Below are 57,671 nucleotides of genomic sequence, written 5' to 3'. Positions count from 1 at the left end.
CACTCCCCCGAGCCGGCGGCGCGCAAGGACTACATCGGCAACGCGGCCCGCGACGGGCGGCTCGCGGCGGTCTTCGCCCAGCTCGTCGTCGACGGAGAGTCCCGCGGAGTGCACTGCGTGCTCGTCCCGATCCGGGGCGAGGACGGCGGCACCGCTGCCGGCGTCACCATCGAGGACTGCGGCCCCAAGCTCGGGCTCGGTGGCGTCGACAACGGGCGCCTGCTCTTCGACCACGTCCGGGTCCCCCGCACCAACCTCCTCGGCCGCTACGGCGACATCGGCGACGACGGCACCTACTCGAGCCCCATCGACAACCCCGGTCGCCGCTTCTTCACGATGCTCGGCACGCTCGTCCGCGGTCGCATCTCCGTGGCGGGCGGGGCCGGCGCCGCCGCGCGCTCGGCCCTCGCAGTCACGACGACGTATGCCGCCGGCCGCCGGCAGTTCTCCGCTCCCGACACGGACGTGGAGACCATCGTCCTGGACTACCGGACGTACCAGCGGCGGCTGCTGCCGAGGATCGCGACGGCATACGCCCTCCAGCTCGCCCAGCACGAGCTCGTCTCGGCGATGGACGACGTGCTCGCCGGGCGCTCGACCTCCGAGCACGACCAGCGACAGCTCGAGACCCGGGCCGCCGGCATCAAGGTGCTGACGACGCGGCACGCCACCGACACCATCCAGGAGTGCCGCGAGCTGTGCGGTGGCGCCGGCTACCTCTGGGCCAACCGGCTCGCCGCGCTCAAGGCCGACACCGACATCTTCACGACGTTCGAGGGTGACAACACCGTCCTGCTCCAGCTCGTCGCCAAGTCGCTCCTCGCGGACTACCAGGCGACCTTCGGCGACCTCGACACGGCCGGCATCGTGCGCTTCGGCGCCCGGCTCGTCGGGGGCACCGTCATCGAGCGATCCTCGGCGCGGGGCATCATCCAGCGGCTCGTGGACGCCGCGCCCAGGCGCGAGGAGGACGTCACGTTCGGCATCCGCGGCACGCAGCTGCGCCTGCTGCGCGAGCGCGAGGAGCACCTCCTCGACGGCCTGGCCCGGCGCCTGCGCCGTGCCACCGCGCCGGGGGCCGACGCGTTCGCCGTCTTCAACGCGACTCAGGACCACCTCGTCGACGCAGCGACGGCACACGTCGAGCGCACAGTCGCCGAGACGTTCGCCGCCTCCGTCGAGTCCTGCACCGACGAGGAGGCCCGGGCGGTGCTGGCCCGCGTCTGTGACCTCTTCGCCCTGTCCACGATCGAGCGCCACAAGGCGTGGTACCTCGAGCACGACCGGCTGAGCCCGGCGCGCGCCAAGGCCCTCACCGCCCTCGTCAACGACGTCTGCGCGCAGCTGCGTCCGCACGCCCTGACGCTCGTCGACGCGTTCGGCATCCCGGACGGCCTGCTCACGACCGAGATGTCGGGCACCGCCTGACCGGCCCGACCACACGTCCAGGGGGTCGTATGCCGTCCGGCGCGGTCAGCCGTCCGGCGCGGTCAGCCGCCCGTCACTCGGTGGCGCGCTGGTAGCGACCGCGCCGGTGCACGAGCGGGGCGTCCTCGACGCCCACGACGACGTGCTCGATCGTCGCCTCGACGAGGACCGACCAGCCCACGTCGTGTCGGCTCGCCGGGTCGAGGCGCACGCCCAGCCACGTCGTGGTGTGGGTTACGCGTGGCCCCCACTCGGTCTGCTCCCACTCGGCGAGCCGGAAGGCGCCGCCCGGGGCGGGCATGACGCCGGCGAAGACGTCGGCGAGGCGCTCGTCACGGGCACCGAGCAGCGCGACCACCGCCGTCCCGGTGGCCTCGAGCGCGTCGAGCACGTCGGCGTCGGGGTGCAGGAGCCCGACGACCCGGCCGGGGTCTCCGGTGGCGACGAGGTAGGACGAGACGGTCAGGCCGGCCCGCTCGATGCCCGCTCCGGACGTCCAGAGCGACACGGTGCCCCCGACGCGTCCCCGGAGGCGCCGGACCTGGTCGCGGTCCTCGTCAGGGGTGTCGAACGGGTGCTCGGTGTGGATCGTCATGCGTCGGCGACGAGCAGGGCATTGCCCAGCTCGACCTCTCCCGGGGCGACGACAGCCGCGTAGACGCCGGCGCACTGGTGCGGCGCGCGGGTCACCTCGAGGGTGGCCTCGCCGATGCGGATCACCCTGCCCACCAAGGACACCAGCCGGTCTGGCGCGATGTCGAGCACAATGTTGGCGCGCGGGTGGGACTCGACGTAGTCCGTCGCCGACACGAGGTGGACGGCGTGCTTCTTCGCCCGGTTGCCCTCGGGCCCCGTCGGCGTGATCTCGACCGACGCGAGCTCCTGGCCGGGGCCGCCGTGCTCGGGATAGATGATGAGGCTGGTGACCGTCGCGTCCATGCCGCCACGCTAGTGCGTGCAGGCCGGCGGCGCCGCCGTCACGGTGCGGTCACGAGGAGGCGGCGGCGATGGCCTGCTCGAGACGCGGGACGATCGACAGCACCTGGTCCAGTCCGGCCCGCCGGACGCATCCCTCGGCGTCCGACGAGAGCTCGGCGACGAACAGGCGGATGTCGCGGGCCGCGAAGTCCTCGGCCTGGCGGCGCAGGACCTCCGTCCCGCTGAAGTCGATGTCGTCCATGGCTGCGGCGTCCAGCACGACCGCCCGCACCGGGACGGTCGCCGAGGACACCAGCTCCCGGACCCGCACGTCGAAGTGGGCCGCGTTCTCGAAGAAGAGGCCGGTGCCGAACCGGTAGACGAGGAGGCCGTCCATGGGCGTCCCCGGGGCGACCCGGTCGAGCAGCCGTGGTGCGACCTCACCGTCCGCGACCAGGACCTGGTCGTGCGGCTGGTACTGGCGCCGGAGCCGGTCGACCAGGGAGACGAGCACCGCGAGCAGGATGCCCTGCTCCACCCCGACGAAGGCGACGACGACGAGCGCCAGCATCGCGGCGCCGAACTCGAACAGCCGGATGCGCTTGATGGCCCGGAGCTGCGCGACCTTGACGAGGCCCACGCCGATGGCGAACACGACACCGTCCAGCACGGGGGACGGCAGGTACTCGAAGAGTCCGGTGGCGAACAGCAGCACGACTCCGATGACCAGTGCCATGACGACGTTGACGAGCTGGCTGCGGCTCCCGGCGCCGTCACCTGCTGCCGTCCGCGGCGGGCTGCCGTTGATCGCGAAGCCACCGGTGAGGGCGCTGCCGGTGTTGGCGGCGGCGAGCGCGTAGAGGTCCCGGTTGGTGTCGTCGCGGTAGCCGTTCTTGGTGGCGAAGCTGCGGGCCACCGCAGCGCTCTGCGCCAGGATGACGACGGCGATGGCGGCCGCGCTGCCCACGAGCCGGGTGAGCTCATCGGAGGAGAAGCTCGGGAACGTCAGGCTCGGCAGGCCGGCCGGCACGTCGCCGACCATGGACACCCCGTGCCCCTGAGCGCCGATGAGGACCCCGAGCACGCTGAAGGCCACGACCGCCAGGAGCGCTGCGGGGAGCCTGGGCAGGACCCGCTCCATCACCAGCATCGTGACCACGACGCCCAGGGAGAGCACGGCGGATGCCGCGTTCACGTGACCGAGGTTGGTCACGGTGGCGACGAGCTTGTCCCACGTCGTGCCGGACGCCTCGATGCCGAGCATCCCGGGCAGCTTGCCGATGACGAGCGAGACACCGACCCCGCTCAGGAATCCCGCCAGCACGGGCTGCGAGATCAGGTCCGCGAGGAAGCCGAGGCGCGCGACGCCCATGAGGAGCAGCACGCAGGCGGTGAGCAGGCCCAGCACGGCCACGGTGCCGGCGTACCCGGCTGAGCCCGCTGCGACGACGGCACCGGTGCCGGCGGCCACGAGCGCCGCGGTGGCGGAGTCCGCACCGACGACGAGCTGCCTCGTCGAGGCCACGAGGGCGAAGAGGATCGCCGGGAGCAACGCACAGTAGAGACCTGTCTGCACCGGCAGCCCCGCGATGCTGGCGTAGCCCAGCGACTCGGGGATCGCGATCGCGGTGACCGTCACCCCTGCGACCAGGTCACCACGCAGCCACTCACGCCGGTACCCCGTCAGCAGGGACATGCCGCCAACCATTGCACACTCGACGCGTGGCGTCAGCGTCCAGATCCAGCTCGCTAGGGCGTGCAGGCCTGCACCGCCGCGGTCACCGTGCCGTGGAAGTGGTCGGCCCCGATGGCCTCGAGCAGCCCGACCGAGTCCAGACGTTCCCTCAGCTCCTGCGCCGCCCGTGCCACGTGGAGCTCGATGTTGCGCTCGCGGAGCCCGTCGAGCACCTCGCGCAGCGCGACCTCCGCGCTGGCGTCGAGGTCGCTGATGAACGAGCCGTCGAGCACCACGTGGCGCACGGGCTTGGGCGCGCCGTCCACGGCGGCCCACAGCCGGCGCTTGAAGTAGTGCGCGTTGGCAAAGAACAGCCGGTCCTGGATCCGGTAGACGACCACACCCGCACTGACGCCCGCGTCGGGCTGGTCCACGACGTCCACGTACCGGTCGTCGCGGGCGGACCATCCCAGCACGGCGTCAGCCGGTCGAGCCGCCCGACGGACGATGTCGGCGACGGACAGCAGGACCGCGACGATGATCGCCTGAAGGACCCCGATCGTCACGACGCACGCGACCGTGATGGCGGCGATGACGACCTCGACCCGGCTGCTGCGAGCCAGCTCGCGCCACTGCACCGGGTCGATGAGCTTCGCTGCGGCGTACACGATGACCGCGCCGAGGACCGCTGACGGGAGGTACTCGATCGGCGCGGTGAGGAACAGGAGGATGGCGGCGATCGTCCCTGCGGCCGCCAGCCCGCTGACCTGGCTCGTGGCCCCCATGTCGTCGTTGACCGCGGTGCGCGACCCGCTCGTCCCGACCGGGATGCTCTGCGTGACACCGGCCGAGATCTGGGCCACTCCGAAGGCGAGGAGCTCCTGGTTGGCGTCGACGATCTCGTGGTGACGGGCGGCGAAGGACCGTGCCGTCAGGATGGAGTCCGAGAAGGCGACGAGGAACACCGCCAGGGCCGCGACCACGAGCGTGCCGAGGTCTGCGCGTGAGACGTCCGGCAGCTCGAGCGACGGCAGTCCCTGCGGCACGGGGCCGGTGACCGACACCCCGTGGGCGACGAGGTCCAGTGCCCAGGACGCGGCGATGCCCAGGATCACGACCGCGAGGGCGCCCGGCAGACGCTTGCTGATCCGGCCGGCGACGACCAGCAGCGCCAACGAGACGAGACCGACGAGGACCGTGGCGCCGTTGGCGCTGCCGAGGTGGCCGACGATGTCGACCGTCTCGGGGATGGCCCCCTCCGCGTCGCTCGATATGCCCAGCAGCTTGCCGAGCTGGCCGAGGATCAGCACGACGGCGACGCCGGTGATGTAGCCGACGAGCACCGCCTGCGAGAAGTAGTCGGCGATCCAGCCGAGGCGGGCCAGCCGGGCCGCGAGGAAGACGACCCCCACCATGATCGCGAGCAGCGAGGCCAGCGCGGCGTACTGGGCGCTGCCGCCGACGGCCAACGGCGCGACCACGGTCGCGATCAACAGCGACACGGTGCCTTCCGGGCCGACCACGACCCGTGGCGCCGACCCGAGGACCGCGTAGGCCAGCACCGGGAGCAGCAGGGCGTAGAGGCCGGCGCTGACCGGGACGCCCGCCAGCTCCGCGTACGCCATCGCCGACGGGAGGGCCAACGCCGCGACCGTGACACCGGCGACGAGGTCCGTGCGCAGCCGCGGCCGCGTGTACGACGCGAGCGACCGCGCGAAGGGAACGTACCGCGTCGTGATCGGCGGTCGCGTCGCGGACGCGAACGCGCCCCGACCCTTGTAGGCCCTGTCGAACGGCTGCACGGATCCAGCCAAGCGATCCGCACGACGACGCGCATCGCCCGAAGAGGATCACTTGTCCGTCGGTGACCACGCCATCCGCGGGGACGGACACTCGGTGGCTCGCCGAGGTTTGGCCAAGGCTCGACCGCCGCGCCGGCATCGGAGGTAGCCTACGAGGGCGGCGAGGCGAGACCGTGGACCGGATGAAGCCCAGACGCGATGACGCAGCGCCGGAGGCCAGCGATGAGCAAGAAGAAGGCCAGGGAGCCGAATCCAGCCGACGTGTTGCCTGTCCGGGCCGCGAATGAGCGCGACGCGTCCTCGAGCGGGGCGAAGCTCGGTCGTAAGGCCTACGAGGCGGAGCTGGCGGTGCTGCAGGCGGAGCTCGTGGCCATGCAGGAGTGGGTGAAGGCGTCCGGCGCCAAGGTGTGTGTCGTGTTCGAGGGGCGGGACACCGCCGGCAAGGGCGGCACGATCAAGCGCATCGTCGAGCGCGTGAGCCCGCGGGTCTTCCGCGTGGTCGCGTTGCCGTCGCCGACGGACCGGGAGAAGTCACAGATGTACATCCAGAGGTACATCAAGCACTTCCCGGCGGCCGGCGAGGTCGTGATCTTCGACCGCAGCTGGTACAACCGAGCCGGGGTCGAGCGGGTGATGGGCTTCTGCACGCCCGCCCAGACCGACCGCTTTCTGGAGCAGGTCCCTGCCGTCGAGAAGGCCATCGTCGACTCGGGCATCATCTTGCTCAAGTACTGGCTCGAGGTCGGTTCCGACGAGCAGACCCGCCGGATCGAGAGCAGGATCCATGACCCGCGCAAGCTGTGGAAGCTCTCCGACATGGACTTGCAGTCCTACAGCCGCTGGTACGACTACTCCCGGGCTCGCGACGCGATGTTCGCAGCCTCCGACACCCCGTGGGCCCCGTGGAACGTCGCCTACACGGACAGCAAGAGGCGCGGCCGGCTGAACGTCATCAGCCACCTGCTGAGCCAAGTGCCCTACGAGCCGCTGGAGTCGAAGGACGTCGAGCTGCCGGAGCGTCAGGCGCCGGGCGACTACCGTGCCCCGGCCCTGCCGCCGCGCTTCATCCCGACTCCGTTCTGAGTGCGTCCCTTGTCCGACCCGAGACTGCAGTGGGGGGCCCGGGTCCGCGGCCGGCCGACCGAGCCGACGTGCATGAGGTCACCCCGATGACCGTCGGCGAGACAGACCGGGCGGCACCGGTCGAGAGACCGGGCCGAGGCACGTTCACGACGCGCACCCGGCGGTTGTTCCTGGCCTGGGGCTCGGCGAGCACCGCGGTCTGCTTGGCTCTGTGCGCCCTGGCCTTGCGTCATCCAGAGATCCTCGACCGCTGGGACCACGTCCTGCAGCTCGGTCCCGACGCGTGGCGTGCCGGTTCACCGTGGGTCGAGCGCCCGCTGGTGGGGATCTCCTACGCCTTCGGCACCGTGGCCAGCGCGGTCGCGACGGCCGTCGTGGCCGGTGTGCTGGTGGTCAGGAGGCTGGGTCGGGCGGCCGCGTACGTCGTGGTGGTCATGGCCGGCACCTCGCTGGTGACCAGCGTGCTCAAGCACTACGTCGACCTGGGAAGGCCAGTGGTGGCGCACCCGATCATCGAGTACGCGTCGAGCGCGATGCCGAGCGGCCATGCGTCGAACATCGCCGCGGCCGTCACGACCGCGTGCGTGCTGTCGGCTCTGTTCCTCCGCCAGCGCACGCGTCGCCGACTCGTCCTGGTGGTCGGAGTGCTGGTCTCGCTCGTCGTCGGCCTCGATCGGCTCATGCTCGGGGTGCACACGCTCACGGAGGTGGTTGCCGGCTACGCCCTCGGAGTCGGCGTGGGCCTGATCGCCGCCTACGTCGTCGACCCGTCGGCGCGGGTCAGTACGGAGCGGGTGACGGAGTCCCGCGGTCCGGGATCGCGATGAAGGGCGCTTCGCGCAGGAACTGCGGTCATCGGTGGCGCAACCGCGAGCCCAGGGTCGAGGCCAGGTGTCCGAGCCCGGCACCGACGGAGGCCCCGACCAGGACGTCACCGGGGTAGTGAACCCCCGTGTACACGCGCGAGAACGCCACGACTGCCGCAGACACTCGTAGTGGCCAGCGCAGCTCTGGCACCACCGCGCTGGTCGCGACGCAGAATGCCGCCGCTGACGCGGAGTGCCCCGAAGGGAAGGAGGCAGATGACGGCATGCCCACCCACCGGGACTCGGGAACGCCCAGCTCGGTGCGCCGCGGGCGACGACGGGCCGCCAGCTTCATCGGCTGGTTGACCAGCAGGGACGTCACCCCGATCGCGGCCACCCCGGTGAGAGCGGCACGGCGTCCCCTCTCCCCACCGAATGCGGCCAGGCCCCCCGCCACGAGGAGCCAGGGTTTGGAGAAGTTGGCGAAGTCCGACGCCCGGCGTAGCGGCTCGTCGAGCCAAGGGGTGTTCAGCTCTGCCACGGCCAGATAGGTGTTGCGGTCGGCCGTGTCCAGTCTCCGCAGCAGCCGCACGACCCTTGACAGTCGAGGGGAGCCGCGAGCCGCGAGGCGCTCGGCGAGCAGCGCTTCGACAGGCTCGGGCGGGGTCGGACCGCTCATCCGACCTCCGCCTCGCGCCCGGTCGCGACCTGCCAGAGCGCGGCGAGCGTCGACCTGGCGGTGATTCGCGCCGGGCGAGCAGCACGCGACCGTCGAAGGGCGGCGCGTGGACGTCGCACGGTGACCGCGCCGGGTCGGATGGCGAAGCGCAACGGGGGATCGAGCACCAGGGCCTCCCCGTCGACGCCGACCTCCACGGGCCCGGCCGAGTGCACCTCGAACTCCGAGGCCGTCCATTCGTCCCATCCGGAGAAACGCTGGACCTGACCCGTCATCTCCAGGGCGGCGAGCTTCTCTGCGTCCGCAGCCGAGCCGACTCGCAGCGAGACGACCCCGAGCACGCCGCCGTCGAGGCCCTCTCGCATGCCTCCGCCACGAAGGTGAGCGAGATCGTATGGGTTGTTGGACACCAGCAGCAGCTGGCCCGGCACCGCTTCCGCGCCGGAGGGCAGCATGTAGCGCAGGTCGAGGGCGTTGGCCCCGGGTCCCAGCATGTCGGGCAGCAGGGCCGAGGCGGTCTGCACCTTCGCGTCGCGGTAGTCCGCCGACTGCACGACCTTGGCGTACACACCCATCGACGCGTTGTTGACGAACACGCGCCCGTTGATCTCGGCCAGGTCCACGCGCGTGTCGACGCCGTCGTCGAAAGCCGCCAGCGCGCCCGGGACGTCCTCGCGGTCGATTCCCAGATCGAGCGCGAAGTGGTTCCGCGTCCCCGCGGGCACGACGACGAAGGGCAGTCCGTGCAGGCTGGCGATCGAGGCGACGATCGCCAGCGAGCCGTCCCCTCCGGCCATCCCCAGCAGATCCGCACCCCGGGCGACCGCGGCCTCGGCTACTTCTCGCAGGTCGTCGCCGGGTTTGAGGACATACGGCTCGACACCCCGCTGCCTGCAGAGGTCGACGAGGCCGAACCGCTCGACCTTCCCCCCGCCGGACCGCGGGTTCATGATGAGGACCGCCTGCCTCGCCGTGGGCGCGGCCTCGGCGTCGTCGGCCTGCGCGGTCGGGGCGGCCAGTGCGTAGCCGGCTGCTGCGGTGGAGACCGCCGCGAGTGCGAGCCCGACGGCCAGCACCCGACCGCTCTGGCTCGCGAGGATCACCACGACGAAGACGACGAGGGCGATGGCCCCGAGCGCAGCGGCAGCGGCTCGGACGGCGCCCCGGCGTGACACGACGTACCACGCGGCCACCACCGCCGCCCCGAGCGAGGCCACGCTGGCCAGCAGGACGTCCCAGCGGCGGATAGAGACGACCACGAGGAACAGCAAGGCGGCCGCGAACGCAGTCAGCGCGAGTGCTGCCGAGACCCTGCGAAGGGCGCTGCGTCTGGCGCCGGGGTCGGACGTCGTCATGTCGGCTCCTTCGGGGAGCGCCAGCTCGCACCGGTCTGGCGCCGGAACTCTGCGACCGCCTCGTCGACGGTCGGGAGGAAATGCTCAGGGGCGATGGTGCGGGTCAGCTCGTACCGCTCGATCTTCGCACGCACCGGATCCTTCATCTCCGCGAAGACGAGGGACACCCCGCGCTCGTTCAGCCACGTGTCCAGCTCCTCCAGCATGTCCGAGGCCGTGGTGTCGACGTCGGTGATCGGCTCAGCGGCGACCACGATCCAGCGCAGCGCCGGGTCGTCCTCGGCCATCGCGCGCACGGTCTCGCCAAAGCGCCGGGCATTGGCGAAGATGAGCGGCGCGTCGAACCGATAGACGACCAGCCCGGGCAACCGCTCGGCCTGCGGGTAGCTCTCCGTGTCGTGCAGTCCCGCAACCCCCTCGACGCGCCCGAGCTCGGCCTGGTGCGGCCACCAGGTGCGGCGGAAGACGTTGAGGATGGACAGACCGACCGCGATGAGGATGCCCGGCAGCACCCCCAGGAGAGCCACACCGAGCAGGGCGATGAGGGACAGGAGGAACTCCGTCCGGCGCTGCAGCCAGAGGCGACGAGTTCCGGCGACGTCGGTCAGCGACACGGCCGCCGCGATGACGATGGCCCCGAGCGTCGGTTGGGGGACGTACTGCATGAGGGCATTGGCGAAGAGCAGGACGGCGGCGATCACCGCGGCGCCGACGATCCCGGTGACCTGGGACCGTGAGCCGGCCTGTTCCGCCACCGCGGTCCGCGACCCGCTGGTGCTGACCGGAAAGCCCTGGAAGGCTCCAGCGGCGATGTTGGCGGCCCCGATGCCGATCATCTCCTGGTTTCCCTGGACGCGTTCGCCCTTGCGGGCCGCGAAGGCCGAGGCCGTGGACATCGTGTCGGCGAGAGCGACGACGGCGATGGCCAGCGCCCCGAGGAAGAGGGGCGGGACGTCGCCCCAGCCCACCTGGGGGATCGTGAAGGTCGGGAGGCCTTGTGGGAGAACACCGACCGTGTCGACACCGTGAGCCTGAAGGTCGAACACCTTGACCACGACAGCGGTCAGCACCACGATCACGAGCACGCTCGGGACCTTGGGGATGAACCTGTTCAGGAGCAGGATGCCGGCTAGGGCGCTGACGCCGATGAGGGCCGCCGTACGGTTGGCCGAGCCCGTGAACAGGCCGGACAGGAAGGCGTTCGCCTCGGCCACGAGGCCGCTCGCATCGGTGGAGAAGCCGAAGAGCTTTGGCAGCTGGCCGACGATGATCGTCAGTGCCAGTCCGTTCATGTAGCCGATCTGGGTCGGCTTCGACAGCAGGTCAGCGACGAAGCCGAACCGCGCCAGCCCCGCGACCACCATGACGACGCCGACGATGATCGCCAGCATCGACGCGAGCGCGACGGCGCGGGCAGGGTCTCCGCCGGCGAGAAGCAGGGGGAGGATCGTCGCCGCGATCATGGGACCCAGCGACGAGTCCGGTCCCAGCACGAGGACCCGAGAGGGCCCGAAGACCGCATATCCGATCAGGCACAGGATCGAGGTGTACAACCCGGTGACGGGCGGCAGCCCGGCAAGCTGTGCATAGGCCATTCCCTGCGGCACCAACAGCGCAGAGAGGACCAGGCCGGCGACGATGTCCTTCGGGAGCCAGGACCGCTCGTACGAGCGCGCCAGACGCAGACCCGGGACGCGCTCCTGCCACGTGTGCTCTCCGACATCAGGTCGGTCGGCGAGCGCGGCCACGGTCAGCCGAGGATCTGGGTGCGCACGGCGAGGCGGGATCCGCCTGCGCCCGATCGGTTTCGTCCCCCCTGAAGAGCATTCACAGGGGGAGCCTACAGGCGGGTGGGAGTGTCGTCCCCTTGTTCAGCGGGCTCGCCGGACCCTTCGTTGCGTGGACCGCCCGCCCTGCCATCGTCGTTCGGTGGACGTGAAGGGACTCGAACCCCTGACCTCTCGCGTGTGAAGCGAGCGCTCTAACCAGCTGAGCTACACGTCCGGGCACCCCTGTGCCGACACGGCGTCGGGGTGACGGAGGGAAACAATAGCCGGTGCGGACGCGGGGGCGGTAATCGCCCCTCCGGTGCCGTGCCGACACGTGTCGCCCCGACCGCGGGGCGACCCTCAGTCCACTCCGGGCACCTGCGTCAGCAGCTGCTCGGCCCACTCCGGCACGAACTGCGGGATGCCGGCCCACGCGAGATAGCCCCAGATGACCCCCCACACGACGAGCAGGGTGCCGAGGGCAACGAGGCCGCGGACCCAGATCGCCCGGGCCATGATCCAGTCGTTCCAGCGGCTGACGTGGTGCCTGGCGAAGTCGAGCCACCGCTGCGCGAACTCGAACTCGCTGGCGAGGATGAGCAGGCCGAAGAAGACGACGAGCCAGCCCGGCCCGGGCGCCGGCACCATGATGAGGCCGCCGACCGTCACGACGCCGCCGACGACACCGACGGCGGTGCGCCAGATGACGTGCGTGACGCGGTTGCCCCGCAGCCGCGCACGCCAGGCCCAGCGGTCCTCGGCCGCGTCGAGCGTGAGGTTGGCGTCGGAGTAGTCGACGGGCGGACGATCCTCGTCGCGCGCGTGGTCCTCGTGGGTCACGGGTCGCAGTCCCGCTCGGCGTTGCTGCGGAAGACCCGGTGCAGCTCGGTCGTGACGGGCCGGTCGGTCGGGAGCGTCCGGTCGTCGACGGCGTGGATCGGCAGGACGTCCTTGGTCGAGCTCGTGATGAAGACCTCGTCGGCGCTCTGGAGCACGTCGAGCGGCAGCGTCTCCTCACGGACCTCGATGCCGGCGGCTCGCGCCCACTCGATCGTGAGCTCGCGGGTGATGCCGAGCAACAGCCCCGACTCGGCCGGAGGCGTCAGCACGACGGCGTCGACGACGACGAAGATGTTGCTGCCCGTGCACTCGCACAGCTCGCCCCGGGTGTTGCCGAAGACCGCCTCGACGGCGCCCTCCTGCTTGGCGCGGGCCAGCGCGACGACGTTCTCGGCATACGACGTCGTCTTGAGCCCGACCACGGCCGAGCGCTCGTTGCGCGTCCACGGGACGACCGTGAGCTTGCCGCTCTCGGGAGGGAGCGGCTGCGGCCCCGCGATGACGATGTAGGTCAGGGAGCTGTCGTCACGGTCGGACCCGAGCGGCCCGACACCACCGGTGACGCTGTAGCGCAGCCGACCGAAGTCGATCGTCGGACCGTCGAGGACCGCGGCGACACCCCGGTCGACGACGGACAGGTCGATCGGCGGCAGCCCGAGCCCGGCCGCGGAGCGTTCGAGGCGCCGGTGGTGGCGGGTCAGGGCGAAGGGCCGCCCCGCCGCGATCTTGGCCGTCTCGAAGACGCCGTCACCGACCGTGACCGAGTGGTCGAGGGCCGAGACGGAGGGGCCGGTCGGGTCGACGAGGTCGCCGTTGACCCAGACGCGCGTGGTCGTGCTCATGGTCCCTTCCTGGGGGCTCGGCGGCCGCCCGGAAGGCGCCCGACGGGAGCACTCATGGTGTCACAGTGCCCTCGGCGAGCCCGATGAGGCGGGCCGCCTTGAGCTCGGTCTCGGCCCACTCCCCCTCGGGGTCGGAGTGCCACGTGATCCCGGCGCCGGTGCCGAACCGGAGCCACCGCCGGCCGGTGTCGTCGCGCTCGGCCCAGAAGGTGCGGATGCCGACGGCGAGGTCGGCCTCCCGCGCGTCGGCGTCGACCCAGCCGACGGCCCCGCAGTACGGCCCGCGGGCCACCGTCTCGAGGTCACGGATGGTGGTCAGCGCACTGGACTTCGGCGCCCCGGAGACTGAGCCCGGGGGGTAGGCGGCCGCGAAGACGTCGGCCCAGCCGACGCCGTCGCGCAGGTGCCCGCTGACCGTGGAGACGAGGTGCACGAGGCCGGGATGCGCCTCGACGGCACAGAGCTCGTCGACCGAGACGGTCCCCGGCTCGCAGACGCCGGACACGTCGTTGCGCATGAGGTCGACGATCATGACGTTCTCGGCGTAGTCCTTGGGCAGCATCTGCTCGGCGGTCGCCGCGGTGCCCTTGATGGGACGGGTCACGAGACGCCGGCCCCGACGCCCGAGGAAGAGCTCCGGCGACGCGCTGACGACGTCGAGACCCGCGGCGTCGCAGCGGACGCGCGCTGCGTGTGGTGCCGGGTTGCCTTGTCGCAGAAGGTCATCGAGTCGATCGAGGTCGGCGTCGGCCGACAGCTCGTGGCTGAGCACGCGACAGACGTTGACCTGGTAGACCGTGCCGGCAGCGATGCGTTCCCTCACCTCGCGCACCGCGCCCACGTATGCCGCCCGGTCGAGTGACGTGTGCCAGTGGCGGTCGAGCGGCCGCCACGCCGTCGCGGGACCCGCGGCGGGCCCGGGTCCCGGCCCGACGGCATACGCGCTCGGGGTGACCTCGGCGAAGCGCACCGCCGTGACGGCGCCCTCGAAGGTGGCCACGACTGCCCAGAAGCCCTCGCGCGTCATCGCCTCGAGGGCTTCGGGGCCGTGGCGGACGTCGACGACCCCGTGCGCGTCCCGGTCGGCGAAGCGGGCGTGGTCCACCCGCAGATCGTAGGGCCTACCCGGCGAGGGCCTTCTCGATGTCACCGGCGAGGTCGGAGGGGTCGGTCGTCGGTGAGTACCGGCCGATGACGGTGCCGTCGCGGGCGACGAGGAACTTGGTGAAGTTCCACTTGATCTTCTTGCCGAGCAGGCCGCCCTTCGCGGACTTGAGCCACGTGTAGACCGGGTGCTCGTCCGGGCCGTTGACGTCGATCTTGGAGAACATCGGGAAGGTGACGCCGTAGTTCTTCTGGCAGAAGGCGCCGATCTCCTCGTCGCTGCCGGGGTCCTGGCCGCCGAACTGGTTGCACGGGAAGCCGAGGACCGTGAGGCCCTGGGCGCGGTAGGTCTCGTAGAGCTCCTCGAGACCGCCGAGCTGCGGGGTGTAGCCGCACTCGCTCGCGGTGTTGACGACGAGGACGACGTCACCGGCGTACTCGCCCAGCGACACCTCCCCGCCGTCGATGGAGGTGGCCTTGAAGTCGTGCAGGACGGTCACGGTGTCTCCTCTGGTGGTGGTGCGTCCTTCCGATCCTCACCCGTGGATCGCCCGAACCACGAATCGGCGCTCGTCCGGAGCGTGCCGGGGCAGCCTGGGGCTGCCGTATCAGCCCGGGCGGTGGGACGCTCTTGGTGACGAGGGTGAGCCGCCCGGTCGCCCCCGCGTCCGCTCGTCGCGAGGAGGTGCCCGGTGCCCCAGGACTACGTCGACTTCGACGTCACCATCGAGCACGCCGGCCAGGGGTATGCCGTCCGCGTGGGCGGGACGACCACCTCCGCGCCCTTCACGCTGCCCTTCGCGCCGACCGAGCTCGCGGCGTTCATGGTCGCCGTCGGACCTCCCCGGGCGGCCACGCGCCGCCTCGTGCCTGCGGCGGCGCGGGTCACCGACGTCAAGGACTACGGCGGCCGCCTCGGGGACGCGCTCTTCGCGGACGACGTCGGCGCGGCCTTCCGTCAGAGTCTCGACGCGGCTCGGACGCAGGGGCGCGACGTGCGGGTGAGACTGCGGCTCGACACGGTCCCCGAGCTCGAGGCGGTGCCGTGGGAGTACCTCTACTCCACGGGGCTCGGCCGCTTCCTCACGCTCTCGACGCGCACCCCCGTCGTCCGGCTCCTCGACGCGCTCGACACTCCCCCACCGGTCACCGTGCAGGCGCCGCTGCGCGTCCTCGTCATGATCTCCAGCCCGGTCGACATGCCGGAGCTCGCCGTCGAGCGGGAGCAGCAGCTGCTGCGGGCGACGACCAACGACCTCGTCGCCGCCGGCCTGCTCGAGCTCGTCGTGCTCGACCGGGCGACGCTACCGGCGCTGCAGCGGGCCCTGCTCGACCCGTTCCACGTCTTCCACTTCATCGGGCACGGGGGCTGGGACCGCACGAGCGAGCAGGGCGTGCTCGTCCTCGAGCGGGAGGACCGCACCTCGCACCGCGTGAGCGGCTCCCGGCTCGGCACGCTGCTGCACGACGCCCGGGACCTGCAGCTCGCCGTCCTCAACGCGTGCGAGGGTGCCCGGTCGTCCGGGCGCGACGCCTTCTCCGGCGTCGGCCAGGCCCTCGTGCGGCAGGGCCTGCCCGCAGTCGTCGCGATGCAGACGGAGATCTCCGACCGGGCCGCGCTCGTCTTCAGCCACGAGTTCTACTCCTTCCTCACGCGCGGCCTACCCATCGACGCGGCGATCTGCGAGGTGCGCAAGGCGATGGCGACCTCGGACGAGGCCTCCGAGTGGGGCACGGCGGTCCTGCTGCGCTCCGGCGGGGGCCAGCCCTTCTCCTTCGCGCCCTCCACGGTGCCCGCGCCCTCGCCCGAGACGCGGTGGCAGTCCCTCTACGACGCCGCGCAGGGCGCCCTCGCCTCCGACGCGACCCTGACCGCGGTCCCGATGCTCGAGCAGCTCGCCGCCGAGCGCCCCGACTACGCCGACGTCACCGCACTGCTCGAGCGCGTGCGTCCCGGCGAGGCCCCGGGGACCGCTCCCGAGGGCACACGACCGCCCCCGACCGGCCCCGGTGCGGATCCGCCGTCGCCTCCGTCGCCGCCGTCGCCACCCAGCGGCACGGCTGCCCCTCCGGCCCGGCCGCGTCGCGTCCCACTCCTCGTCGCGGCGGGCGCCGTCGTCGTCCTCGCGGCCGCCGGTGGCACCGCGCTCTGGCGGGCACAGAACCCCTCTCCGCCGACCGACCCCCCGATCGCGTCATCGGGCACGACGCCGGCATCCGGCGCCCCCTCGACGTCCGCGTCGGAGGTCGCTGGTGCCCGCACGGTCACCCTGCCGACCACCGGGCAGCCCACGGGGGCGCTCGTCCTCCCGTATGCCGTCGGCGGGGACTACTTCAGCGCTGCCGGGAGCAGCCAGGTCGGGCCCTGGGGTGACCTCATCGACGTGCTGCGGCTGCCGAACGGCAACCGGGTGGTGACCGTGTCGCAGGCGGGCACCGTGCGCATGTCGCTGACGGACACGGGCGGGGAGTCGCTCATGGACCTCGGCGCCTTCGGCAGCCGCGTCGAGGCCAACCGGGGCACCCGGTTCGCCTACGTCGACCGCGGCGACGGGCACCTCAGCGTCCGTGACGACGAGGGCACCGAGGTCGCGGCGCTGCAGGCCGTCGGGCCCGAGGCCGAGGTGGTGGGCTTCGCCGGGTCCGCCGTCTTCTTCACGAACGGCGGCTCGACCTTCCGGTGGGACACGAAGACGTCGCGTGCCGCCGAGTGGCGGCAGGCGGAGATGGTCGTGTTCAACGACTCGACACGCACCGCCGTCGGCCGTTCCGACGGTGGGTGCTTCGCCGTGCTCAAGGTCGACACGCCGTCGCAGGCCACCCGGAACCTCGACTGCCGGGGGCTCGACGTCCAGGGCCTCACCGGCGACGGACGCTACGCGATCGCGTGGAGCACCCCGACCGGCCCCGAGGAGAGCCAGGTGCTGCTCGTCGACACCTCGACCGGCCGGCCCGCCTTCGCCGTGCGGGTCCCCTCAGGGTCGAGCGTCGTGCAGTCCGGCTACCGCACGAGTCCCGTGCCGCGCACGCTCGAGCTGAGCACCGTGACCCCGGACGGTCGCAACCGTCTCGTGGGCTGCCCCACCGATGGCACGTGCTCGATCCTCACCGAGCCGAAGCACACGGCGGGTGACCCGCAGGCTCCCCCGCCGTACGTCATCTCCCGCGACTGAGCGGCCCGGTCAGGAGGCGTCGTCGGGCTCGGGGGGCACGTCCTTGCCTTCTCGCTCGTCGCGGTCGGCCCACTCGAGCAGCGCGCCGAAGTCGAAGACGGCGTCGTCGATGCCCGCGTGCAGGTCGCCGAGGCGGGCGAAGCGCTCGGGCATCGTCGCGATGGTGAAGTCCTGCGGCTCGGCATCGGCGATCTCGTCCCAGGCGAGTGGGGCGGAGACCGTGCCGCGCGGGTTGCCCCGGACGCTGTACGCCGCCGCGATCGTGTGGTCCCGGGCGTTCTGGTTGTAGTCGACGAAGAGGTCCTTCGGCGAGCGGTCCTTGCGCCACCACGTCGTCGTCACGTCATCGGGGAGGCGCCGCTCGACCTCGCGGGCGAAGGCCAGCGCCCCGCGGCGCACGTCCTTGAAACCCCAGTCGGGCGCGATGCGCACGTAGACGTGCAGTCCGGAGCCGCCGGACGTCTTGGGCCACCCCACCGCGCCGAGCTCGTCGAGGATCTCGTGGGTCGTCGCCGCCGCGCGTCGCACCTTCTCGAAGCCGCACTCCGGCATCGGGTCGAGGTCGATGCGCCACTCGTCAGGGCTCTCGGTGTCGGCGCGCCGGCTGTTCCACGGGTGGAACTCGACGGTCGACATCTGCACCGCCCAGATGACGTCGGCGAGGCGCGTCACGCACAGCTCGTCGGCGTGCAGGCCGTAGCGCGGGAAGTGCAGGCGCACCGTCTCGACCCAGGGCGGGGCCCCGGCAGGCAGCCGCTTCTGGTGCACCTTGGGCCCGTCGACCCCCTTGGGGAAGCGGTGCAGCATGCACGGCCTCTCGCGCAGCGCGTTGACGATCCCCGGGCCGACGGAGAGGTAGTAGTCGACGAGGTCGCGCTTGGTCTCGCCACGCTCGGAGAAGTAGACGCGGTCGGGGCTCGAGAGACGCACGATGTGGTCGCCGACCTCGATCTCGACGGGCGGGGTCTTGCTCGACGCAGCCATGGCCGACAGCCTACGGACCGCGGACCTGCCGGACGCTCCGACCGGCCCGGCGGCATACGCCCTCGACGTGCGGAAGGGCCCGTCGACGTGAGTCGACAGGCCCTTCCAGCGGAGCGGACGACCGGGCTCGAACCGGCGACCTCAACCTTGGCAAGGTTGCGCTCTACCAACTGAGCTACGTCCGCCTGCCAGGCCCTCGGAGCCGAGGCTCCGTGGGTGCGAGGTAGACCATAGCGGACGGTCGGGCCAGGTGCGAAACCCGCTCTCGGAGTGGCCGTTCGGCTACTTGCCGACAGCCATCTCGCCGAGCTCGGACCACTGCGTGCCCTCGACCGTCGTGTTGACGATCTTCGGCGTGGCGGCCAGGTACGCGGGCAGGCTCGAGGTCGCCTCGCGGAAGTGGTCGCTCTGCACGTGGGCCCCGCCCGCTGCGTCGTCACGGAAGGCCTCGACGAGGACGTACTCGGTCGGGTCGGCGAGGCTCCGGGACCAGTCGAACCACAGGCACCCGTCCTCGGCTCGGGTGGCCTCGGTGAAGGCGCGGGAGATCTCCGGCCAGTCGTCGGCGTGCTCGGGCTTCACGGGGAACTTCGCGGTGATGAAGATCAAGGGACCACTCCTGGTGTCTCGAGGTGCTGGGGGCGGATCGGCGGACGACGGGCCACCTGCCCGTTGCGGGGACGCGACCCATGGTGCCCGTCGGGGTCAGGCTGCGGCACAGGGGGTGACCGGGTCTGGCCTTCGAGTGGGCCAGAGGCCGCCGTCGTCATCCCCGAGGAGTGATGCCGCCTTCTGGGCGCGCGCGTTCCATGGAGGTATGTGCCGCTGGATGGTGTACTCAGGTGACCCGATCCTCGCCGAGGACCTTCTCTTCAAGCCGGAGCACTCGCTCATCGAGCAGAGTCTGCACTCGCGGATGGGGGCCACGACCACCAACGGCGACGGGTTCGGGATCGGCTGGTACGGCGAGGGCCCCAAGCCGGCGGTCTTCAAGAGCGTCGACCCCGCCTGGAACGACGAGAACCTCCGCGAGCTCACCGCACAGGTCCGCACCCGCCTGATGTTCGCCCACGTGCGGGCCTCCACGGGGACGCCGGTCCAGCGGAGCAACTGCCACCCCTTCCGCCACGACGACTGGCTGTGGATGCACAACGGGGCCGTCTTCGGCTTCCACGAGCTCAAGCGCGACCTGATGTTCGCGATCGACCCCTCCCTCTACCCCGACGTCGAGGGCTCGACCGACTCCGAGGCGCTCTTCTTCCTCGCCCTGACCTTCGGCCTGCGGGAGGACCCGGTGGGCGGCGTCGCCCGCGCCATCGGCTTCGTCGAGGACCTCGCCGAGCGACGTGGCATGAGCAACCCCGTCCAGGCGACGATGGCGGCCAGCGACGGTCGGAGCGTGTGGGCCTTCCGCTACTCCTCGCAGCACCAGAGCAGGACGCTCTTCCACTCCACCAACGTGGCCCAGCTGCGGGACCTCCACCCGGAGGTGGAGATGCTCCGGACGCTCGGCGACGAGACGCGGTTCGTCGTCTCCGAGCCGATCCGTGACCTGCCGGGCGCGTGGGTGGAGGTCCCGGAGTCGTCCTGCGGCATCATCCAGCCCGGCGACGACGAGATCCGTCCCTTCGAGCCGATCCGCCCGACTCACGTCGCCTGACGGCGGTGGCCTGACGCCCTCGCTGACGGTGTGATCCGGCCCGTGCACCCCCTGACGGAGTGCACGGGCCGGATGGACGCCGAGGGCAGGGTGAGCCTGGTCAGTAGCCGAGGATCCGGGACTTCTGGGTCTGGAACTCCTGCTCGGTCAACACCCCGGAGGCGCGCAGCTCGCCGAGCTGCTGCAGACGGGCCAGGTCGGCGTCAGGGTCGGGCGCCGCGGGCGGGGGCGGCGGGGGCGGAGGCGGCGCGGCATACTGCGGCGGCGCCTGCTCCTGGACCTGCTGCTCCTCCTGCGAAGCCCACCGGCCGGCCTGACGCCGTGACACCCGGTTGGACACCGCTGTCGCAGTGCCGGCGACGACGGCCGTCCGGGCCACTCCACGTAGAAGTCCCATCGTGTTCTCCTTCTTCTTCTCGACTGCGGTTCGTCCTCGTGCACGCACGCCGGTTCGACCGTCGGGTGCGGTTCCCGTCGACTACTCGGCGGCCTCGGCGGCTGCCTCGAGTGCCTCCAGGCGAGCGATGACCGCGTCCGCCGGGAGGCGGACGCTGGCGACCACCTCGGCCCCGGCACGTCGCATGGCCGAGACGAAGGGGCCCGCCCACGTGTTCTCGTAGACGAGCACGGCCACGGCGTTGCCGGGCTGCACCAGGTCGGCCGCGGCCGCCAGGTCCTCCTCGTCGAGCAGGTCGGACTCGACGCCCTCGAAGATCGCGAGGTCGAGCGTGCCGTCCCCGTCGAGGTCGGTGATGGCGACGGCGGTCACGGTCCCGTCGGCATCGCGGACGAGGCCCCTCATGTCGAGGACCCGTATGACGCCGGCGTCGACGAGCTTGATCAGCTCCGCCATCCCCTCACCCGTGAGCCGGGCGCCGGGAAACTCCAGCGCGAGGTAGTCGATCGGTCCGACGTCGACGTTGACACTCATGTCTGCCTCCTTGGCGACTCTCCACTGACACCCCGAGACTCCGTCCCGGAGCGATGCCGCGGCATCGCTCCGCGAGGATGAGTTGCCGGTCCCTGCCGGCACGCGGCCGGTGCTAGCCGTCCGCATCATGATCCGGCCCGGTGTCCGCCACCTGGTGCACGGCGGTCACGCCGATGCCCAGGGTCTCGAGGAGAGCCAGCACGCGCGCCAGGGCGTCCGGGGCATCCATGGTCACACTGAGCACCGTGGCGCCGCCGACGTCTTTTCGCCGGATGGGACCGAGCGAGTCGGCCAGGTCCGCGGACAGCTCTCCGTCGACGACGATCTCGTACACCTGCATGGTGACCTCACATCCCGGACACGCGGAAATGATGCTTTCTGGCTCCCCTCATGGTTACTCTCGGAGAGTCAGTCATCCCCCGCATCCATCAACGGGGATGACCTCTCGGAGACAGGGACTCCCCTCATGCCCGGTCCACGCCAAGCGCGGATGACTCTTCCCCTGCCCTCGGCCGGGGTCATCGACCGCCCGCGGCTCGTGCCCCTGCTGGACGAACGGCCCGTGGCCGTGCTGGCGGGCATGGCGGGGTTCGGCAAGTCCACGCTGCTCGCCGCGACCGTGCGCCGGCAACAGGTCCGGGGGGCCGCCCTCTGGCTGACTCTCGACGACTCCGACCGGGACCCGGTGCGCCTGGTGTCGGACCTCCTGTCCGCCGCCAGCCTGGCCGGGATCGACGAGCTCACCGCCGCGATCGCTCCGCTGCGCACGTCGTCGTTGCGCGCTGAGCCGCTCACCCTCGTCGACTCGCTGCTCGAGGCGCTCTACGACACCGCAGAGCCACTGATCCTGGCTCTCGACGACGCGCAGCACCTCACCGGGTCGAAGGCATCGGCAGCCGTGGTCAACCACCTCTTGCGGTGGGCACCGGCCAACATGCGCGTCGTCATCGGGGCGCGCGTCGTGCCGCCCCTGAGACTGCAGCGACTCCGGCTCGACGACCGCCTCTCGTACCTCGCCCACGACCAGCTCGCCTTCAGCCCCGACGAGACCGCCCTGGCCGTCAAGGCAGCCGGACTCGACCTCGACCAGGAGACCGCCGACTCCATCCACGATGCGACCGGTGGCTGGCCGGCCGGCGTGCGGATGGCGATCCTGGCGGCCCGCCAGATCGACCGGCCCCGCAACGTGCCGTCGGAGCTGCGTCGCGACCAGGCGCTTGCCGACTACCTCGCGACAGAGGTGCTCGCGTCCCTGTCCGACGAGCTGAGGGACTTCGTGCTCGACAGCTGTCTCGACGAGCAGGTCTGCCCCTCGCTCATCGACAGCATCCGGGGGACGACCACCGCGGAGATGCTCCTCGAGCAGTGTCTCGCCGAGGGCATCTTCCTCTCACGCGGCACCGCGCCCACGGACGAGCCGTGGTTCACCTGGCACCCCCTCTTCGCCACCCACATCCAACGGCGCCTGGCGACCGACCTGCCCGAGCGCGCCGCGCAGCTCCACGCCGCGGCCGCGGCCTGGTGGGTCCCTGTCGACGCGCCGACGGCGATCCGACACGCCGTGGCCGGCGGCGACGGAGAGACCGCCGGGCGCATCTTCTCGGAGCACTGGCTGGAGCTCTTCCTCGAGGGCCGGGTCGACGCGGTCATGCACGCGATCGAGCACCTTCCTCACGCCCTGGCCGACCACCGGGAGGCGCACCTGGCCAAGGCCCTGGTCCTCGTGCGCGGCGGCAGGCTCGACGCCGCCCGCGCCGAGGTCGCCGCAGCCCGGAAGGCCGCCGCGTCCGTGCCCGGGCCGCTCGAGGAGGGTTTCGACGAGCGCACGGCGATCGTCGAGCTCTTCCTCACCGGCTACGACCGGGGACTTGGCGCCGCCGTGGAGACCGGTCAGGCTCTCCTGGAGCGGCTGGCTCGGACCGGGCGCGCGCGCGACCCGGCGATCCACGCGGCCCTGCAGGTCTTCGTGGGCATGGGCGAGGCGCGCCTCCAGAGCCACCTCGAGCTCCCCCTCGAGATGCTGCGCGCGTCGGCCGCCACCGCGCACGACACGGGTCTGGTGGCCCTCGAGCTGACCGCGCTGGCCGAGTCCTGCATCCCCGCGATCTCCGAGGGTCGCCTGACCGAGGTGCACGACCTTGCCGTCGACGTGCTCGCCCGGGCCGCCGAACGCGGGTGGGTCGGACTGGTGACCCTTAGCCCCGCCATCGCCTATCTCGGCTGGTTCGACTACTGGAAGGGCAACCTGACGCAGGCCCGGTCACAGCTCGAACGGAGCCTGTCGATGGTGCTCCCGTTCGACGCGGAGCTGCGCGGTCTCGCGCTGAACTTCCACGCGAAGACCTGCCTGTCGCTCGGCGACGTCAAGGCCGCTCGAGCCAGCATGTCGGAGATCAGCGGCATGAGCCGGTCGGCGCCCGTCCCGCCGTGGTGGCCCTCGATGCTCGCCGGGCTCGAAGGACTCGCCCTGGTCGCCGAGGGCAGGACGCGCGAGGCCGTCGCGCTGGCGTCCTCCGCTCCGACGGAGCCGGAGTACCGACTCGCCCCCGCTCACCGTGCGCGGGTGCTCCTGCGAGCCGGGGACCCTGCCGCCGCGCTCGCGGAGCTCGACCGGGCGCCGGTCAGCGGCACGTTCGTGCACATCACCTGCCTCTCGCGCTGCATCGAGGCGGAGGCCCGGGCCGCCTTGGGGCGGACCGACGCCCACGCGTCGCTCGAGCTCGCGCTGGCGGCTGCCGAGCCCGACCAGCTCTACGGCCCCTTCGTCGCGGGCGGAAAGAGGATGGCTGACCTGCTCAAGGCCCATCTGCGCCACGGGACCAGCCACCCGGCGGCACTGACGCAGGTGCTGGCGCGTCTGGCGAGACAGCACGAGCACAGCGTTCCCGGGTGGGGTGAGCGCCTGACGGACCGCGAGCGGGTCATCCTGCAGTACCTCGCCACCAACCTCACCAATGCCGAGATCGCCGAGGCGGAGTACATCTCGCTCCACACGACGAAGACGCACATCGCGCACATCTACCAGAAGCTCGGCGTCGGCAGCCGTCGCGCGGCCATCCGTCGCGCCGCCGACCTCGACCTCTACTGAGCCGGCTCGACGGACCCAGCCAACCCGCATCTCCACCTCAGCGGATGACGCGCGTCGACCGACGCCGCGACATGCTGCGACGAAGAGGTGGCTGAGAACCCGACGGGAGAGGCGGACGACATGCGTGCTGTCGTTGTCGTGGCCGGTGACGTCGACGAACGCGACGTGTGGCCGTATGCCGTCTGGTCGGACAGCGACGGGACGAGTACCACGCTGAGCATCCACGTCCACGACAGCCAGGAGCTCGTCGGGGTCCTCACTGCGCTCACCGCGCTCGGGCTCGAGGTCACCTCCACCCGGCTCCTCGACGAGCCGGGTGCTCACGACCCCCCCGGACTGGCCCTCTGACCGCTCCCATCTCGCTCTCGGAGAGCGATGCTGGGCCCGGTCCGGAGGATGAACGTAGGGCTCGACAGCAGGTCAATCCACACGAACGCCGCCACAACCGGCGGCACCGAAAGGGCGGTCATCACCATGGACTTCTGGAGCTTCTTCTGGCTGCTCGTCTGGTCCTTCTTCTTCGTCGCGTACCTCATGATGCTGTTCCAGATCTTCGGGGACCTCTTCCGCGACGAGTCACTCGGCGGCGTCGCCAAGGCGTTGTGGGTCATCGTCCTCATCTTCTTCCCGCTGATCTCCGCCCTCGTCTACGTCATCGTGCGTGGCCGAGGGATGGCCGAGCGCACCATGAAGCGCAACTCGGAGGCGATGGCCGCGCAGGAGGACTACATCCGCACCGTCGCCGCGCCCAAGACATCGTCCATCGAGGAGCTGACGCAGGCCAAGGCCCTGCTCGACGCCGGCGCCATCACGCCCGAGGAGTTCGCACAGATCAAGTCGCGAGCTCTGGCATGACCCCAACCGCCCCGGGCGCGCTTCGGCCGGCCGGGGCCGTCGACCGTGACCGCTTGCTGGCCACGTTCCTCGGGCTCGTGGCGGTGGACAGCCCCACGGGCCACGAGGAGTCGATCGGGCGGGTCCTCGAGGAGCGCTACCGCGAGCTGGGGTGCACGACCACCAAGGACGACATCGGCAACATCGTCGCCGTCCTTCCGGGCACCCGAGCGGGCACGATCCTCGTGTCGACGCACATGGACACGGCCGGCACGGACCGAGGCATCGTCCCCATCATCGGGGACGACGGGATCATCCGGACCGATGGCTCCACGATCCTCGGAGCCGACGACAAGTCCGGTCTCGCCGCCTGCCTCGAGCTGCTGAGACTGCTCAAGGAGAACCCTGACTGGTCCTTCCCGACGATCGAGTTCGTGTCGACCGTCGGGGAGGAACGCGGACTGGTCGGCTCACGTCATCTCGACGTGGGCCGGCTGGCGGCGACCCACGGGTTCGTCCTCGACACCGCCGGGGTGATGGGGTCGGTGACCTACTGGTCACCGACCTCGGTGTACCTCACGGTCACCTTCCACGGTCGCAAGGCCCACGCAGGCGTCGAGCCCGAGAAGGGCGTGAGCGCCGTCCGCGTCGCGGCGCAGGCCATCGCGTCGATGCCGCTCGGCCGCATCGACGAGGAGACGGTCGCCAACATCGGCACGGTCCATGGCGGGGAGGCCCGCAACATCATCCCCGACACGGTCGTGCTCGAGGGCATGGCCCGCAGCCACGACCAGGACAAGCTCGACGGTCAGCTGGCGGCGATGCGGACGGCCTGCGAGCACGCAGCCGACGCCAACGGCGCGACGGTGAACTTCGTCGCGGAGGAGATCTACCAGACGTACCGGATCGCCGAGGACGCCCTCCCCTACCGGGAGGCGGCCGCCGCGATCAGGTCGCTGGGGCTCGAGGTCTCACCCCGCAAGTCCGGTGGTGGCACCGACGGAAACTACTTCAACGCCAAGGGGATCCCGTGCGTGGCGCTGCCGACCGGCATGGTCGACGAGCACGCCACGAGCGAGCACATCGCGATCGACGACATGGTGCTGGCGTGCCAGACCCTCGTCGCGATCGTCACCCAACCGGTCCAGGAGGAGTGAGCGGACATGAGATACCAGTACGTGCGCCGGGTCGCGGCGGTCCTTGCGGTCTCCGCGACCCTCGTCGTCGGCGGGTGCGGCACCGACCCCGCGGTGCAGGACCTGTGCACCAACGCCAAGAACCTCTCGACCGCCGTCCAGGACATGAGCGCCCTCAAGCCCGACGGCACCAAGGTCGACGCACTCACCGCCAAGGTCGATGCGGCCCTGGCGAAGCTCGACCAGTTCCAGGCCGTGACCGAAGGACGGTTCGACTCCGCCGTCTCCACCCTGCGCGCGAACCTCGACAGCTTCCGGCAGGCTCTGGCCGCCGCGAGCAACGAGGCGTTCACCGCCGCGGCACCGCAGCTCACGACGTCCCTCAAGGACGTCCGCTCGGCGTACGCGGCACTCAGCGAGTCCCTCGCCACCCAGTGCCCGGCCGGCTGACCGATCGTGCACCTCGCTAGGAAGGAAACGACATGAGCGTCAGCTTCGTGCTCGAGGCACTCGTGGTGCTCGGGGCGATCGTCATGGGAACCCGCGCAGGCGGAGTCGGGGTCGGCCTCTGGGGCGGCCTCGGCACCTTCGTGCTCGTCTTCGTCTTCCGGGAGCCGCCCGGTGAGCCGCCGGCAGCTGCCCTCGCGATCATCCTCGCCGTCGTGACCTCAGCCGCGATGATGCAGGCCGCAGGTGGCATCGACTGGATGGTCTACGTCGCGGCGGGCGTCATCGAGAAGCGCCCCAAGCAGATCACCATCATCGCCCCACTGACCGCCTTCCTCTTCTCCATCGGCGCCGGGACGAGCAACATCATCTACCCGCTGCTGCCGGTCATCTACGACGTCTCGTACAAGAACCACATCCGCCCCGCGCGGCCGCTCACGGTGACCGTGGTCCAGTCGGGCATGGCCCTGGCGGCATCGCCCGTCTCGGCGGCGATGGCGGCGATGCTGACGCTCACGGAGGTGGCGCCCTACAACCTCGGGCTGACGCAGATCCTCGCGATCACCATCCCGTCGTGCGTCATCGGCATCGTGGTCACCTCGCTCGTCGTCAACCGGATGTGGAAGAACCTCGACGACGACCCCGAGGTGCAGGCCAAGATCGCCTCCGGTGAGCTCGTCGCACCCCAGCACGCCGTCGAAGGTGAGTCCGCCGCCTCGAGGCTGACCTACACCAAGGAGGGGCGCAACTCCGCGCTCGCGTTCCTGGCCGGCGTCATCCTCATCGTCGTCTTCGGCCTCTTCCCGCAGCTGCGACCCGCGTTCGCCGCCGAGGGCGAGGCCGCGGTGCCCATCGACATGACGACGACGATCGTCATGGTGATGTTCGTCGTCGGCGTGGCGATCCTCTTCCTCGGGCGCCCCGACGTGAAGACGGTCCCCGACCAGTCCGTGTTCAAGGCCGGCATGATCTCGGCGATCGCCCTCTTCGGGATCGCCTGGCTGACGGCCACCTTCATCTCGGCCCACGAGGACTACATCGTCAGCACCATCGGCGGATGGGTCACGAGCTGGCAGTTCATCTTCGCCCTCGCCGTCTTCCTCGTTGCCGCACTGACGACGAGCCAGTCGACGGCGACGCGGACGATCGTCCCCATCGGCCTGGCTGCGGGCCTTCCGGTGGGTGTCGTCACGGGCATGTGGGCCGGCGCCCTGAGCGGCGTCTACACCCTGCCTGCGAACGGCACGCAGATCGCCGCGGCCAACTTCGACCTCACCGGCACGACCAAGCTCGGCACGAAGCTGCTCGACCACAGCTTCTTCATCCCGATGCTCGTCATGTCCGTGGTCACCATCGCCGTCGGCGCGCTGATCGGCGGGGTCTTCTTCTGACCCCGCTTGACCGTGCCCCCTGACAACCACGAAGGAGAGACCATGCAGGCCAAGGAGATTGCCGACAAGGCCCGGGCCCTGATGCCCGGGGTCGTGGAAGACCTCGAGAAGCTGGTGGCGATCCCGTCGATCGCGTTCCCCGGATATCCCTCGGAGCCCATGGAGCGGATGGGGGCCACGACGCTGCAGATGTTCCGCGACGTCGGGTTCACCAACGCCCAGCTGATGGAGGTGCCCTCGGGCTACCCGCCGATCTATGCCGAGATCGAGGGGCCGGAGGGCTCGCCGGTCGTGGTGCTCTACGCGCACTACGACGTGCAGCCGGCTCCACCCGAGCAGGGGTGGACGAGCGACCCGTGGACGCCGACGCACAAGGACGACGGCCGGATCTACGGACGTGGTGCCGCCGACGACATCAGCGGGCTCGTCAGCCACCTCGGCACGCTGCGGGTCTTCGACGGCAAGCCACCGTGCACGGTCAAGCTGATCCTCGAGGGCATGGAGGAGACCGAGAGCAACCTCGAGGCGTTCGTCGAGGCCCACCCCGAGCTCTTCGCCTGCGACCTCTTCGTCATCTGCGACATGGGCAACCTGCGTGTCGGCGAGCCGGCCCTGACGACAGCCCTGCGCGGCGACGTCGCGTGCGTCGTCACCGTGCGCACGCTCGAGCACCCGCTGCACTCCGGCGTCTTCGGCGGCCCGGCGCCCGACGCCATGATGGCCCTGGCCCGACTCCTCTCGACCCTGCACGACGACGACGGCAACGTGTCCATCGCCGGCGCCTCGACGACGGTGTGGGACGGCGCGGACCTCACCGAGGACGACCTCCGGTCGAGCGCTGACGTGCTCGACGGTGTCGAGCTCACCGGCAGCGGCCGGATCGGAGACCGGCTGTGGGCTCGCCCGTCGGTCAACGCGATCGGGGTCGACATGACCAACATCGCCACCTCCTCGAACGTGCTGATCCCCGAGGCCAGGGCCAAGATCTCGATGCGCATCGTCCCCGGGTCCGAGCCGGACGCCGAGCTCGACGCCCTCGTGGCGCACCTGGAGACGCATGCCCCCTGGGGGGCCAAGGTCGAGGTGCAGCGCACCAAGGCCGCTCCCCCGTTCCTCTGCAAGACGGACGGGCCGGGGTATGCCGCAGCGCGCGACGCGTTGGCCGAGGCCTTCGGCCGCCCGGCCGGGGAGGCCGGCTGCGGCGGGTCCATCCCGTTGCTGCGGACGCTCGAGAAGGCCGCTCCCGGCGCGGAGTTCGTGCTGTGGGGACCGGAGGACGTCGCGGCCTCACGGATTCACGCGTCCGACGAGAGCGTCGACCCCAGCGAGATCGAGAAGATGATCGTGGCCCAGGCCCTCCTGCTCCAGCGCCTCGCCGACGGCGCCGGGGTCGGGTCCGGGTAGACCACGGGGCCCGCGCATGACGGGCGTCGTAGCGGTCTTCGCGCTGCTGGTCATCGTCTTCGTGAGCCAGTCGACGCGGGTCGGCCGGGCCCACCTGACCGGACCCATCGTCTTCGTCGCCTCCGGCATCGGTGTCGGCCTCGTCCTGACGAGCGGGGCCGACACCGAGACCAGCCGCGCCATCGCCGAGGTGACACTGGCACTGACGCTCTTCCACGATGCGGCGCAGCTGCAGCCGCGCGAGGTGCGCGGTGACTCGGTCTTCACCGGCCGGTTGCTCCTCATCGGTCTCCCCCTGACGATCGGGGCCGGCTACCTGGTGGCCCGCGGGATCTTTCCCGGCTCCAGCGTCTGGCTGGCGCTGCTGCTCGCGGCGACCCTGGCTCCCACCGACGCCGGGCTCGGCGCGGCCACCGTGCTCAACCCCGTCGTACCGGTGCGGGTCCGGCGCATCCTCAACGTGGAGAGCGGTCTCAACGACGGGATGGCCACTCCCGTGGTGCTGTTCGCCGTTGCCGCTGCTGCCGGTGGCGCGCCCGAGGATGCCCTCGTGCACGCTCTGCGCGAGCTGGCGATCGGGGGGCTCGTCGGCATCGCGGCCGGGTATGCGTCCGGCCGGCTGATCGAGCGTTCGCGGAGGGCCGGCTGGGCCGAGTCCGCCCTGCTGCCCGTCGCGACCCTCTCCGTGCCGGTGCTCGCCTACTACGGTGCCGTCGAGGTCGGCGGCAACGGCTTCGTCGCAGCCTTCCTGGCCGGAACGGCCTATGCCGCCGCCCAGAGGGAGTCGAGACACACGCACGCCGGCCTGGAGCTGACCGACCGGCTCTCCGCTCTGCTCGGGTTCGCCGTGTGGCTGCTCTTCGGGATCACGGTCGCGCACCACCTCGACTGGATGGTGCGGTGGCAGAGCCTGCTCTTCGCGGCGCTCTCCCTCACCGCACTGCGGATGCTGCCCGTCGCGTTGTGTCTCGTCGGCACGGGACTGCGACGACCCACCGTGCTCTTCGTTGGCTGGTTCGGGCCGCGCGGACTCGCCTCCGTCGTGTTCGCGCTCATCACCTACCAGAGCCTCGGCGCCGCGGACCCCGCCGTCCAGACCCTCATCGGCGCAGTGGCCACGACGGTGCTCCTCAGTGTCGTCCTGCACGGCCTGACAGCGGGGCCCTGGGCGCAGCGGTACGGCGACTGGGCCCAGCGCACCCGTCCCACGGTCGAGACCCAGCCTGCGGCAGAGCCGCTGGCGGTGCGCCGGTCGGTGGGCGGGCACACTACGTACGGGCCGAGGGATGCAGAAGGCATGCCGCCGCGGTGACGCTCCCGGTCGCAGGGAATGCCTGCCTAGATCCCGCGCCAGGTCGACGTGGCGCGGCCGATGCGCTCCGACAGACCGGAGCCGACGACCACCCCGACGGCGATGGCCACGATGCTCATCAGGGCGTTGAGGAAGTCGCCGAGGCCGGCCGCCTGGTCCGCGCCGACGATGCGCGCCACTCCCTGGAGGCCGAGCGCCCCCGGCACGAGCATCCAGAACGTGGGCAGGAAGGTCACCGGCACCGGAGGACCGCTGCGGCGGCTCTGGATCGTGTAGCAGACGGGCAGCACGACGGCCGCAGCCAGGAAGCTCGCGCCGAGGGTGCCCAGGGCACGTCCTGACAGGGCCTGGACGCCGTAGGCGACGTAGAGCACCACGAGCAGCCAGCCGAAGGTGCGGCGCGGCGCGGACGACGCGACGAACTGTCCGACCCCGAAGACGAGCACGCCCACCCAGGGCGCCCACGCGCCGAGGGCTTCGGGCGCATGGCCCACGGCCGGCGGCAGGCCGGCGACCTCGGCCCCCATCGCGATGCCGAACGTCAGGACGAGCAGCCGCTCGAGGCCGTAGACGAGCCGGGCCGACCCGGCCAGCATGTCGCCCGTCGACAGCTCCACGGTCGCCATGGTCAGGGCCGCGCCGGGCAGGAAAGTCACGAGCGCGGGGATGACGATCTCCAGCGGAGGCGAGTCGAGCGCCGGAGCCACCCACTGGAAGACGACGGCCGTGACCACCGTCGCCGTGACGACGGGGAGCACGAGCGAGAGCATGGGCTCACGGTCGGCCCACCACCGCAGGCCGCCGACGAGGAATCCGATGAGCAGCAACGCCGGCAGGGCGCTGGCCGTGGGGTTGAGCATGAGGCCGAGGCCGACGGTGAGGACGCCGCTGGCGAGGACGGACACGCCGCCGCCGAAACGTGGCCCTGCGGCGACGAGCGCATCGAGACGCTCGCGTGCGACGCCCGCGTCGACGGTGCCGTGGCGGATGTCGTCGATGAGCCGGTAGAGGGCGTCGACCTGGTCGAGCCGCAGGGGCACGCTGCTGCCGGCCTCGAAGTCCATCCGGCTGGAGTCCCCGGTGTCGATGCGCACGAACACCCCGGTCGGCACGACGAAGAACGTGACGCCGGTGGCGGCGTACACCACCGCCACCTCCTCGAGGATCTGGGTCACGCGCTCCGTCGCGTCACCTGCCCGGGACATGACGACGCCGAGGTGCCGAAGGAGGTCGAGGACGGCCTCGGGGGGCGGCGCCTCGAAGTTCTCGGGCTCGGGGTCCGAGGCGGGGCCGAGAGGTGCGAGGTGCCCCTGGGCGACTTCCGCGACGCGCGACCACCAGCGGCGGCTCACCGACCGCACTCGTGCACCCGGTGTGACAAGCCCCCCGGACACCGGGTCAGCATCGCTGGACACGTCACCAGCGTGACAGCCGCAGCGGTCGTCAGAGTCATCCTCCACGGGTGACTCTCGCCCGCGGCGGGCGTCCTAGATTCGAGGAGCGCGGCAGGCGCGTGTGCTTGGCGGAGGGAGCGCAACCATGGCCGGAACGAGTTCGTCAGCCGGGTCCGGGAGTTCCGGGCAGGCAGCAGCGCAGGCCGCGGCTCGCGCGGGCGGGGTGCTGGCCGCCACCTGCCTGTCGACCTTCGTGGTGAACGCCAACACCTCGGCGGTCAGCATCCTCCTGCCGGCCATCAGTGCCGACACCGGCATGGACGTCACGACGCTGCAGTGGGCCGTCACGGGCTACTCGCTCGTGGGTGCCGCTGTCATCGTGACGTCCGGCTCGCTCGGTGACGTCTTCGGCCGCAAGCGCGTCTTCCAGCTCGGCCTGATGCTCTTCGTCGTGTCCTGCATCTTCATCGCGCTCTCCTCGTCCGGCGGCGCCGTCATCGCCGGCCGGGTCATCCAGGGAGCGGCCGGGGCCACCATCCTCGCCTGCGGCCTCAGCCTGCTGTCCGTGGCCAACGACGGCCAGGCGCAGCTGCGTGCCGTGTCGCTCTGGGGTGCCGCTGCCGCTGTCGGGGCCGCTGCCGGCCCCCTCATGGGTGGGGTGCTGGTGTCGGTGATGGGCTGGCAGGGACTGTTCTGGGTCGACGCCGTGATCGCGATCGTCTGCATCTTCATCACGGCCCGTCAGGTCTCGGAGTCGCGCGACACGACCCGGTCGCGGTCGATCGACTACGCGGGGTCGCTGCTCATCGCGCTGACCCTCGCTCCGCTGATCCTCGCCCTGAGCAAGGGCGGTGACTGGGGCTGGGGCTCGGTCGCGACGCTCGCCTGTGTCGCCATCGGTGTCGCTTCAGGATTCGCCTTCGTCGCCGTGGAGCGACGCGTGGCCGTCCCGATGCTGGACCTCGGTCTGCTGCGCAACCGCGTCCTCGTCGGGTCGACGATCGCCATCCTCATCGGTGCCGGCACCATCAACGCGCTGATGTACCTCCTCAGCCTCTACTTCCAGGACCCTGCTGCCCTCGGCTTCACGACCCTCCAGGCGGGCCTGGCGACGCTGCCGGCCACGGTCGGCCTCGTCGCCATCGCCGCCCTCGTGCCGCGCCTCACCGCGCGCCTCGGAGGTCGCCAGGTGGTCGCCATCGGGTTCCTCCTGACAGCCGTCGGTTTCGCCGCCCTCGGCTTCGCCGACGCCGACTGGGCCTACCGTGCCTTCCTGCTGCCGCTGTTGGCCGTCGCGGTGGGGATGGGTCTGTCGAACGGGCCGGCGTCATCGGCGTCCACCGCGTGCGTGCCGGAGAAGCAGGTCGGGTCTGCGTCCGGGGTGTCGAACATGGCGCGCTACGTCGGGGCGGCGGTCGCCACCGCGCTGGCCGCGACGATCTACGGAGCCGTCATCGCGGACCGAACGGCGGAGGGACAGCCCGCGGGAGATGCCCTCGCCTCGGGCCTCGCGACCGCGTCCTGGGTGATGGCCGTCTTCAGCTTCCTCGGCGTGCTGATGGCCGTCCTGATGGGCCGCCACCAGGCCGCCAAGGGCACGATCCACGACTCGGCTGCCGCCGCGGCATCAACCGCCATGACCCTGCGCACCACGGCGACCGGCACCGCAGCCACGGGTGCTGCGGTGAAGGGCGCCTGAGGACGCACGTCCCTTGTCGCGAGGTTTTCAGTCCCTCCTCGCGAGCTCAGAGCCAGTCAGGCGTCGGAGCGTGTCAGCCGTCGGAGGAAGAGTGCCTCGGCCAGCGCCATGTCCGCGATCTCCTGCGGGTGCACGCTCTCGTTGGGGGCGTGGATGAGGGCCAGCGGCTCCTCCACGCCCATCAGGATGAGCTCGGCACCCGGGTAGGTCTCGGCGAAGACGTTGCACAGCGGGATCGAGCCGCCCTGGCCCAGGCCCACCATCGGCGTACCGAAAGCCTCCTCCATCGCGGACGCGATGGCGCGGTAGGCGGGTCCGTCGGTCTGGGCCGAGAAGGGCGATCCCGTCGCCTCCGTCTCGACGCTCACGTGCACGCCCCACGGGGCAGCGGCGACGAGCTGGTCCGTCAGCGCCTTCTCGGCCACAGCCGGGTCGGTGCCCGGGGGGATGCGCAGGTTGAGGCGGGCACGAGCCCGGGGCACGATGGCTGCCGCGGACCCGACGACCGGCGGGCAGTCGATGCCGAGGATCGTCAGCGACGGCCGCGCCCAGAGCATGTCGGACACGCTCCCCTTGCCGAGCAGCGACGCCCCGTCGACGACGCCGGCGTCGCTGCGGAACTGGTCCTCGGGATAGGTGGCCCCCGGCCACTCCTGGCTGTTGTCGAGGCCGGAGACCGTCGTGTTGCCCTCGGCGTCGCGCAGGCTCGCCAGCATCGCGACGAGCGCTGCGAGCGCGTCCGGGGCGGCGCCGCCGAACATGCCGGAATGGACCTCCGAGGCAAGTGCCTCGACGGTGACGACGACGTTGACCATGCCGCGCAGGCTCACCGTGGCAGCCGGTCGTCCGACCGCTGCGTTGCCCGTGTCACAGACGAGGACGGCGTCGGCGCGGAGCAGGTCCGCGTGCTTGGGCACGAAGTCCTCGAGGCCACCGGTCCCCTGCTCCTCCGAGCCCTCGACGACGAGCTTGAGGTTGACCGGCACGTCGTCGCCGAGCGCCCGAAGGGCGGTCAGGTGCATGACGATGTTGCCCTTGCAGTCTGCCGTGCCGCGGCCGTACCACCGGCCGTCGACCTCGGTCAGCTCGAACGGCGGGGTGCGCCACGCGTCCTCGTCCAAGGGTGGCTGCACGTCGTAGTGGGCGTACAGCAGGACCGTGACGGCGTCGGGGTCTGCGCACGGCCGTGACCCCACGACCGCCTGGCTCCCGTCCGAGGTCTCGGCCAGGTGCGCGTCGGCGAAGCCGACCGCAGCGAAGGCGTCGAGGACCCACTGGGCCGCCCGGGCGCACTCCTCCGGCGGGTACTGCCGCGGGTCGGCGACGGACGGGATCGACACGAGCTCGGCGAGGTCCGATCGGGCCTGTCCCATCAGCCCGGCAACACGCTCACGCAGCTCCACGAGTCGTCAGCCCTTCACCGTGTCGGAGAGCTCGAGACTGCCGACGAACTCCTGGAAGCTCGGCACCTCGTCGGGGCAGTAGATCTTGAGGACGAGGAGCTGTCCCTTGACCACCCGGTTGTCCGAGATGATCGGTCGCATCCCCGGACCGGCCGCGCCGTTCATGAGCTGGCCGAGGAGGACGCCCTTGCGCAAGGACCCGTTCGGGTCGTCGCACACCGCACCACCGTCGTCCCCGAGGAGCCGCACGACCTGGTCCTTGCTCGGCGCACGGGCTCCGGCAGCCGTGAGGGCCGCGATGAGCTGCGTGGCCTTCTGGTCGGCCTGCTGGGACGTCTTGCCCGAGTGGAAGGTCAGCAGGGCGATGACCGTCAGGGCCACGACCGCGATGCCGGCGACGATGTAGGTCGTCCGGTTCTGCTGGTACGTGGCGCTCTCCGTGATGTTCATGACGAGCTCACCTCCGCCCCTTCAGGCTGCTTCCATGACGGCTTGCGCATCTTGTAGAAGAGGAACGGGACGAGCAGACCGAGGCCGAGCGCGCCAGCCGCGACGATCACGAGATACGTTGCGGGACTGCCCGATCCGAACTGCGAGGGCGGGACGAACCCGATGAGCAGCGCCGCGAGCGAGGCGGCGAAACCGATGCCGCAGAGCGCCCCGAGCATCGGCGCGCGGTAGCCGCGCGCGTGGTCCGGGTCGTTGCGCCGCAGGCGCACCGCGGCCACGAACATCAGCAGGTACATGATGAGGTAGACCTGCGTCGTGATGACCGAGAAGATCCAGTAGGCGCTCGACACGTTCGGGATCAGGGCGTAGCCGAGCCCGATGATCGTCGTGATGATGCCCTGGGCGACGAGGATGTTCTGCTGGACGCCGTTCTTGTTCAGCTTCTGCAGCACCGGTGGCAGGTAGCCCTCCTGGCGCGAGATGAGCAGCAGACCCTTCGACGGGCCGGCGAGCCAGGTGAGCATGCCGCCGAGCGACGCGGTCACCAGCATGATCCCGACGATCGGGGTCAGCCACTGTGCGCCGAAGTTGGCGAAGACCGCGTCGAAGGCCTGCATGACCCCGGCCGTGAGCGACAGCTCCTCGGCGGGCACGATCCAGCTGATCGCCAGGGCCGGGAGGATGAAGATCGTCAGCACCAGCCCCATCGCGAGGAACATCGACTTCGGGAACTCCTTGGCCGGGTTCTTCAGCGAACCGACGTGCACGGCGTTCATCTCCATGCCGGAGTACGACAGGAAGTTGTTGACGATGAGCACGAGGCTGGAGAGTCCCGCCCAGACGGGCAGCAGGTTGTCCGCGGTCATCGGGGCGGCGGACGGGTTGCCCTGACCCAGGAAGACGGCGCCCAACGTGACGAGGACAACCCCTGGGATCAGCGTCCCGATGATGAGCCCGGCACTCGCGAGGCCGGAGACGCCCTTGGTCCCACGCGACGACACCCACACGGCGGACCAGTACACGACGACGATGACCAAGGCGGTCCACACGCCGTTGGACGCGAGCGCCGGGTTGATGACGTAGGCCAAGGTGCTCGCGACGAAGCCCAGCAGGCTGGGGTAGTAGAAGATCGTCATGGCGAACTGGCACCACACGGCGAGGAACCCCATCGGCTTGGAGATGCCGCGGGCCACCCAGTTGTAGACGCCACCGTCCCACCCGGAGGCGAGCTCCGCCGAGACCAGGGAGGTCGGGATCAGGAAGACGATCGCCGGGACGATGTACAGGAAGACGCACGCCAGGCCGTACACCGCCATCGTCGGGGCCGCCCGGAGGCTGGCGACGGAGCTGGTCGTCATCATGGCCAGGGCGATCCACGAGATGTAGGCCGTGGCCGGTGCCCTGGTGCGCCTCGTGGTGGCGGCGACGGGCTCGTCGGCCGACGCGTCCATGGCACTCATGACCGCACCCCCGGGCTGGTCGTGGTGAGCAGTCCTGCGCCCGAGCCGCGCTCGTGCATCGTTCGCGTGTTGCCTCCGTACGCCCTCACGCCCATCTCCATGCCGACCACCGTCCACTCCTGAGATCCCTGCACGTACCTCCAGATTCCTGCGCGAAGTCGTCCACGGGCCTCACTCCTTTGGGTTGATACCGGGTCAGACCTCACTCGACGACGGCGAGCCCGTGGTCGGTGTTGTTGAGTCGCAGGGCGCCCGTCTCGGTCACGGTCACGATGTCCTCGATGCGCACCCCGAAGCGTCCGGCGAGGTAGATCCCGGGCTCGACCGAGAAGCACATCCCCGGCACGAGGGGCTGTTCCTCGCCCTCGACCATGTAGGGGGGCTCGTGGGTCGTCACCCCGATGCCGTGACCGGTCCGGTGGATGAACTCCTTGCCGTAGCCCGCGCCCGTGATGACGGCTCGCGCCGCGCGGTCGACGTCCTGGCACGTCGCGCCCGGGAGGGCCGCGGCGACACCGGCCTCCTGCGCGAGCCGCACGATCTCGTGGACGTCGCGGATCTGCTGGGTCGGCTCCCCGACGCACACCGTGCGGGTGGTGTCGGACCCGTAGCCGAACATCAGGCCGCCGAAGTCCAGGACGACCGCGTCGCCCTGCTGGATCACGCGTTCGCCGGCCTCGTGGTGCGGGTTGGCACCGTTGGGACCTGACCCCACCACCGTGAAGTCGACCTGCTCGTGCCCGAAGTGACGCAGCAGCCCGGCAAGGTCTGCGGCCACCTCGGTCTCGCGGCGTCCGGCGAAGCGAACCTTGACGATCTCCCCGTAGGCCGCGTCGGCCGCAGCACCCGCCGCCGTGAGCCGCGCCAGCTCGTCGGCTCCCTTGACCGCCCGCATCATCGGCAGCCCATGGGTGAGTGACCGGTACGTCGTGCGTGGCAGGGCACCCTGGAGACCGAGCAGGTGCAGGGCCCATGCCGAGTCGGAGACGCCGTACGTGCCGTCTGCTCGCAGCAACGGCGTGGCGGCTCGGTAGGGGTCGGTGGCGTCGGCCCAGTCCAGCACCCTCATGCCACGCACTCCCTCGGCTGCCTCGGCGTCGGGCCGCTCGAGGGCCGGGACCAGCAGGGTCGGCTCCTGGTCGGTCGCGAGCACGAGCACCGTGAGCCGTTCGGTGATCGCCGTGGGCTGGTAGCCCGTGAGCCAGACGAGGTCGGGTCCCGGAGTCACGAGGACGCCGGCGAGGCCGGCCTCGGCAGCGGCTGCCACGACGCGTCGCCCACGCGCCAGGTAGTCGTCCACGGTGAACGGCGATGGTGGCTGCACGTCGACGGGGCTCATGGCTGTCTCCCTTGGGTAGCGCGCCCCATGCTAGGTCTGCGTCTCCGGAGGGTTGCTCACCCGATCGGGATGACATCCTTCCCCGCTCGCCGGCCACCGCCACATACGCGCCGACGTCGTCGAACCTGCACCCATCGTTCACCCGGCAGCGTTAGGTTCGGCAGTGTGGTCGACGCGTCCGCGGCGACCCTGACGAGGAGCGCGCGTGGTGGACCCCCTGCTGGCCGGCGACCGCGCCGCCACGCCCCGGACGCTCGTCGACGTGCTCGCCGACGTCACCGCGTGCCACCCCGACGCGCCGGCGCTCGACGACACGGTGACCGTCCTGACCTATACCGAGCTGACCGAGCAGGCGCGGCGGATGGCCAAGGAGCTCAAGGCTGCGGGCGTACGCCGTGGCGACCGGGTCGGCGTCCGGGTGCCCTCGGGGACGACCGACCTCTACGTCGCCGTGCTCGGCATCCTCCACGCGGGAGCGGCCTACGTCCCCGTCGACGTCGACGACCCGCAGGAGCGAGCCGACCTCGTCTTCTCCGAGGCCGCCGTGGCAGCCGTCGTCGGGGCCCGTCGCCAGATCTCGGTGCCCTCGTCGGGCTCGTCGTCCGTGAGGACCGTACGCCGACCCGCACCGCGCGGGGCGCGCGAGGGTCGCCACCAGCCCACTCCCCTGCCGGACGTGCGGGTGGACGACGACGCGTGGGTGATCTTCACCTCCGGGTCGACCGGCGTGCCCAAGGGCGTTGCCGTCTCGCACCGTTCGGCAGCCGCTTTTGTCGACGCGGAGGCCCGGATGTTCTTGCAGGACAGTCCGATCGGGCCCGGTGACCGGGTGCTTGCCGGGCTCTCGGTGGCCTTCGACGCCTCCTGCGAGGAGATGTGGCTCGCGTGGGGCCATGGGGCATGCCTGGTCCCGGCCCCCCGGAGCCTGGTGCGCACCGGCATGGATCTCGGGCCGTGGCTCGTGGCCCAGGACGTCACGGTCGTCTCCACCGTCCCGACGCTCGCGGCGCTCTGGCCCGCCGAGGCGCTCGAGCCGGTGCGCCTGCTGATCTTCGGCGGCGAGGCGTGCCCGCCCGAGCTCGCCGAGCGGCTCGTCGCGCCTGACCGCGAGGTGTGGAACACCTACGGTCCGACCGAGGCGACCGTCGTCGCGTGCGGAGCCCGGCTCGACGGTACGACCCCGATCCGGATCGGCCTACCCCTCGACGGCTGGGACCTCGCCGTCGTCGGCCCCGACGACCGTCCGGTCGCGACGGGCGAGACGGGCCAGCTCATCATCGGCGGGGTCGGCCTGGCCCGCTACCTCGACCCGGCCAAGGACGCGGAGAAGTACGCGCCCATGCCGACCCTGGGATGGACGCGCGCCTACCGCTCGGGCGACCTCGTCGTGAACGACCCGGAGGGCCTCGTCTTCGTCGGCCGGGCCGACGAGCAGGTCAAGCTCGGCGGCCGGCGGATCGAGCTCGGCGAGGTCGACGCCGCGCTGCAGTCCCTGCCCGGGGTGTCGGGCGCTGCCGCAGCGGTCAAGACCACGAGTGCCGGCAGCCAGGTGCTCGTCGGCTACGTCGTCCCCGAGCAACGCGGTCAGGTCGACCCGCACGTCATCCCCGGCGACTTCGACCGCACTGCTGCTCTCGCGCGACTGCACGAGGAGCTGCCGTCGGCGCTCGTTCCGGTGCTCGCCGTCGTCGAGGCGCTACCGACCCGGACCTCGGGCAAGGTCGACCGCGCGGCCCTGCCGTGGCCGCTGCCCGGGACCGCCGACGACGGGCCGAGCGACCTCGCCGGCACCGCTGCGTGGCTGGCCGAACACTGGACCGCGGTGCTCGGCACCGAGGTGCGCTCGGTCGAGGCCGACTTCTTCGACCACGGCGGCGGCAGCCTGTCGTCGGCCCGACTGGTGTCGCTGCTGCGCGAGCGCTACCCCACGGTCACCGTGGCCGACATCCACACCCATCCTCGCCTCGGCGCGCAGGCCGAGCTCCTCGAGACGATGGACACCGCCGACGGGTCGAGGATCGAGCGCACCGTGCGCCGCATCCCGCGCCGCACCCAGCTCGTGCAGACCGCCGTGTCGCTCGTCCTGCTCACGGTCAAGGGGCTGCAGTGGCTCGTGGGCCTCGCGACCCTGACCGAGCTGCTCCGTCTCGCCGACCTCGCCGACTGGTCGCAGCCCGTTTCGTGGTGGGCGCTGGCGTTCGGCTGGCTCCTGTTCATCACCCCGCTGGGGCGGATGGGCCTGTCCGCGGTGGCCGCTCGCACCCTGCTCGCCGGCGTGCAGCCCGGCAGCTACCCGCGCGGTGGGAGCGTCCAGATGCGCCTCTGGGCCGCCGAGCGCTTCGCCGACGCCATGGGCGCCATCACGATGGCCGGCGCCCCGTGGATCATCTACTACGCGAGGATGCTCGGCGCCTCGGTCGGCACGGGTGTCGACCTGCACTCGGTGCCGCCGGTCACCGGCATGCTGACGATCGGCTCCGGTGCCAGCATCGAACCCGAGGTCGACCTCTCGGGCTACTGGATCGACGGCGACGTCGTGCACGTCGGCCTGGTCCACATCGGGCGGGAGGCCGTCATCGGCGCTCGGAGCACCATCGGTCCCGACGTGCACATCGGCCGCGGGGTGGTCGTCGAGGCCGGCTCGACCGTCCTGCGGTCCGTGCGCCCGGGTCGGGTCGTGGCCGGATCCCCCGCCCAGCGGGTGTCCGACTCGAGCCATGCGGGCTGGCCCGCCACGCGCCCACCCAACGCCCCCGCGTGGCTCGCCGTCTACGGGCTGTCGGGCGTCCTCCTGTCGGTCCTGCCCTTCCTGGCGCTCGTCCCGGGCGTGTTCCTCGTCGGCGGGGCGGTCGCCCGGGCCACGGGCTCGCGCGAGGCGGTCGTGACGGCATACGCGGCGGTGCCCGTCCTGACCGTGCTCGGGGTGGTCTCGCTCGCCGCCATCACGATCGTGCTGGTGCGCCTGCTCGGCATAGGATTGCGCGAGGGCTACTACCCGGTGCGCGGGAGGGTCGGGTGGCAGGTGTGGGCGACCGAGCGCCTGCTCGACCAGGCCCGGACGCTGCTCTTCCCCGTCTACGCGAGCCTCGTGACACCGATGTGGCTGCGCGCCCTGGGCGCGCGGGTCGGACGGGACGTCGAGGCCTCGACCGTGCTCCTGCTGCCGTCGATGACCTCGGTCGCCGACGGTGCCTTCCTCGCCGACGACACGATGGTGGCGAGCTACGAGCTCGCCCACGGGTGGGTGCACATCGCCCCCGCGAAGATCGGCAAGCGGGCCTTCCTCGGCAACAGCGGCATGACGGCCCCGGGTCGGCGCGTGCCGAAGCACGGGCTCGTCGCGGTGCTCTCGGCCGCACCGCAGAAGTCGAAAGCCGGGTCGAGCTGGCTGGGCAGTCCCCCGGTGCGGCTGCGACGACCGCCGCAGGGGTCCGACGACGAGAGGACCTTCGCACCTCCGTTGCGGCTCAAGGTGGTCCGTGGGCTGGTCGAGCTGTGCCGGATCATCCCCGTCATGGTGACCGTCGCCATCGGCGTCAGCGTCCTCGTGGCGCTCCAGTGGCTTGTCGACCTCGTCGGCCTCGCCGGAGCAGCAGCCCTGGGCGGCGTCGTCCTCGCGGCAGCCGGAGCCCTCGCCGCCGCGGTGACGACCCTCGCGAAGTGGGTCGTCGTCGGCCGCATCGGCGCCGTCGAGCACCCCCTGTGGAGCTCGTTCGTGTGGCGCAACGAGGTCGTCGACACGTTCGTCGAGATGGTCGCCGGCCCGTGGTTCGCCTGGACGGCGACGGGCACGCCCGCCATCAACGTCTGGCTGCGAAGCCTGGGGGCCCGGATCGGGCATGGTGTCTGGTGTGAGACCTACTGGCTGCCCGAGGCGGACCTCGTGACCCTCGGTGACGGTGTGACCGTCAACCGGGGCTGCGTCCTCCAGACCCATCTCTTCCATGATCGAATCATGAGCATGGACACGGTCACGCTCGAGGACGGAGCCACCCTCGGCCCCAACGGGGTGATCCTGCCTGCGGCCAGCATCGGGTCGGCCGCGACCGTGGGGCCCGGTTCGCTTGTGCTCCGGGGTGAGGCCGTGCCGAGCGGGACGCGCTGGACGGGCAACCCGATCGCGCCGTGGAGCGGCGTCGCGTCCCGGCCGGCCTCCGCGTCGGCGTCCGGGCCTGCGTCCGGGCCGGCTTCCGGGCCGGCTGCCGGGCCGGCTGCCGGGCCGGCTGCCGGGCCGGCCTCCGGGGACCTCGAGGTCGGCGCACGATGACGGGCGGTCTCGCCCAGCAGGTGCCCGCGCTCACCGACCCGTACACCCCGGACCGTGGTGACCCGGCCTACGAGGTCACCCACTACGACCTCGACCTCGACTACAAGGTGTCGACCAACCGCCTCGCCGGTCGCGCCGTCCTCGACGTCACCGCCCTCGAGGACGCGCGGCGGCTCGTCGTCGACCTCGTCGGGCTGCGCGTCCTCAAGGTGTCGGTCGGCGGAGCCGCAGCCAAGTGGGTCCACCGCGGCCCCCGCGTCGTGGTGACCCCGTCGAGGCCGCTGACGCGCGGCGAGCGCACCCAGGTCGTGATCACGTATGCCGGCACGCCCGGTCCCGTCGCGACGCGCTGGGGCGACGTCGGCTGGGAGGAGCTCTCCGAGGGCGCGCTCGTGGCCGCGCAGCCCAACGGCGCCGCGACCTGGTTCCCGTGCAACGACCACCCGCGCACCAAGGCCACGTACCGACTGGCGTTCGAGTGCGACTCGCCCTACGACGTCGTGGCGACGGGCGCCCTCGTCGCGACCCGGACCCGGGGCAGCCGCACGCGGCGGGTGTTCGAGCAGGGCGTCCCCATGGCGACCTACCTCGCGACGGTGCACGTCGGTCGGTACGTCCGGCGTGCGCTGGCCCCGGCCGACGTGCCGATCACCGTCGTGCTTCCCGTGCAGCAAGAGCGCGACGTCCTGCACGACCTGGGCCGCCTGCCCGAGATGACCCGCCTCTACGAGGCGCTCTTCGGGCCATACCCGTTCGACGACTACACCGTCGTCGTCACGGCCGACGACCTCGAGATCCCCCTCGAGGCCCACGCCATGGCCACGTTCGGTCCGAACTGGCTCGACGGGCGCCGCCGTCACGAGCGCCTCGTCGCGCACGAGCTCGCCCACCAGTGGTTCGGCAACAGCCTCACCCCCGAGACGTGGGCCGACATCTGGCTCAACGAGGGGTTCGCCTGCTACGCCGAGTGGCTCTGGGCCGAGCACGCCGACGGAGTGCCCGTCCGGGTCAACGCCGCGACCCACTGGTCCCGGCTCACCAGGCTTCGGCAGGACGTCGTCCTGGCCGACCCCGGGCCCGACCTCATGTTCGACGACCGCGTCTACAAGCGTGGCGCCCTGACCCTGCACGCCCTGCGGCTGCAGCTCGGTGACGTCGCCTTCTTCGACCTCGTGCGCGACTGGGTCGCGACCCACCGACACGGGTCGGTGTCCACCGACGAGTTCGTCGAGCACGTCGAGACCTTCGTGAGGGAGATGGCGCCTGGATCGGGCGAGGCGGCCGCGGGACGCGCACGTGAGCTGCTCGAAAGGTGGCTCTGGGCCACTCCCCTCCCCCGGGTCGTCGCGGGCGGCTGACCTGTGTCAGTGGCGCCGGACCCGCAGCGCTCCCGCGGGTGACGCCAGAGCGACGGCGGCGGCATACGGCCTCGGCACGTCGAGGTCGACGACCGTTACGGACGACATCCCCGGCACCACCGCGGCGGGGACGCCCGACGTCGGCGTCACGAAGGTGGTGGGGTCGACACGGAGCCCGACCCCCAGTGCCTTGAGGGCGGCCTCCTTGCGCACCCACGTCGTCGCCTCGGCGAATGTCCTTGTGTCGTCGCCGCGTTCGTCACGATGGAGTGCCACGTCCTCGTAACCGCCGAACCGGGTCGCATCGACGAGGTCGACGTCGACGCCCACGGGCCCGGACCGGCTGAGAGCGAGCACGACGACCGAGCGGGTGCGACTCAGCGACAGGTGGATCCCGGGGTCGTCGAGCAGGCGTGGGACGTCGTGCTGCCGACCACAGTCGGGGCACGTGCGGTCGAATCGCAGCGACTCCGGAGGCCGGCCGACGAGCCGCCCGATCTCCCGACGGGCGAGTACGTGGAGCGCGAGGTATGCCGTGGCGTCGCGCGGGTCCGCGAGCCGCGCCCACCGCTCGCGTTCGTGCGGGTCGAGTCCGTCGAGCGTCTCTGGCCCGATGCCCGCCGCTCCGCTCGCCGGCGGTGTCTCGCGCAGCCAGACGTCGACGGTCGCGACCGTCATGACCGTCGATCCGTCGGGGCGTCCACACGCCAAGGATCCGTGGGTCGGCCCGCGCCCGCAACCGGCCGTCCCCGGAGGCGCCGCCCGGAGATCGCCCTCACGAGGTGATGCGTGCTCCACGTCGCGGTGGCACCGTCGAGGAGAGCCAGCGACGCATTCCTTCCCGAAGCGTCACGCCCCGGAGGAGACACCGTGAGTAGCGAGACCCAGTCATCGACGACATCGGGAGCACGCGAGGGGCAGCCGGCCCGGAGGGTGGCCCACCTGACTCCCCAGGAGCGCGTGGCCCGCGGCAAGGCCGCCCGCAACGAGACGCCGAGAAGCAGTCATGCCGGGTGGGCGCCGGCGACGAACCGGCTGGACCCGATCGCCCTCCTCGAGGAGCAGGCGACCAGCAGGGTGCCCGAGCTCGTCCCGCTGCGCTACGGACGCATGCTCGTCTCACCGTTCACCTTCTACCGCGGCGCTGCCCTGATCATGGCCAACGACCTCTCCCCCACCCCGCGCTCGGGGTTCATCAGCCAGATCTGCGGTGACGCGCACCTCTCGAACTTCGGCGTGTTCGCCTCCCCCGAGCGCCGCCTGCTCTTCGACATGAACGACTTCGACGAGACGCTGCCCGGCCCGTGGGAGTGGGACGTCAAACGCCTCGCGGCCAGCTTCGAGATCGCCGGGCGGGACCGTGGCTTCGCGCCCGCCGACCGGCGCACGATCGTCACGGCGTGCGTCGCCGAGTACCGGAGCCGGATGCAGCAGTTCGCCGCCGCGCGCAACCTCGACGTCTGGTACGCGCACATCGAGGTCGAGCAGCTGCTCGAGCTCCTGAAGACGAGCGTGACGAAGAAGCAGAAGGCCAAGGCCGAGGCCAACGTGGCCAAGGCTCGCACGCGAGACAGCATGCAGGCCTTCACCAAGCTCACCCATGACGTCGACGGGCATCGCCGCATCATCTCCGACGCCCCCCTCATCGTGCCGATCGAGGAGCTGGCGGCGGGTACGGGGCATGACGACGTCGGGGGCGAGCTGCGCGGTCTGATCAGGTCGTACCGCCGCACCCTCGAGACCGACCGCCGCGAGCTGCTGGAGTCCTTCGACTACGTCCACGCCGCGCGCAAGGTCGTCGGTGTCGGCAGCGTCGGCACCCGGGCCTGGATCGTCCTCCTCCTCGGACGGGACGGGCAGGACCCGCTCTTCCTCCAGGCGAAGGAGGCTCAGGAGTCCGTCCTCGAGAGGTTTGTCGGCAAGAGCAAGTACGTCAACCACGGGCAGCGGGTCGTCGCCGGCCAGAGGTTGATGCAGGCGGCCAGCGACATCTTCCTCGGCTGGCAGCGCGTCAAGGGCTTCGACGGTCAGGTGCGCGACTTCTACCTCCGTCAGCTGCGTGACTGGAAGGGGTCCGCCGACGTCGACACCATGGGCTCGGGCCCGATGACGGCGTACGCCCGGGTCTGTGGCGCGACCCTGGCCCGCGCCCATGCCCGCTCCGGCGACCGCATCGCGATCGCGTCCTACCTGGGCACGAGCGACACGTTCGACCGGGCGATCGCCGCCTTCTCGTCGGCCTACGCCGACCAGAACGAACGCGACTACGCCGCGCTCGTCGACGCGGTCGAGTCCGGACGACTCGAGGCGCAGACCGGCATGTGACCGACGGACGAGTGATGCCAGCGGGATCCGGGCCGAACGCGGCGCAGGGCTCGGGTGAACGGGCCCGCGCGCTCTCTCCCGACGGCGTCATCCCGGTGCCATCATGTCGTCATGACCACGTATCGCCCGGACACGACCGCGGGCGCTGCTGACGGCATACGGGCAGCGTCCGACCTCACCACCCTCGCCCGCGCGCTGGCCGAGACCTCGGGTCTCATGCCGACCCTCGGACAGGTCGCCAGAAGATCGCTGGACCTCGTGCCCTGTGACTGGGCGGCGGTCGCGGTCGCGGAACGCTTCACCGCCCATCGGGCTCGCCTTTCGGACTCGACCGACGAGACCCTGATGGCGGCCGTGGCCGACATCGCCGGCCGTGCCGGCACGAGTCCCGGCATCGTGGCCCTGCATGCGGTCGACCCGGTGGTCTGCAACGACCTGGACCGGGAGTGCCGCTTTCCCGAGTACGCGCGGGAGATGGTCGCCCGCACCCCCGTCCGGGCCGTGCTGTCGGTGCCCCTGCGCATGAACGAGGCACCTCTCGGCGTCCTGACGCTCTACAGCCGCGCGTCCGGGGCCTTCGACCCGGAGGCAGTGGACCGGGCCGTGCTCGTCGCAGAACACGCGGCCATCGCGATCGAGGCCGCGCGCACGGACGACCGGGCGGAGCACCTCGAGCTCGCGCTGCGCAACAGCCGCACCATCGGCGCCGCCATCGGGATCCTCGTCGAGCGTCACCGGATCTGCACCGACGAAGCCTTCGAGCGGTTGCGCGGCATCAGTCAGCACAACAACCGCAAGCTCGTCGACGTCGCCCAGGAGCTCGTCGACACCGGTGCGCTCCCCCAGGTGCGATGACCGGTGCTGGACCACACCGCCTGCCTTGAGGCCACGGCGACTCAGCACACCCGGCCTTCAGCGGTCCTGGGGACCGTCACGCCAGCACTCTGTCCGGCGGACGACGGCGGCGCCGGGGTGGTGGGTACGTGCGGTACGTGGAGCCGATAGCAGAAACACGTGACGTGCTGACCCGCATGGCCATGGAGGGCGAGGTGTCGATCGGCGAGCAGCTGGCGTTGGTCAACGACCGCCTCACGAGGAGGGTCCCGGACGTCGTCGCCTTCAGTGTCGGGGTCGTTCGGCGTGGGCTGACGCTGACCTATGTGACGACCCAGCTCGACGCCGCGCGTCTCGACGCGGCACAGTACGCCGACGACGGCCCGTGTGAGGAGGCCGCACGGACGGGCAGGGTCGTGGCCGTCGACCACGACGAGCTGCTCGACGAGGGCCGGTGGCAGCTGTTCGCCCAGAGCAGCGCCGCCGCGGGGATCCACAGCACGCTGTCGATCCCGGTCATGGACGCCGGCAGAGTCGTCGGAGGCGTCAACCTCTACGGCCGGACTGCGAGCACGTTCGAGGGTCGGCACGAGGAGGTCGCCACCATCGTCGGCGGCTGGGCGGCCGGCGCAGTCAGCAACGCCGACCTCAGCTTCAGCACGCGACTCGAGGCGACCCGAGCCCCTCGGCGACTGCATGATCTCGAGACCGTGCGCGCCGCGGTGCAGGTCCTCGTGAACGAGCGCGGCGTGAGTGCCCAGATGGCGGAGACGAAGCTCTACGAGGCGGCGGCACAGGCCGGCATACCCGTGACCGCCTTGGCCCACATGGTGATCGGGGACAGTGACGGCTCCTCGACCCCGTGATCAGACCGCGACAGTGGGCGTGCTGCCGACCCGAGGTCGACAGCACGCCCAATCGTGGGACGAAGACGGTCAGAGCGGGTTGCGCTCGTCGTAGGTGTCTCCGTAGTAGGTCCCCAGTCGATCGCGATACGCAGGATCGCTCACGTCGTCCTCTCCCAGTTCGGGCGAGTCCTTGATCTGGTCCTTCCTGCGATCGATGTAGACGCTCCCCTCGTCCCAGTCGACGCGCTCCACGGTCCCGGCCGGAAGCATGACCTTGCGGCCGAAGATCCAGGGTCCGGTGTCAACGACGACGTAGCCGGCGCCCACGTCACGAGTGGCGCCGTCGATCCGACCGATGTCACCGTCTGCGGCATGGACCTTGAAGCCCGTCAGGTCGTCCTGACGGTCCGAGACCCCCGTGCTCTCCCGGTAGTTCCACGCGTCCCAGTCGTGGATCGTCATGGCTTCTCCCTTCGTTGGAGTGCTTGTGCGTCAGGCTCGTACCCGGGTCTCGGTGCCTCTAACGGTTACGACGATCCACGCATTTCGCCCTGCCGCTCGTGAGGCGACTGTCATGACCGCCAGCAGGCGGGGTGAACGACCTGCTGACGTGGGTATGGGCGAAGAAGGACCCTCGGACTCGGCCCATCCCATCCGGCCCTCCAGCGGAAGGAGAGTCTGTATCGGCACCACGCCGAACACAGACGGACGACTCATGGAAAACCCCTCGACCAGCAGCACTCACCCCACGTGCCCGAGCTGCGGAGCGACCCGTAGCCCTGAGGCGATTCCGTACAAGCAGGGGGACGGTGCCCTCGCCGTCTACACGTGCGCATCGTGCGGTGCACGTTTCGAGAGCTGGACCACCAGCACCGCAGGTGACGGTGACCCGTTGGCCCCGGGCCACGCAACGGACTAGCTCCTCAACCAAGCCTCATCGGTGACGCCACGCCCGACGGCCGGCAGGGCCTCAAGGCTGCCGATCGCGTTGCCACGGCGGTCCGAACTTGGTGGCAGATTCTCCCTGGCAGAGCGCTGTTCCCAGGCTTCGCGTCGAACCTGACACCGGGGCGGTTCTCGCTCTCGAGCGTGCCGCTCTCCAGCTCGCCATGGTGTACCACTTGGGCCCGTAGTCCACGGGTCGGTCCTGCCACCCGTCGAAACAGCACACGGTGCACGACAGCGACTCACGAACCTCGGTGCTGAACGGGAGGGCTCTGACGTGCGTCACCTGCGTGAGGAGATGCGTTCGGGCCCTTCCGTCGTCGCACGAACCGCCGTTCGGCTCCCCTAGAAGAAGAGGGCTCCGATGGCGGTGCCGACGACGACGGTGGTCACCGACAGGACCAGCATCGGGACGAAGTAGCTGTGGTCGACCAGCTTGGTGCCGAGCTTCGTGGTGCCCGACAGGTCGAAGTTCGCGCCCGCGATCTGCGGACCACCCGTCGGCAGCGTGTAGACGCCGCCGATGGCGCCCGCCCACATGCCGGTGACGATGCCCGGCGGGAGGCCGGCCGCCAGGCCGATCGGGACCATGGTCCGCGTGGCGGTCGACTGGCTGGTGGTGAGGGCGGCGACGATGAAGACCGACAGCGCGAAGACGAACCGGTAGTCGTTGACCCACCCACCGACGGTCTCGACGATGACCTCCTCGTTGGCCGCGATGAACGTCGCGGTCAGCCAGGCGATGCCGAAGAGGGCGATGGCCGACATCATGCCGGCCTTGAACACGGACTGGTCGGGCACCGTCTTCACCGATGGCTTGCCCAGGAAGAGGATCGCGACACCGACGACGAACATCACCATGACGATCGTGGTGGTCATGTCGATCGGGACGGGACCCTCGCCCGAGTCGAACGCCGGGCGCAGGTCCGGGAAGAGGCCCAGCACCACGATCAGCAGCACGCCCGTCAGGAACGCCATGGCCGCGTTGCGCCCTTCCTTGGTCGCGGTCAGCCGCGCGGACGCAGGCTCCAGGGGAGCCTCGGTCCCAAGGGCCTGGGCATCCGTCGCGCCCGCGCCGGTGCTCGCCGGGGGCGCTGCGGCTGTGGCTGCCGCACCGGCCTGTCCGGGTGCGGCCAGGAGCCCGGCGCGGATCCGCTCCTGCACCTCGGGGTCGTCGGCGAGCTCGGCGCCCATTCGGTTGACGACGAGCGACGTCACGACGATGCCGATGACACAGGCGGGGAAGGTGATGAGCAGGATCTGGGTGAGCCCCAGGCCGTACGTCGGGGTGTCGGTGAGGGTCAGCATGGCCGCCATCGCTGCCGAGACCGGGCTGGCGGCCAGGGCGACGCCGGACTGGACCACGCTGACGCTGATCGGTCGCGACGGACGTATGCCGTTGCGGTACGACACGTCGTAGATCACCGGCAGGAGGGGGTAGAGGATGTTGCTCGTCCCCGCCCCGACCGAGAAGAGGAAGGCCGTGAGCGGGGCGATCAGGGTGATCTGCTTCGGTCGGCTCTCGATGATCCTGGCGGCCACCAGCACCATCCAGTCGATCCCGCCGGCCGCCTGCATCATCGAGGCGGCCGTCACGACGGCCAGGATGATGGCGATGGCTGCCGCGGGCGGCTCGCCCGGAGGCTCACGGAAGACGAAGACGAGGACGAACACGCCGAGGCCGCCCCAGAGCCCAACACCGACGCCGCTGACCCGGGTGCCCATGAGGATGCACCCGAGGACGACCAGCGCCTCCAGCACGAAGATGATGCCGTCCATGCTTGGACCTGCCTCTCGATACGACGTTCCCGGGTGCGGATCGCGGTCCACCTGTGACGCGCGATGAACCCGGGAACCGAAGCTGACGGTTCGGGGCTGCGACTAGTGGATGGACCCGCCGACGGTGCGCTCGTCGGGCTTGTCGGCGTACTCGACGATGGCGCCGATACCCGCGGCCAGAGCCGTCGTCATGTCGTCGATTCCCATCGACGGCTGAGGAGGCTGGTTGACGACCTGCTGCGGCGAGTAGGGCACGTGGACGAAACCGGCTCTCTTGCCGGGGAACTCGTGATCGCTCATGTAGAGGGACTGGTACATGATGTGGTTGCAGACATAAGTGCCGGCCGTGTTGGAGACCCGCCCCGGGATCCCCGCCCGCCGCATCGCGGTGACCATCGCCTTGACGGGCAGCGAGGTGAAGTAGGCGGCCGGTCCGTCCTCCCGGATCGGGGTGTCGATGGGCTGTTTCCCGTCGTTGTCCGGGATACGGCCGTCGTCGACGTTGATGGCGACGCGCTCCGGGGTCACCTCGAACCGGCCGCCGGCCTGCCCGACGTGGAGCACGACGTCCGGGTCGTGCTCGACGATCGCCTCATGGACGACGTCGGCCGACCGACCGAACACCACGGGGATCTGCACCTTGATGATCTCGGCGCCCGAGATCGTGTCGGGAAGGTGACGGACCGCCTCCCACGAGGGGTTGATGGGCTCGCCGCCGAACGGCTCGAAGCCGGTGACCAGGATCTTCATGAGACGTGCCTCCATCTTCCCTGGGTCAGAACGCCCAGACGTACATCAGGACGACCTGGATGACGAACAGGACTGCTGCCAGTGGTGCTTGCGCCTTGATGACGCCGTAGGTGTTCTTCATCTCGAGCAGGCCGACCGGCAGAGCGTTGAAGTTGGCCGCCATCGGGGTGACCAGGGTGCCGCAGAAGCCGGTCGTCATGGCGATCGCGCCGACGATGACGGGGTTGCCCCCGAGCGCGATGACGAACGGGATCCCGATGCCGGTCGTGATCACCGTGAACGCGGCGAACGTGTTGCCGACGATGATGGTGAACAGGGCCATGCCGACGCAGTAGGCGATGACGCCGGCCAGCTGGTTGCCTTCCGGCACGATCTTGGCGATGCCGTTGGCGACGACCTCGCCGACGCCCCCGTTGGTGAAGACGACACCGAGCATCGCGAGGAACTGCGGGAGCATGCCGATCGGGCCGACCTGCTGGATCATCCGGTCGGACTGCGCCACGACCACCGGGGCCGGAGCACGGGTCAGGACCCAGGCGATGACCAGGGCGAGGACCGACGCGATGCCGATCGCGATCGAGCCCGACTGGTCACCGAACGGCGCCCACGTCGAGATCAGGACCGCGATCGCGGCCAGGGACAGCGCCGGCGCGAACAGCCAGTTCCCGAGCCGTCGGGCGTGCGCTCCCCGGTCCTCCGGTGTGCCCTCGTCGAAGGTGCCGGTCTTGACACCTCGTGCCAAGGACAACGCGCCGACGGCCAGGACGATGATGCCGGCGAGCCGGTCGGGCAGCACGGCGCCGAACGCGAACGTGATGCTGAGCAGCAGCCAGAACGCTGCCGTCGTGACCCGGCGCGGGTTCGAGTGGTCGAGGAACGCCCGGATGCCGGTGACGGCGAGCAGGACGCCGATGAGCACGAAGGTGGCTTCGAGGAGCCCCGGTCCGAGGTCACTCATCGCCGGCCACCTCGCTCCCCTCAGCGTCCGCGGTGTGTTTGGTGAGCCGGCGGTCGATGTTCCAGAAATGGACGGCGGCGACGATGGCGGCGATCAGGATCATCGGCAGCGACGCGGCCGCGATGAGCTCCGGGGTGACGTCGTAGCCGGCCTCCGTCAGGGTGCCGACGATCAGCAGGACTCCGGAGGCGGCGACGAAGCCGTTCTGCCCGAAGAAGTTCCCGATGTTCTCCGACAGCGCGCTCTCCGCCTTGACCAGCTCGGTGTCCGACTCGGAGCTCGAGCCACGGCTCTTCGCCGCGGCCGAGCTCATCGGGTGCACGATCGGCCGGACGAACTGGACCATGCCGCTGATCCGGATCCCGAAGATGCCCGTGAGCTGCCGGATGACGGTGTAGATGGTCAGGAACCTGCCTGGCGTGAGCGCATGCAGCTTGCTGATGAGGTTGATGGCTTGCTCCTTGAGCCCGTACCGCTCCGAGAGAGCGATCATCGGCAGCGTCAGGAGGAACAACGACACCGCACGGTTGTCGACGAACGCCTTGCCGAGGAGATCCAAGAACGCGAGGAAGGACTCGCCCGCCGCGAGTGTCGTCACCAGCGCGGCGGCAATGACGACAGCGATGACGTCCAGCTTCAGAAGGAAACCGACGACGATGACCAACACACCGACCAGCACGAACCACTCCGGCATGGCGAACTCCTGATCTCCTGACTGCCCGGGCACTTCCGCACAAACCACGAACCACGTCCATCTCGCTCGACCACGGTGGCACCGGCAGGACGGGCCCGACCTCACTCTTCCGGGTTGAGAAGCCGAGCCAGATGGTGGTTGAGGTCCAGCGATCCCGGGATCCCAGATTTGCCGAGAACCGCTGGGGCCGAACGGTTCTCGCGCACGTCAGCCCCAAGAGGCTCTACGGGCAACCCATTCCCCGGAGAACCCCGAACGTCTTGTGGCGGTTGGCCTCAGGCGCGGTCGTGCAGTGTGACGTGGTAGCCGTCGGGGTCCGCAAAGGTGAACGTGCGGCCGAAAGGGCCGTCGATGGGCGCCGAGACGATGGTGTGACCGTCGGCGTCCAGGGCATCGTGGATGGCCTGGACGTCCGTGGCGTGGAGCCAGATCGCGGCACCGACGCCGGGCTGGGCAACAGAGGCGAGTTCGGTACCGGGCACGAGGTCGCGCAGTGCGAATGCGATCGGCGTGGTCTCGAAGACGACGGCATGCGGCGGCCCGGCCTGCGAGCGGACCAGACCGAGGTACCGCTCGTAGAACTCCCGGGAGGCGTTGAGGTCGGTTGCTTGGAGTGAGATGAAATCGGGACCGGTGACGGGCAAGACTGCCTCCTTGGCTACGTGTCAGGATGCTGACACGCACGACGGTATGTCAGACTACTGACATGAGTCAACACGGGGTCGGCGTCGACCTGGAGACGTCACTGGGCTACCTGCTGAAAGAGGCGTCGAGCGCCCTCCGCGCCGCCATGGAGGACGTGCTGCGGCCGCTCGGGATGAGCGTGACGCGCTACTCGTGCCTCGAGCTGCTGGCTCAGCGCCCGGGCTTGTCGAACTCTGAGCTGGCCCGAGGAGCATTCGTGACCCGCCAGTCGATGAACGTGCTTCTCCAAGCCCTTGAACGGGAGGGCTACGTGACCCGGCCCGCGGAGGCACCCGTCGGCAAGGCTCTTCCGACGCGACTGACGCCTCGCGGCCGACGGAGCCTGGAGAAGGCCACGGTGGCGGTTCGGTCCGTCGAGGTGCGAATGCTGGGGGGTATGACCGAGACCGAGCACCAGGACGCCTTCCGCATCCTGCGCAGCATGATCCAAGCCCTGCGCGACGGCAACGACGGCGCCTAAGGGCTTGCCCGCCTGCAGTCCCGGTGGAAGCCGTCGTGTGGTCGGGCACGGCGAACGACTTCGCCGCGGGCAGGCGAGCCTGGCCCTGCACTGCCTGACAACACACTTGAGCATCGAGGCCCGCTCGGACCTCAGTTGCGGGTTGTTGCGGCGTCATCCAAATGTCGTAGAAGCAGGTCGGGCATTCGGCGGGCCACGAGTGAGGGTCGAGTCCATAGCGTTTCAAGCATGACTCCGTGGCCACCATCCCGGCCTTCGCGCCCGGGGACCTCCCGGGTACGTCTGGCTCTGCGCAGTGCCGGGATGAGCTTGGTCGCGGCGATGGTGCTCGCCGTTGGCGGCAGCCCCTCGGCGACGTGGGCCGCCACAGTGTCTGACGAGGTGCATTACACGTTCACGGGCTCCAACTCTGTCGCCATCGACTGGCGCGGTCAGGCCAACGACGTGCGCTGGGGGACGACGACGGACTACGGAAACTCCGCCACGGGAGTGGCGCCCGCCTGGATGCCATGGTCGTCACCCGGTCCGTTCTGGCAGCTGGAGATCGGGGGGCTCAGTGCCGGCAGCACGTACCACTACTCGATCGGCGGAGGCCCGGACTACACCTTCCATGCCCCGCCGACGACGAACTACCGGTTCGATGCCATCGGGGACATCGGTGACACAGCGCACTTCGGGAAGCTCGGGACCACGCTGGACAACATCAGCGCGGATGACCCGTCGTTCGTGCTCATGGTGGGCGACCTCACGTATGCCAACAGCGGGAGCAGCGGTCAAAGTGCCGTCGACACGCACTTCAACGACGTGATGCGCTGGAGCGTACGGGCCGCGTACATGCCCGCCTGGGGCAACCACGAGTACGACGTGCCGGGATCAGACGACCTGCGAAACTACAAGGGTCGCCTGCTGCTGCCGAATGCCGCCGCCTCCCCCGGGTCTCCGGCGATCTCGTGTTGCGGCGACGACTGGGGGTGGTTCGACTCCGGGCCCGTGCGGTTCATCTCCTACCCGGAGCCGTGGACCGGCGCGTGGACCGACTGGCAGTCCAAGGCCGGACCGGTGATGCGCCAGGCCCAGGACGACCCGAACATCAAGTACATCGTCACCTATGGTCACCGTCCCGCGTACTCGACCGGCTACCACGCTGGCGAGACGCAGATCGCGTCCATTCTGGGCGGCTTCGGAGAGGCGTACAGCAAGTACGTGCTGAACATCAACGGCCACTCGCACGACTACGAGCGGTTCGAGCCCATCCAGGGCGTCACCCATGTCACGGTGGGGGCGCCTTCCTCACTCGAGCAGCCGTGGACCAGCACAGACGCGCGGACCGCGAACCGGGCCATGCACCTGTCTCACTTGCGGGTCGACGTCGGCGACACCGGGATCAAGCTGCAGGCGATCTGCGACCAGTCCACACCGGGTGAGGACCTGACGTGCAGTGCCGGAAGTGTCATCGACGAGTTCGTCATCGGCACTCCACCGGCCCTGCCGGTTGCCAGCGACTTCTACGTGGACAAGACGAGCTCGGCCTGCAGCGACTCGGGGCTCGGATCGAAGGAGGCGCCGTTCTGCACGGTCACCAAGGGGGTGGCCCGCTTGCAGCCTGGCAACGCCCTCTACATCGGAGACGGGAGCTACGCCGAGACGATCAAGCCGTCCGTGTCAGGCACGGCCAGTGCACCGGTCACGATCACCAGCTGGCCGGGCCGCAGCCCAGTGATCGGCAATGGTGTGACCAACGGGGCCTACATCTCGAACAAGAGCTACATCACTTTGTCCAACCTCACCTTCACGGCGACCACTGGTGACGGGGTCTATGTCACCAAGAGCGACCACATCACCGTCGCCGGCAACACCGTCACCAACACCGGTCGGCAGGTGCAGGGAGCGACGGCCCCCGGGATCAGCATCCGGGCCACCAACAACTCAGTGGTGTCCAACAACGACACCGCCCACAACAGCGACACCGGCATCTACGTGACCAACACGTCGACCGGCAACACGATCAGCAGCAACGAGTCGAGCTACAACGCGCAGGGGTGGCAACGCAACGCCACCGGCATCAACGTCACCAGTCCGGGCAACACCATCACCCGCAACGTCACCCACGACAACGAGGACACGGGTGTCCAGCTCTACACCGGCGCCAACAACAACCTGGTCACCTTGAACGTCACCTACAACAACGGGGACCACGGCATCGACAACCTCAACGTGACCGGCGGCACGATCGTCGGGAACACCGTTTTCCACAACTGCACGAGCGGCATCAACCTCGAAGGCGCGACGTCGGGGAGCTACCGCATCGCCAACAACATCGCCGTCGACAACGCCGTCTACCCAGCGTATTCAGGCATCGCCTGCGCTCGCCGCGCCGGCAACATCGGTGTATGGGACGGCGCCCAGAACTCCACGTTGGTGGACCACAACCTGGTGTACCTGAGCAAGTCGGGAGTGATGTACGCGTGGGGAACGACGTACAGCACCCTGACCGCGATGAAGTCGGCGTCCGGGCAGGAGGCCGCAGGGATACAGGCTGACCCCGTGTTCCTCGACAAGCCGTCTTGGAACCTGCAGCTCAAGGAGGGATCGCCCGCCATCGACCGTGCCGACAGCGGGGTGCCGGGTGAGCAGACCACCGACATCCTGAGCTACCCACGAGTGCGAGACCCCAACGTCAGCAATGCCTTCGCGGCCGGACCGCGCCTGTATGACGACCTCGGCGCCTACGAGCTGCAACCGGACATCGTGCCCGTCCCCATCCAGCCGCCGGTCGCCGGCCTGACGCTCACCCCGTCGCAGGGCACCGCACCCCTCGCGGTAACCGCAGACGCCAGCGCCTCTGTCGACCCTCAGGGGCAGGTCCTGAGCTACGCGTTCGACTTCGGTGACGGCGCCACCGTGACGCCGCAGGCCCAGCCAACCGTCAGCCACACGTACCTCAACAGCGGGGTCTACACCGTCAGGGTCACCGCGCGGAACACCTCCGGCGTCACCGGCACCGCCAGCGGGACCGTCACGGTCAACGCCCCACCGCCACCCGTACTGCCACCCACCGCGGTGCTGACCGTCACACCGACCGATGGGGTTGCGCCCCTGCCGGTGACGGCGGACGCGTCCGCCTCCACCGATCCCCAGGGCGCCGCGCTGACATATGCGTTCGACTTCGGGGATGGGACGGTCCTGCCTGCGCAGACCTCCCCCACGGCGACCCATGTGTACCAGAGCCAGGGCACGTTCTCGGCCACGGTCACGGTGGCGAGTGCTAGCGGGCTCACCGGCATCGCCAGCACCACGGTGACGGCGACGACGGCCCCGAACGTCCAGCCCCCCGCCGCATCC

Annotated in this window: 49 protein-coding genes and 2 tRNA genes (1 of these 51 running past the window's edge); 21 read left to right on the top strand and 30 right to left on the bottom strand. The window is 70.6% G+C overall.

The window, feature by feature from the left end; all coding sequences use genetic code 11:
• A protein-coding gene (locus ASG96_RS12750) for an acyl-CoA dehydrogenase (RefSeq protein ID WP_200962681.1) crosses the window boundary here: on the top strand, positions 1-1,428 show its 3' portion. The gene continues 576 nt to the left of window position 1, outside the view; 1,428 of the gene's 2,004 nt are visible here — the last part of the coding sequence; its start codon lies beyond the left edge, outside the window; it ends in the stop codon at positions 1,426-1,428.
• 73 nt (positions 1,429-1,501) lie between these two features.
• On the opposite strand, the gene ASG96_RS12745 is transcribed toward ASG96_RS12750, so the two are convergent.
• The 4 genes from ASG96_RS12745 to ASG96_RS12730 are packed head-to-tail and all read right to left on the bottom strand — an operon-like array spanning position 1,502 to position 5,823.
• Positions 1,502-2,023, bottom strand: coding sequence for a flavin reductase family protein (locus ASG96_RS12745; RefSeq protein WP_057588136.1), 522 nt, complete (start codon positions 2,021-2,023; stop codon positions 1,502-1,504).
• Positions 2,020-2,367 (bottom strand): hypothetical protein, encoded by a 348-nt coding sequence (locus ASG96_RS12740; protein ID WP_056756587.1) that lies wholly within the window; start codon positions 2,365-2,367, stop codon positions 2,020-2,022. Before ASG96_RS12740 ends, ASG96_RS12745 begins: the two co-directional genes overlap by 4 nt.
• A 49-nt stretch (positions 2,368-2,416) precedes the next feature.
• Complete coding sequence (locus ASG96_RS12735) at positions 2,417-4,042, bottom strand: SulP family inorganic anion transporter (RefSeq protein WP_057588134.1); 1,626 nt, start codon at positions 4,040-4,042, stop codon at positions 2,417-2,419.
• Positions 4,043-4,095: 53 nt separating this feature from the next.
• Complete coding sequence (locus tag ASG96_RS12730; RefSeq protein WP_056756580.1) at positions 4,096-5,823, bottom strand: SulP family inorganic anion transporter; 1,728 nt, start codon at positions 5,821-5,823, stop codon at positions 4,096-4,098.
• A 222-nt stretch (positions 5,824-6,045) separates the two neighbouring features.
• Between ASG96_RS12730 and ppk2 the strand changes: the two genes are divergently transcribed.
• Complete coding sequence (gene ppk2, locus ASG96_RS12725; RefSeq protein ID WP_056756577.1) at positions 6,046-6,906, top strand: polyphosphate kinase 2; 861 nt, start codon at positions 6,046-6,048, stop codon at positions 6,904-6,906.
• An 86-nt stretch (positions 6,907-6,992) separates the two neighbouring features.
• Positions 6,993-7,733, top strand: coding sequence for a phosphatase PAP2 family protein (locus ASG96_RS12720; protein ID WP_235509153.1), 741 nt, complete (start codon positions 6,993-6,995; stop codon positions 7,731-7,733).
• A gap of 25 nt (positions 7,734-7,758) precedes the next feature.
• On the opposite strand, the gene ASG96_RS12715 is transcribed toward ASG96_RS12720, so the two are convergent.
• The 8 genes from ASG96_RS12715 to ASG96_RS12680 all read right to left on the bottom strand — a co-directional run bounded on the left by ASG96_RS12715 (position 7,759) and on the right by ASG96_RS12680 (position 14,801).
• Entirely contained in the window at positions 7,759-8,391 is a 633-nt protein-coding gene (locus tag ASG96_RS12715; protein ID WP_082591757.1) for a phosphatase PAP2 family protein, read from the bottom strand.
• Positions 8,388-9,746, bottom strand: coding sequence for a diacylglycerol kinase family protein (locus tag ASG96_RS12710; protein WP_057588130.1), 1,359 nt, complete (start codon positions 9,744-9,746; stop codon positions 8,388-8,390). Before ASG96_RS12710 ends, ASG96_RS12715 begins: the two co-directional genes overlap by 4 nt.
• A complete protein-coding gene (locus tag ASG96_RS12705) occupies positions 9,743-11,494 on the bottom strand; it encodes a SulP family inorganic anion transporter (protein ID WP_057588128.1) in 1,752 nt (583 codons plus the stop codon). The genes ASG96_RS12710 and ASG96_RS12705 overlap by 4 nt, the downstream gene beginning before the upstream one ends.
• 182 nt (positions 11,495-11,676) lie before the next feature.
• Positions 11,677-11,750, bottom strand: a tRNA-Val gene (locus tag ASG96_RS12700).
• A 125-nt stretch (positions 11,751-11,875) separates the two neighbouring features.
• On the bottom strand, positions 11,876-12,355 hold the full coding sequence (locus tag ASG96_RS12695; RefSeq protein WP_056756567.1) for a TIGR02611 family protein: 480 nt from the start codon (positions 12,353-12,355) through the stop codon (positions 11,876-11,878).
• Positions 12,352-13,197 (bottom strand): aminotransferase class IV, encoded by an 846-nt coding sequence (locus ASG96_RS12690; RefSeq protein WP_056756564.1) that lies wholly within the window; start codon positions 13,195-13,197, stop codon positions 12,352-12,354. The genes ASG96_RS12695 and ASG96_RS12690 overlap by 4 nt, the downstream gene beginning before the upstream one ends.
• Positions 13,198-13,249: 52 nt before the next feature.
• A complete protein-coding gene (locus ASG96_RS12685; RefSeq protein ID WP_082591756.1) occupies positions 13,250-14,302 on the bottom strand; it encodes a chorismate-binding protein in 1,053 nt (350 codons plus the stop codon).
• A gap of 16 nt (positions 14,303-14,318) precedes the next feature.
• A complete protein-coding gene (locus ASG96_RS12680; RefSeq protein ID WP_056756562.1) occupies positions 14,319-14,801 on the bottom strand; it encodes a glutathione peroxidase in 483 nt (160 codons plus the stop codon).
• 192 nt (positions 14,802-14,993) lie between these two features.
• On the opposite strand from ASG96_RS12680, the gene ASG96_RS23810 reads away from it, so the two are divergent.
• Complete coding sequence (locus ASG96_RS23810) at positions 14,994-17,474, top strand: CHAT domain-containing protein (RefSeq protein ID WP_082591755.1); 2,481 nt, start codon at positions 14,994-14,996, stop codon at positions 17,472-17,474.
• A gap of 9 nt (positions 17,475-17,483) precedes the next feature.
• Here ASG96_RS23810 and ligD read toward each other — a convergent pair whose 3' ends face one another.
• The 3 genes from ligD to ASG96_RS12660 form a co-directional block, all read right to left on the bottom strand.
• Positions 17,484-18,458 (bottom strand): non-homologous end-joining DNA ligase, encoded by a 975-nt coding sequence (ligD, locus tag ASG96_RS12670; protein ID WP_056756559.1) that lies wholly within the window; start codon positions 18,456-18,458, stop codon positions 17,484-17,486.
• A 112-nt stretch (positions 18,459-18,570) separates the two neighbouring features.
• A tRNA-Gly gene (locus ASG96_RS12665) sits at positions 18,571-18,643 on the bottom strand.
• Positions 18,644-18,740: 97 nt separating this feature from the next.
• The gene (locus tag ASG96_RS12660; RefSeq protein ID WP_057588126.1) at positions 18,741-19,067 is read right to left on the bottom strand and encodes a putative quinol monooxygenase; all 327 of its coding nucleotides are present in this window, start codon (positions 19,065-19,067) and stop codon (positions 18,741-18,743) included.
• A 220-nt stretch (positions 19,068-19,287) separates the two neighbouring features.
• On the opposite strand from ASG96_RS12660, the gene ASG96_RS12655 reads away from it, so the two are divergent.
• Positions 19,288-20,118 carry a class II glutamine amidotransferase gene (locus ASG96_RS12655; protein WP_057588124.1) on the top strand — a complete coding sequence of 277 codons (831 nt, stop codon included), beginning with the start codon at positions 19,288-19,290 and terminating at the stop codon, positions 20,116-20,118.
• Between the two features lie 100 nt (positions 20,119-20,218).
• On the opposite strand, the gene ASG96_RS12650 is transcribed toward ASG96_RS12655, so the two are convergent.
• The 3 genes from ASG96_RS12650 to ASG96_RS12640 all read right to left on the bottom strand — a co-directional run bounded on the left by ASG96_RS12650 (position 20,219) and on the right by ASG96_RS12640 (position 21,389).
• Positions 20,219-20,515, bottom strand: a complete 297-nt coding sequence (locus ASG96_RS12650; RefSeq protein ID WP_056756550.1) for an SHOCT domain-containing protein — start codon at positions 20,513-20,515, stop codon at positions 20,219-20,221.
• Positions 20,516-20,596: 81 nt separating this feature from the next.
• A complete protein-coding gene (locus tag ASG96_RS12645) occupies positions 20,597-21,049 on the bottom strand; it encodes a DUF6325 family protein (RefSeq protein ID WP_057588122.1) in 453 nt (150 codons plus the stop codon).
• A gap of 112 nt (positions 21,050-21,161) precedes the next feature.
• Complete coding sequence (locus ASG96_RS12640) at positions 21,162-21,389, bottom strand: hypothetical protein (protein WP_056756545.1); 228 nt, start codon at positions 21,387-21,389, stop codon at positions 21,162-21,164.
• A gap of 150 nt (positions 21,390-21,539) precedes the next feature.
• Between ASG96_RS12640 and ASG96_RS12635 the strand changes: the two genes are divergently transcribed.
• The 8 genes from ASG96_RS12635 (at position 21,540) to ASG96_RS12600 (ending at position 30,661) form a co-directional block, all read left to right on the top strand.
• On the top strand, positions 21,540-24,137 hold the full coding sequence (locus ASG96_RS12635; RefSeq protein ID WP_057588121.1) for a LuxR C-terminal-related transcriptional regulator: 2,598 nt from the start codon (positions 21,540-21,542) through the stop codon (positions 24,135-24,137).
• Positions 24,138-24,257: 120 nt separating this feature from the next.
• Positions 24,258-24,485 (top strand): hypothetical protein, encoded by a 228-nt coding sequence (locus ASG96_RS12630; protein ID WP_157610822.1) that lies wholly within the window; start codon positions 24,258-24,260, stop codon positions 24,483-24,485.
• A gap of 126 nt (positions 24,486-24,611) precedes the next feature.
• Positions 24,612-24,992 (top strand): SHOCT domain-containing protein, encoded by a 381-nt coding sequence (locus tag ASG96_RS12625; RefSeq protein WP_056756537.1) that lies wholly within the window; start codon positions 24,612-24,614, stop codon positions 24,990-24,992.
• A 53-nt stretch (positions 24,993-25,045) separates the two neighbouring features.
• Positions 25,046-26,128 (top strand): M20/M25/M40 family metallo-hydrolase, encoded by a 1,083-nt coding sequence (locus ASG96_RS12620; RefSeq protein ID WP_162262039.1) that lies wholly within the window; start codon positions 25,046-25,048, stop codon positions 26,126-26,128.
• 6 nt (positions 26,129-26,134) lie between these two features.
• Positions 26,135-26,557 carry a hypothetical protein gene (locus ASG96_RS12615; RefSeq protein WP_057588117.1) on the top strand — a complete coding sequence of 141 codons (423 nt, stop codon included), beginning with the start codon at positions 26,135-26,137 and terminating at the stop codon, positions 26,555-26,557.
• A 32-nt stretch (positions 26,558-26,589) separates the two neighbouring features.
• The gene (locus ASG96_RS12610; RefSeq protein ID WP_056756528.1) at positions 26,590-27,945 is read left to right on the top strand and encodes an anaerobic C4-dicarboxylate transporter family protein; all 1,356 of its coding nucleotides are present in this window, start codon (positions 26,590-26,592) and stop codon (positions 27,943-27,945) included.
• 42 nt (positions 27,946-27,987) lie between these two features.
• Entirely contained in the window at positions 27,988-29,349 is a 1,362-nt protein-coding gene (locus tag ASG96_RS12605) for a M20/M25/M40 family metallo-hydrolase (RefSeq protein WP_057588115.1), read from the top strand.
• 16 nt (positions 29,350-29,365) lie between these two features.
• A complete protein-coding gene (locus ASG96_RS12600; RefSeq protein WP_057588113.1) occupies positions 29,366-30,661 on the top strand; it encodes a sodium:proton antiporter in 1,296 nt (431 codons plus the stop codon).
• Between the two features lie 26 nt (positions 30,662-30,687).
• Here the strand turns inward: ASG96_RS12600 and ASG96_RS12595 are convergent, their stop codons facing one another.
• A complete protein-coding gene (locus ASG96_RS12595; RefSeq protein ID WP_057588111.1) occupies positions 30,688-32,013 on the bottom strand; it encodes a threonine/serine exporter ThrE family protein in 1,326 nt (441 codons plus the stop codon).
• A 187-nt stretch (positions 32,014-32,200) separates the two neighbouring features.
• Here ASG96_RS12595 and ASG96_RS12590 point away from each other — a divergent pair, with 187 nt between their 5' ends.
• On the top strand, positions 32,201-33,754 hold the full coding sequence (locus ASG96_RS12590; RefSeq protein WP_235506607.1) for an MFS transporter: 1,554 nt from the start codon (positions 32,201-32,203) through the stop codon (positions 33,752-33,754).
• Positions 33,755-33,810: 56 nt separating this feature from the next.
• Here ASG96_RS12590 and ASG96_RS12585 read toward each other — a convergent pair whose 3' ends face one another.
• The 4 genes from ASG96_RS12585 to ASG96_RS12570 form a co-directional block, all read right to left on the bottom strand.
• Complete coding sequence (locus tag ASG96_RS12585; protein WP_082588679.1) at positions 33,811-35,157, bottom strand: dipeptidase; 1,347 nt, start codon at positions 35,155-35,157, stop codon at positions 33,811-33,813.
• Between the two features lie 6 nt (positions 35,158-35,163).
• Positions 35,164-35,607, bottom strand: coding sequence for a hypothetical protein (locus ASG96_RS12580; protein ID WP_056756513.1), 444 nt, complete (start codon positions 35,605-35,607; stop codon positions 35,164-35,166).
• Entirely contained in the window at positions 35,604-37,067 is a 1,464-nt protein-coding gene (locus tag ASG96_RS12575; protein ID WP_082588678.1) for an APC family permease, read from the bottom strand. The genes ASG96_RS12580 and ASG96_RS12575 overlap by 4 nt, the downstream gene beginning before the upstream one ends.
• Before the next feature lie 202 nt (positions 37,068-37,269).
• Positions 37,270-38,406 (bottom strand): aminopeptidase P family protein, encoded by a 1,137-nt coding sequence (locus ASG96_RS12570; protein ID WP_057588107.1) that lies wholly within the window; start codon positions 38,404-38,406, stop codon positions 37,270-37,272.
• 205 nt (positions 38,407-38,611) lie between these two features.
• Between ASG96_RS12570 and ASG96_RS12565 the strand changes: the two genes are divergently transcribed.
• On the top strand, positions 38,612-42,673 hold the full coding sequence (locus ASG96_RS12565; protein WP_057588105.1) for a Pls/PosA family non-ribosomal peptide synthetase: 4,062 nt from the start codon (positions 38,612-38,614) through the stop codon (positions 42,671-42,673).
• Entirely contained in the window at positions 42,670-44,031 is a 1,362-nt protein-coding gene (locus tag ASG96_RS12560; protein ID WP_057588426.1) for a M1 family metallopeptidase, read from the top strand. The genes ASG96_RS12565 and ASG96_RS12560 overlap by 4 nt, the downstream gene beginning before the upstream one ends.
• 6 nt (positions 44,032-44,037) lie before the next feature.
• Here ASG96_RS12560 and ASG96_RS12555 read toward each other — a convergent pair whose 3' ends face one another.
• Positions 44,038-44,709 carry a 4'-phosphopantetheinyl transferase superfamily protein gene (locus ASG96_RS12555; protein WP_057588103.1) on the bottom strand — a complete coding sequence of 224 codons (672 nt, stop codon included), beginning with the start codon at positions 44,707-44,709 and terminating at the stop codon, positions 44,038-44,040.
• A 192-nt stretch (positions 44,710-44,901) separates the two neighbouring features.
• On the opposite strand from ASG96_RS12555, the gene ASG96_RS12550 reads away from it, so the two are divergent.
• From ASG96_RS12550 to ASG96_RS12540, 3 genes are all read left to right on the top strand, one after another.
• Positions 44,902-46,356 carry a DUF2252 domain-containing protein gene (locus ASG96_RS12550; RefSeq protein WP_082591754.1) on the top strand — a complete coding sequence of 485 codons (1,455 nt, stop codon included), beginning with the start codon at positions 44,902-44,904 and terminating at the stop codon, positions 46,354-46,356.
• A 111-nt stretch (positions 46,357-46,467) separates the two neighbouring features.
• A complete protein-coding gene (locus tag ASG96_RS12545; RefSeq protein WP_056756498.1) occupies positions 46,468-47,211 on the top strand; it encodes a GAF and ANTAR domain-containing protein in 744 nt (247 codons plus the stop codon).
• Positions 47,212-47,375: 164 nt separating this feature from the next.
• Positions 47,376-48,056: a GAF domain-containing protein gene (locus tag ASG96_RS12540; RefSeq protein WP_057588099.1), complete on the top strand. Its 681-nt coding sequence runs from the start codon at positions 47,376-47,378 to the stop codon at positions 48,054-48,056.
• A gap of 69 nt (positions 48,057-48,125) precedes the next feature.
• On the opposite strand, the gene ASG96_RS12535 is transcribed toward ASG96_RS12540, so the two are convergent.
• From ASG96_RS12535 to ASG96_RS12510, 6 genes are all read right to left on the bottom strand, one after another.
• Positions 48,126-48,500: a hypothetical protein gene (locus tag ASG96_RS12535; protein ID WP_056756494.1), complete on the bottom strand. Its 375-nt coding sequence runs from the start codon at positions 48,498-48,500 to the stop codon at positions 48,126-48,128.
• An 828-nt stretch (positions 48,501-49,328) separates the two neighbouring features.
• Positions 49,329-50,762 (bottom strand): anaerobic C4-dicarboxylate transporter family protein, encoded by a 1,434-nt coding sequence (locus ASG96_RS12530; protein WP_057588098.1) that lies wholly within the window; start codon positions 50,760-50,762, stop codon positions 49,329-49,331.
• 102 nt (positions 50,763-50,864) lie between these two features.
• A complete protein-coding gene (gene pcp, locus ASG96_RS12525) occupies positions 50,865-51,512 on the bottom strand; it encodes a pyroglutamyl-peptidase I (RefSeq protein ID WP_056756488.1) in 648 nt (215 codons plus the stop codon).
• Between the two features lie 25 nt (positions 51,513-51,537).
• Positions 51,538-52,470: a DUF979 domain-containing protein gene (locus tag ASG96_RS12520; RefSeq protein ID WP_056756485.1), complete on the bottom strand. Its 933-nt coding sequence runs from the start codon at positions 52,468-52,470 to the stop codon at positions 51,538-51,540.
• Positions 52,463-53,164 carry a 5-oxoproline transporter, DUF969 family subunit gene (locus ASG96_RS12515; protein ID WP_056756483.1) on the bottom strand — a complete coding sequence of 234 codons (702 nt, stop codon included), beginning with the start codon at positions 53,162-53,164 and terminating at the stop codon, positions 52,463-52,465. The genes ASG96_RS12520 and ASG96_RS12515 overlap by 8 nt, the downstream gene beginning before the upstream one ends.
• A gap of 275 nt (positions 53,165-53,439) precedes the next feature.
• Complete coding sequence (locus ASG96_RS12510) at positions 53,440-53,808, bottom strand: VOC family protein (protein ID WP_056756481.1); 369 nt, start codon at positions 53,806-53,808, stop codon at positions 53,440-53,442.
• A gap of 62 nt (positions 53,809-53,870) precedes the next feature.
• Here ASG96_RS12510 and ASG96_RS12505 point away from each other — a divergent pair, with 62 nt between their 5' ends.
• Both ASG96_RS12505 and ASG96_RS12500 read left to right on the top strand, forming a co-directional pair.
• Positions 53,871-54,329 (top strand): MarR family winged helix-turn-helix transcriptional regulator, encoded by a 459-nt coding sequence (locus tag ASG96_RS12505; protein WP_056756477.1) that lies wholly within the window; start codon positions 53,871-53,873, stop codon positions 54,327-54,329.
• A gap of 303 nt (positions 54,330-54,632) precedes the next feature.
• Positions 54,633-57,671: PKD domain-containing protein (locus tag ASG96_RS12500; protein ID WP_162262038.1), on the top strand; the 3,039-nt coding region annotated here is incomplete at its 3' end.

The organism is Terrabacter sp. Soil810 (assembly GCF_001429645.1).
Taxonomy (GTDB): domain Bacteria; phylum Actinomycetota; class Actinomycetes; order Actinomycetales; family Dermatophilaceae; genus Terrabacter.
The sequence above is the reverse complement of the archived record's forward strand: the minus strand, read 5'-3'. Positions and strand labels throughout refer to the sequence as shown.

What these genes read in the sequence shown, in the direction of transcription:
- ASG96_RS12580 (WP_056756513.1), bottom strand. Translation starts at nt 35,607, where the DNA reads ATGAACATCACGGAGAGCGCCACGTACCAGCAGAACCGGACGACCTAC.
- ASG96_RS12575 (WP_082588678.1), bottom strand. Translation starts at nt 37,067, where the DNA reads ATGAGTGCCATGGACGCGTCGGCCGACGAGCCCGTCGCCGCCACCACG.
- ASG96_RS12625 (WP_056756537.1), top strand. Translation starts at nt 24,612, where the DNA reads ATGGACTTCTGGAGCTTCTTCTGGCTGCTCGTCTGGTCCTTCTTCTTC.
- ASG96_RS12530 (WP_057588098.1), bottom strand. Translation starts at nt 50,762, where the DNA reads ATGGACGGCATCATCTTCGTGCTGGAGGCGCTGGTCGTCCTCGGGTGC.
- ASG96_RS12630 (WP_157610822.1), top strand. Translation starts at nt 24,258, where the DNA reads ATGCGTGCTGTCGTTGTCGTGGCCGGTGACGTCGACGAACGCGACGTG.
- ASG96_RS12590 (WP_235506607.1), top strand. Translation starts at nt 32,201, where the DNA reads ATGGCCGGAACGAGTTCGTCAGCCGGGTCCGGGAGTTCCGGGCAGGCA.
- ligD (WP_056756559.1), bottom strand. Translation starts at nt 18,458, where the DNA reads ATGGCTGCGTCGAGCAAGACCCCGCCCGTCGAGATCGAGGTCGGCGAC.
- ASG96_RS12600 (WP_057588113.1), top strand. Translation starts at nt 29,366, where the DNA reads ATGACGGGCGTCGTAGCGGTCTTCGCGCTGCTGGTCATCGTCTTCGTG.
- ASG96_RS12560 (WP_057588426.1), top strand. Translation starts at nt 42,670, where the DNA reads ATGACGGGCGGTCTCGCCCAGCAGGTGCCCGCGCTCACCGACCCGTAC.
- ASG96_RS12605 (WP_057588115.1), top strand. Translation starts at nt 27,988, where the DNA reads ATGCAGGCCAAGGAGATTGCCGACAAGGCCCGGGCCCTGATGCCCGGG.
- ASG96_RS12505 (WP_056756477.1), top strand. Translation starts at nt 53,871, where the DNA reads ATGAGTCAACACGGGGTCGGCGTCGACCTGGAGACGTCACTGGGCTAC.
- ASG96_RS12535 (WP_056756494.1), bottom strand. Translation starts at nt 48,500, where the DNA reads ATGACGATCCACGACTGGGACGCGTGGAACTACCGGGAGAGCACGGGG.
- ASG96_RS12745 (WP_057588136.1), bottom strand. Translation starts at nt 2,023, where the DNA reads ATGACGATCCACACCGAGCACCCGTTCGACACCCCTGACGAGGACCGC.
- ASG96_RS12545 (WP_056756498.1), top strand. Translation starts at nt 46,468, where the DNA reads ATGACCACGTATCGCCCGGACACGACCGCGGGCGCTGCTGACGGCATA.
- ASG96_RS12650 (WP_056756550.1), bottom strand. Translation starts at nt 20,515, where the DNA reads ATGGGACTTCTACGTGGAGTGGCCCGGACGGCCGTCGTCGCCGGCACT.
- ASG96_RS12740 (WP_056756587.1), bottom strand. Translation starts at nt 2,367, where the DNA reads ATGGACGCGACGGTCACCAGCCTCATCATCTATCCCGAGCACGGCGGC.
- ASG96_RS12710 (WP_057588130.1), bottom strand. Translation starts at nt 9,746, where the DNA reads ATGACGACGTCCGACCCCGGCGCCAGACGCAGCGCCCTTCGCAGGGTC.
- ASG96_RS12555 (WP_057588103.1), bottom strand. Translation starts at nt 44,709, where the DNA reads ATGACGGTCGCGACCGTCGACGTCTGGCTGCGCGAGACACCGCCGGCG.
- ASG96_RS12655 (WP_057588124.1), top strand. Translation starts at nt 19,288, where the DNA reads ATGGTGTACTCAGGTGACCCGATCCTCGCCGAGGACCTTCTCTTCAAG.
- ASG96_RS12720 (WP_235509153.1), top strand. Translation starts at nt 6,993, where the DNA reads ATGACCGTCGGCGAGACAGACCGGGCGGCACCGGTCGAGAGACCGGGC.
- ASG96_RS12570 (WP_057588107.1), bottom strand. Translation starts at nt 38,406, where the DNA reads ATGAGCCCCGTCGACGTGCAGCCACCATCGCCGTTCACCGTGGACGAC.
- ASG96_RS12635 (WP_057588121.1), top strand. Translation starts at nt 21,540, where the DNA reads ATGACTCTTCCCCTGCCCTCGGCCGGGGTCATCGACCGCCCGCGGCTC.
- ppk2 (WP_056756577.1), top strand. Translation starts at nt 6,046, where the DNA reads ATGAGCAAGAAGAAGGCCAGGGAGCCGAATCCAGCCGACGTGTTGCCT.
- ASG96_RS12690 (WP_056756564.1), bottom strand. Translation starts at nt 13,197, where the DNA reads ATGAGCACGACCACGCGCGTCTGGGTCAACGGCGACCTCGTCGACCCG.
- ASG96_RS12735 (WP_057588134.1), bottom strand. Translation starts at nt 4,042, where the DNA reads ATGTCCCTGCTGACGGGGTACCGGCGTGAGTGGCTGCGTGGTGACCTG.
- ASG96_RS12515 (WP_056756483.1), bottom strand. Translation starts at nt 53,164, where the DNA reads ATGCCGGAGTGGTTCGTGCTGGTCGGTGTGTTGGTCATCGTCGTCGGT.
- ASG96_RS12715 (WP_082591757.1), bottom strand. Translation starts at nt 8,391, where the DNA reads ATGAGCGGTCCGACCCCGCCCGAGCCTGTCGAAGCGCTGCTCGCCGAG.
- ASG96_RS12610 (WP_056756528.1), top strand. Translation starts at nt 26,590, where the DNA reads ATGAGCGTCAGCTTCGTGCTCGAGGCACTCGTGGTGCTCGGGGCGATC.
- ASG96_RS12520 (WP_056756485.1), bottom strand. Translation starts at nt 52,470, where the DNA reads ATGAGTGACCTCGGACCGGGGCTCCTCGAAGCCACCTTCGTGCTCATC.
- ASG96_RS12645 (WP_057588122.1), bottom strand. Translation starts at nt 21,049, where the DNA reads ATGAGTGTCAACGTCGACGTCGGACCGATCGACTACCTCGCGCTGGAG.
- pcp (WP_056756488.1), bottom strand. Translation starts at nt 51,512, where the DNA reads ATGAAGATCCTGGTCACCGGCTTCGAGCCGTTCGGCGGCGAGCCCATC.
- ASG96_RS12640 (WP_056756545.1), bottom strand. Translation starts at nt 21,389, where the DNA reads ATGCAGGTGTACGAGATCGTCGTCGACGGAGAGCTGTCCGCGGACCTG.
- ASG96_RS12615 (WP_057588117.1), top strand. Translation starts at nt 26,135, where the DNA reads ATGAGATACCAGTACGTGCGCCGGGTCGCGGCGGTCCTTGCGGTCTCC.